Annotated in this window: 50 protein-coding genes and 1 tRNA gene (1 of these 51 running past the window's edge); 19 read left to right on the top strand and 32 right to left on the bottom strand. The window is 55.0% G+C overall.

The genetic code is table 11. From position 1 onward, the window contains the following. A protein-coding gene (rph, locus tag ACNQ6O_RS11825; RefSeq protein WP_418053433.1) for a ribonuclease PH crosses the window boundary here: on the bottom strand, nt 1-38 show its 5' end (the start). It extends 679 nt beyond the left edge of the window; the window shows 38 of its 717 coding nt (coding positions 1-38); the start codon lies at nt 36-38; its stop codon lies off the left edge, out of view. 182 nt (nt 39-220) lie between these two features. Between rph and ACNQ6O_RS11820 the strand changes: the two genes are divergently transcribed. From ACNQ6O_RS11820 to ACNQ6O_RS11800, 5 genes are all read left to right on the top strand, one after another. Continuing rightward, a complete protein-coding gene (locus ACNQ6O_RS11820; protein WP_418053432.1) occupies nt 221-1,087 on the top strand; it encodes a YicC/YloC family endoribonuclease in 867 nt (288 codons plus the stop codon). Nucleotides 1,088-1,188: 101 nt separating this feature from the next. Beyond that, the gene (gene gmk, locus ACNQ6O_RS11815) at nt 1,189-1,821 is read left to right on the top strand and encodes a guanylate kinase (RefSeq protein ID WP_418053431.1); all 633 of its coding nucleotides are present in this window, start codon (nt 1,189-1,191) and stop codon (nt 1,819-1,821) included. 108 nt (nt 1,822-1,929) lie between these two features. Beyond that, nucleotides 1,930-2,142, top strand: a complete 213-nt coding sequence (gene rpoZ / locus ACNQ6O_RS11810; RefSeq protein ID WP_418053430.1) for a DNA-directed RNA polymerase subunit omega — start codon at nt 1,930-1,932, stop codon at nt 2,140-2,142. Between the two features lie 175 nt (nt 2,143-2,317). Beyond that, complete coding sequence (locus ACNQ6O_RS11805) at nt 2,318-4,459, top strand: RelA/SpoT family protein (protein WP_418053429.1); 2,142 nt, start codon at nt 2,318-2,320, stop codon at nt 4,457-4,459. Nucleotides 4,460-4,538: 79 nt separating this feature from the next. Beyond that, nucleotides 4,539-4,925 (top strand): RidA family protein, encoded by a 387-nt coding sequence (locus tag ACNQ6O_RS11800; RefSeq protein WP_418053428.1) that lies wholly within the window; start codon nt 4,539-4,541, stop codon nt 4,923-4,925. Here the strand turns inward: ACNQ6O_RS11800 and ACNQ6O_RS11795 are convergent. Continuing rightward, nucleotides 4,918-5,790: an SDR family oxidoreductase gene (locus tag ACNQ6O_RS11795; protein ID WP_418053427.1), complete on the bottom strand. Its 873-nt coding sequence runs from the start codon at nt 5,788-5,790 to the stop codon at nt 4,918-4,920. The genes ACNQ6O_RS11800 and ACNQ6O_RS11795 overlap by 8 nt on opposite strands. Before the next feature lie 76 nt (nt 5,791-5,866). Between ACNQ6O_RS11795 and ACNQ6O_RS11790 the strand changes: the two genes are divergently transcribed. The 3 genes from ACNQ6O_RS11790 to ACNQ6O_RS11780 all read left to right on the top strand — a co-directional run bounded on the left by ACNQ6O_RS11790 (nt 5,867) and on the right by ACNQ6O_RS11780 (nt 10,395). Beyond that, a complete protein-coding gene (locus tag ACNQ6O_RS11790) occupies nt 5,867-6,826 on the top strand; it encodes a hydrogen peroxide-inducible genes activator (RefSeq protein ID WP_418053426.1) in 960 nt (319 codons plus the stop codon). An 8-nt stretch (nt 6,827-6,834) separates the two neighbouring features. Next, nucleotides 6,835-8,910, top strand: a complete 2,076-nt coding sequence (gene recG, locus ACNQ6O_RS11785) for an ATP-dependent DNA helicase RecG (protein ID WP_418053425.1) — start codon at nt 6,835-6,837, stop codon at nt 8,908-8,910. A 117-nt stretch (nt 8,911-9,027) separates the two neighbouring features. Next, on the top strand, nt 9,028-10,395 hold the full coding sequence (locus ACNQ6O_RS11780) for an HDOD domain-containing protein (protein ID WP_418053424.1): 1,368 nt from the start codon (nt 9,028-9,030) through the stop codon (nt 10,393-10,395). Nucleotides 10,396-10,671: 276 nt separating this feature from the next. Here the strand turns inward: ACNQ6O_RS11780 and ACNQ6O_RS11775 are convergent, their stop codons facing one another. From ACNQ6O_RS11775 to rpsU, 9 genes are all read right to left on the bottom strand, one after another. Then, entirely contained in the window at nt 10,672-11,130 is a 459-nt protein-coding gene (locus ACNQ6O_RS11775) for a DUF2489 domain-containing protein (RefSeq protein WP_418053423.1), read from the bottom strand. A gap of 160 nt (nt 11,131-11,290) precedes the next feature. Beyond that, nucleotides 11,291-14,620 (bottom strand): Ig-like domain-containing protein, encoded by a 3,330-nt coding sequence (locus ACNQ6O_RS11770; protein ID WP_418053422.1) that lies wholly within the window; start codon nt 14,618-14,620, stop codon nt 11,291-11,293. Nucleotides 14,621-14,633: 13 nt separating this feature from the next. Then, a complete protein-coding gene (aupA, locus tag ACNQ6O_RS11765; RefSeq protein ID WP_418053421.1) occupies nt 14,634-15,971 on the bottom strand; it encodes an alkane uptake protein AupA in 1,338 nt (445 codons plus the stop codon). A 304-nt stretch (nt 15,972-16,275) separates the two neighbouring features. Further along, nucleotides 16,276-18,027 (bottom strand): hypothetical protein, encoded by a 1,752-nt coding sequence (locus tag ACNQ6O_RS11760; protein WP_418053420.1) that lies wholly within the window; start codon nt 18,025-18,027, stop codon nt 16,276-16,278. Nucleotides 18,028-18,200: 173 nt separating this feature from the next. Further along, nucleotides 18,201-19,220, bottom strand: coding sequence for a helix-turn-helix transcriptional regulator (locus ACNQ6O_RS11755; protein ID WP_418053419.1), 1,020 nt, complete (start codon nt 19,218-19,220; stop codon nt 18,201-18,203). A 366-nt stretch (nt 19,221-19,586) separates the two neighbouring features. Next, nucleotides 19,587-19,663: transfer RNA gene (locus ACNQ6O_RS11750), tRNA-Ile, on the bottom strand. 62 nt (nt 19,664-19,725) lie between these two features. Then, entirely contained in the window at nt 19,726-21,567 is a 1,842-nt protein-coding gene (gene rpoD / locus ACNQ6O_RS11745) for an RNA polymerase sigma factor RpoD (protein ID WP_418053418.1), read from the bottom strand. A 118-nt stretch (nt 21,568-21,685) separates the two neighbouring features. Further along, entirely contained in the window at nt 21,686-23,440 is a 1,755-nt protein-coding gene (dnaG, locus tag ACNQ6O_RS11740; RefSeq protein WP_418053417.1) for a DNA primase, read from the bottom strand. 152 nt (nt 23,441-23,592) lie between these two features. Beyond that, complete coding sequence (rpsU, locus tag ACNQ6O_RS11735) at nt 23,593-23,808, bottom strand: 30S ribosomal protein S21 (RefSeq protein WP_096278179.1); 216 nt, start codon at nt 23,806-23,808, stop codon at nt 23,593-23,595. Nucleotides 23,809-24,042: 234 nt separating this feature from the next. On the opposite strand from rpsU, the gene tsaD reads away from it, so the two are divergent. Continuing rightward, the gene (gene tsaD / locus ACNQ6O_RS11730; RefSeq protein WP_418053416.1) at nt 24,043-25,098 is read left to right on the top strand and encodes a tRNA (adenosine(37)-N6)-threonylcarbamoyltransferase complex transferase subunit TsaD; all 1,056 of its coding nucleotides are present in this window, start codon (nt 24,043-24,045) and stop codon (nt 25,096-25,098) included. Between the two features lie 5 nt (nt 25,099-25,103). Here the strand turns inward: tsaD and plsY are convergent, their stop codons facing one another. Continuing rightward, nucleotides 25,104-25,697 (bottom strand): glycerol-3-phosphate 1-O-acyltransferase PlsY, encoded by a 594-nt coding sequence (gene plsY / locus ACNQ6O_RS11725; RefSeq protein ID WP_418053415.1) that lies wholly within the window; start codon nt 25,695-25,697, stop codon nt 25,104-25,106. Between the two features lie 144 nt (nt 25,698-25,841). Here plsY and folB point away from each other — a divergent pair, with 144 nt between their 5' ends. Further along, the gene (gene folB, locus ACNQ6O_RS11720) at nt 25,842-26,198 is read left to right on the top strand and encodes a dihydroneopterin aldolase (protein ID WP_418053414.1); all 357 of its coding nucleotides are present in this window, start codon (nt 25,842-25,844) and stop codon (nt 26,196-26,198) included. Beyond that, entirely contained in the window at nt 26,198-26,713 is a 516-nt protein-coding gene (gene folK / locus ACNQ6O_RS11715; RefSeq protein WP_418053413.1) for a 2-amino-4-hydroxy-6-hydroxymethyldihydropteridine diphosphokinase, read from the top strand. Before folB ends, folK (ACNQ6O_RS11715) begins: the two co-directional genes overlap by 1 nt. Here the strand turns inward: folK (ACNQ6O_RS11715) and pgi are convergent. From pgi to dksA, 10 genes are all read right to left on the bottom strand, one after another. Then, the gene (gene pgi, locus ACNQ6O_RS11710; RefSeq protein ID WP_418053412.1) at nt 26,696-28,357 is read right to left on the bottom strand and encodes a glucose-6-phosphate isomerase; all 1,662 of its coding nucleotides are present in this window, start codon (nt 28,355-28,357) and stop codon (nt 26,696-26,698) included. The genes folK (ACNQ6O_RS11715) and pgi overlap by 18 nt on opposite strands. 54 nt (nt 28,358-28,411) lie before the next feature. After that, a complete protein-coding gene (gene panC / locus ACNQ6O_RS11705) occupies nt 28,412-29,260 on the bottom strand; it encodes a pantoate--beta-alanine ligase (RefSeq protein WP_418053411.1) in 849 nt (282 codons plus the stop codon). Beyond that, the gene (gene panB, locus ACNQ6O_RS11700; protein WP_418053410.1) at nt 29,257-30,051 is read right to left on the bottom strand and encodes a 3-methyl-2-oxobutanoate hydroxymethyltransferase; all 795 of its coding nucleotides are present in this window, start codon (nt 30,049-30,051) and stop codon (nt 29,257-29,259) included. Before panB ends, panC begins: the two co-directional genes overlap by 4 nt. Before the next feature lie 124 nt (nt 30,052-30,175). Then, nucleotides 30,176-30,676, bottom strand: coding sequence for a 2-amino-4-hydroxy-6-hydroxymethyldihydropteridine diphosphokinase (folK, locus tag ACNQ6O_RS11695; protein ID WP_418053409.1), 501 nt, complete (start codon nt 30,674-30,676; stop codon nt 30,176-30,178). Then, complete coding sequence (pcnB, locus tag ACNQ6O_RS11690; protein ID WP_418053408.1) at nt 30,673-32,043, bottom strand: polynucleotide adenylyltransferase PcnB; 1,371 nt, start codon at nt 32,041-32,043, stop codon at nt 30,673-30,675. The genes folK (ACNQ6O_RS11695) and pcnB overlap by 4 nt, the downstream gene beginning before the upstream one ends. A gap of 717 nt (nt 32,044-32,760) precedes the next feature. Beyond that, a complete protein-coding gene (locus ACNQ6O_RS11685) occupies nt 32,761-34,155 on the bottom strand; it encodes a sigma-54-dependent transcriptional regulator (protein ID WP_418053407.1) in 1,395 nt (464 codons plus the stop codon). Between the two features lie 7 nt (nt 34,156-34,162). Next, complete coding sequence (locus tag ACNQ6O_RS11680) at nt 34,163-37,123, bottom strand: ATP-binding protein (protein ID WP_418053406.1); 2,961 nt, start codon at nt 37,121-37,123, stop codon at nt 34,163-34,165. After that, nucleotides 37,113-37,289 (bottom strand): hypothetical protein, encoded by a 177-nt coding sequence (locus ACNQ6O_RS11675; protein ID WP_418053405.1) that lies wholly within the window; start codon nt 37,287-37,289, stop codon nt 37,113-37,115. Before ACNQ6O_RS11675 ends, ACNQ6O_RS11680 begins: the two co-directional genes overlap by 11 nt. Before the next feature lie 4 nt (nt 37,290-37,293). Then, on the bottom strand, nt 37,294-38,211 hold the full coding sequence (gene gluQRS, locus ACNQ6O_RS11670; protein WP_418053404.1) for a tRNA glutamyl-Q(34) synthetase GluQRS: 918 nt from the start codon (nt 38,209-38,211) through the stop codon (nt 37,294-37,296). 52 nt (nt 38,212-38,263) lie between these two features. Next, nucleotides 38,264-38,707, bottom strand: a complete 444-nt coding sequence (dksA, locus tag ACNQ6O_RS11665) for an RNA polymerase-binding protein DksA (RefSeq protein WP_418053403.1) — start codon at nt 38,705-38,707, stop codon at nt 38,264-38,266. A gap of 166 nt (nt 38,708-38,873) precedes the next feature. Between dksA and sfsA the strand changes: the two genes are divergently transcribed. Then, nucleotides 38,874-39,605 (top strand): DNA/RNA nuclease SfsA, encoded by a 732-nt coding sequence (gene sfsA / locus ACNQ6O_RS11660; RefSeq protein ID WP_418053402.1) that lies wholly within the window; start codon nt 38,874-38,876, stop codon nt 39,603-39,605. Here the strand turns inward: sfsA and ACNQ6O_RS11655 are convergent. Beyond that, complete coding sequence (locus ACNQ6O_RS11655; RefSeq protein ID WP_418053401.1) at nt 39,589-39,960, bottom strand: Rieske (2Fe-2S) protein; 372 nt, start codon at nt 39,958-39,960, stop codon at nt 39,589-39,591. The two genes, sfsA and ACNQ6O_RS11655, sit on opposite strands and share 17 nt — an antisense overlap. After that, entirely contained in the window at nt 39,960-41,546 is a 1,587-nt protein-coding gene (locus ACNQ6O_RS11650) for an AAA family ATPase (protein WP_418053400.1), read from the bottom strand. The genes ACNQ6O_RS11655 and ACNQ6O_RS11650 overlap by 1 nt, the downstream gene beginning before the upstream one ends. Nucleotides 41,547-41,666: 120 nt before the next feature. Here ACNQ6O_RS11650 and mrcB point away from each other — a divergent pair, with 120 nt between their 5' ends. Together mrcB and ACNQ6O_RS11640 are read left to right on the top strand one after the other, a co-directional pair. Next, on the top strand, nt 41,667-43,976 hold the full coding sequence (mrcB, locus tag ACNQ6O_RS11645; protein WP_418053399.1) for a penicillin-binding protein 1B: 2,310 nt from the start codon (nt 41,667-41,669) through the stop codon (nt 43,974-43,976). Further along, nucleotides 43,973-44,557 (top strand): tetratricopeptide repeat protein, encoded by a 585-nt coding sequence (locus ACNQ6O_RS11640; protein WP_418053398.1) that lies wholly within the window; start codon nt 43,973-43,975, stop codon nt 44,555-44,557. Before mrcB ends, ACNQ6O_RS11640 begins: the two co-directional genes overlap by 4 nt. 52 nt (nt 44,558-44,609) lie before the next feature. On the opposite strand, the gene ACNQ6O_RS11635 is transcribed toward ACNQ6O_RS11640, so the two are convergent. The 6 genes from ACNQ6O_RS11635 to ACNQ6O_RS11610 form a co-directional block, all read right to left on the bottom strand. Then, nucleotides 44,610-45,527 carry a DUF4382 domain-containing protein gene (locus tag ACNQ6O_RS11635; RefSeq protein ID WP_418053397.1) on the bottom strand — a complete coding sequence of 306 codons (918 nt, stop codon included), beginning with the start codon at nt 45,525-45,527 and terminating at the stop codon, nt 44,610-44,612. Between the two features lie 219 nt (nt 45,528-45,746). Further along, nucleotides 45,747-47,027: a glutamate-1-semialdehyde 2,1-aminomutase gene (hemL, locus tag ACNQ6O_RS11630; protein WP_418053396.1), complete on the bottom strand. Its 1,281-nt coding sequence runs from the start codon at nt 47,025-47,027 to the stop codon at nt 45,747-45,749. Between the two features lie 12 nt (nt 47,028-47,039). After that, nucleotides 47,040-47,708 (bottom strand): thiamine phosphate synthase, encoded by a 669-nt coding sequence (gene thiE / locus ACNQ6O_RS11625; protein WP_418053395.1) that lies wholly within the window; start codon nt 47,706-47,708, stop codon nt 47,040-47,042. Beyond that, a complete protein-coding gene (gene thiD, locus ACNQ6O_RS11620) occupies nt 47,696-48,460 on the bottom strand; it encodes a bifunctional hydroxymethylpyrimidine kinase/phosphomethylpyrimidine kinase (protein ID WP_418053841.1) in 765 nt (254 codons plus the stop codon). Before thiD ends, thiE begins: the two co-directional genes overlap by 13 nt. Nucleotides 48,461-48,498: 38 nt before the next feature. Beyond that, nucleotides 48,499-48,921 (bottom strand): protoporphyrinogen oxidase HemJ, encoded by a 423-nt coding sequence (gene hemJ / locus ACNQ6O_RS11615; protein ID WP_418053394.1) that lies wholly within the window; start codon nt 48,919-48,921, stop codon nt 48,499-48,501. Nucleotides 48,922-48,924: 3 nt separating this feature from the next. Further along, nucleotides 48,925-50,700: a chloride channel protein gene (locus ACNQ6O_RS11610; RefSeq protein ID WP_418053393.1), complete on the bottom strand. Its 1,776-nt coding sequence runs from the start codon at nt 50,698-50,700 to the stop codon at nt 48,925-48,927. 144 nt (nt 50,701-50,844) lie between these two features. On the opposite strand from ACNQ6O_RS11610, the gene argC reads away from it, so the two are divergent. The 4 genes from argC (at nt 50,845) to erpA (ending at nt 53,493) form a co-directional block, all read left to right on the top strand. Further along, the gene (gene argC / locus ACNQ6O_RS11605) at nt 50,845-51,882 is read left to right on the top strand and encodes an N-acetyl-gamma-glutamyl-phosphate reductase (RefSeq protein WP_418053392.1); all 1,038 of its coding nucleotides are present in this window, start codon (nt 50,845-50,847) and stop codon (nt 51,880-51,882) included. 9 nt (nt 51,883-51,891) lie between these two features. Beyond that, entirely contained in the window at nt 51,892-52,632 is a 741-nt protein-coding gene (locus ACNQ6O_RS11600; RefSeq protein ID WP_418053391.1) for a DUF6776 family protein, read from the top strand. Between the two features lies 1 nt (nt 52,633). Then, nucleotides 52,634-53,077 (top strand): bactofilin family protein, encoded by a 444-nt coding sequence (locus ACNQ6O_RS11595; protein ID WP_418053390.1) that lies wholly within the window; start codon nt 52,634-52,636, stop codon nt 53,075-53,077. An 83-nt stretch (nt 53,078-53,160) separates the two neighbouring features. Then, on the top strand, nt 53,161-53,493 hold the full coding sequence (gene erpA, locus ACNQ6O_RS11590) for an iron-sulfur cluster insertion protein ErpA (protein ID WP_227537679.1): 333 nt from the start codon (nt 53,161-53,163) through the stop codon (nt 53,491-53,493). 3 nt (nt 53,494-53,496) lie between these two features. On the opposite strand, the gene ACNQ6O_RS11585 is transcribed toward erpA, so the two are convergent. Together ACNQ6O_RS11585 and ACNQ6O_RS11580 are read right to left on the bottom strand one after the other, a co-directional pair. After that, nucleotides 53,497-54,597 (bottom strand): anhydro-N-acetylmuramic acid kinase, encoded by a 1,101-nt coding sequence (locus ACNQ6O_RS11585; RefSeq protein ID WP_418053389.1) that lies wholly within the window; start codon nt 54,595-54,597, stop codon nt 53,497-53,499. A gap of 2 nt (nt 54,598-54,599) precedes the next feature. Further along, nucleotides 54,600-56,012 (bottom strand): OapA family protein, encoded by a 1,413-nt coding sequence (locus tag ACNQ6O_RS11580; RefSeq protein ID WP_418053388.1) that lies wholly within the window; start codon nt 56,010-56,012, stop codon nt 54,600-54,602. Between the two features lie 311 nt (nt 56,013-56,323). Here ACNQ6O_RS11580 and tyrS point away from each other — a divergent pair, with 311 nt between their 5' ends. Beyond that, complete coding sequence (gene tyrS, locus ACNQ6O_RS11575; protein WP_418053387.1) at nt 56,324-57,526, top strand: tyrosine--tRNA ligase; 1,203 nt, start codon at nt 56,324-56,326, stop codon at nt 57,524-57,526. Nucleotides 57,527-57,671: the final 145 nt, after the last annotated feature.

Raw genomic sequence — 57,671 nt, 5'->3', positions numbered from 1 at the left:
TCTCTGGGTTGCTCGGGCGTTCTGCCACTAGGTCGCATAGTGTGTCCTGTTTTATGAAGATGAATGTCCGGCGCTCGGCCGGTCGGTGTTTTGAAAGGGCGGCGAGTATAGCACGGTGGGGCTCCGGAGCGGGTGAGGGGTGTCCGCTATTGGTCTGGGTCGCCGCTTTAGGCGGTTGCCTGTTAAACTCGAGTGATCATTGATTGGTATTGGAGTCTTTATGATTCGCAGCATGACTGCTTTTGCCCGTAAGGATGCCCGTGGCGATTGGGGTACTCTCACTTGTGAGATCCGCACGGTGAATCATCGGTATCTGGAACCTTCGTTCCGTTTGCCGGAAGCCTTTCGAGAACTGGAGAGCCGGTTTCGGGAAGAGCTTCGTAAGGGACTGAAGCGGGGCAAGGTGGATATTTCCATGCGTCTGCAATCTGCCGAGAACGAGGTGCAGAGTTTTGAGATCAATGAGGAAATCGCCAAGGCGGTGAACGAGGCGGCCAATCACGTTAACCGGATGCTGGATAACCCTGCACACATAAGCGCGCTGGATATTATGCGCTGGCCGGGCGTGATGTCGTTGCCTGAGCAAGATTACAGCGAAGCCCAAACCGCCGCCGCAGAGTTGTTTGCAGAAACCGTCGTCGAGTTGGTGAGTGTTCGGGAGCGGGAAGGAGAGCGATTGCGGCCGTTATTCGAGGATCGCTTGGCGACCATGAGCAAGTTGGTGTCTGAGGTGCGCGAGCGTATGCCGGAACTGCTGGCGGCTCAGGAGCAAGCGCTTCGTGATCGTTTTGAGAAGGCCAAGGTTGAACTGGAGCCGGAGCGTGTGGCTCAGGAAATGGTGATGTTGGCCCAGAAAAGTGATGTGGCAGAAGAGTTGGACCGACTGGATGCGCATGTGAGCGAAGTGACGGAAACCTTGCAGGGCGATGACGCCATCGGTCGCCGTTTGGATTTCCTGATGCAGGAGCTGAACCGCGAGGCCAATACGCTCAGCAGTAAAAGTATTGATGCTGCGGTAACCCGCGCTGCTGTTGACCTGAAAGTGCTGATCGAGCAAATGCGGGAGCAGGTGCAGAACCTCGAGTAGCCGCCAATCCTCAGGGTGCGGAGGTAAGTCAAAATCCGTATAATTGCCCGCTTTCTGGCCGTATCAACGGCCGCAAGTCGTTGTTCAGGAGAGATCGAACCATGAGTCAGGCCGGTGGGCAAGGAACCCTGTTTGTGATTTCGGCGCCCTCGGGTGCGGGTAAAACAAGCCTTGTGGCGGAAATGCTCCGTGCGGATTCACTGTTGGGTGTCTCCGTCTCGCACACCACGCGCCCGATGCGTGAAGGTGAACAAGATGGCGTGAACTATCACTTTGTCAGCCGGGAACAGTTCGAGGAAATGATCGGTCGGGGTGACTTTCTCGAGCATGCCGATGTTTTCGGGAACTATTACGGTACGTCTCAGGTATGGGTGCGGGAAACACTGGCAAAGGGCCAAGATGTCATTCTGGAAATCGATCAGCAGGGCGCTGAGCAAGTTCGACGTTTGGTGCCGGAGTGCGTCAGTATCTTTATCGTCCCGCCGTCAGCGGAAATCCTGCGCCAGCGTTTGGTTGGCCGGGGCACCGATGCGCCGGAAGTGATCGAGCGCCGTTTGGCTGAAGCTGAAGACGAATGTAGTCATGCCGTCGAATTCGATTATCTGGTGGTGAACGATAATTTCGATGTGGCGTTGGCAGACTTGCAGGCCATCACTCGCAGTTGCCGTTTGAAGATGTCCGTCCAGCAAGAACGTTTTGCCGATTTGCTGAAAGGGCTGACCGGGGCTAATTAAGAGTCGCTGGAAGATAAGCAGATAACGGTTAGCCGCTGTATACAAATTGAGCCGCTAGCAGTAAACTACGCGGTCTAGTAAAAGTACTTGTTATTTTCGGGGAACATAATGGCACGAGTTACCGTTGAAGATTGTCTGGAACATGTAGATAACCGCTTCCAGCTGGTTATGCTGGCTAGCAAGCGCGCCCGCCAGATCGCCACCAAGGGTTCTGAGCCAATGGTGCCGGAAGAAAACGACAAGCCAACGGTTATCGCCTTGCGCGAAATTGCCGAAGGATTAGTTTCTCGTAGTCTGCTTACTGAAACGGAAGAAGACTAAGCTTTCATTCAGCAGGTATGCGAAGAATTGCCTGCTGAAGAGCGAGAAGCATTGAAATCTGTCTTTGCGGTTTTATAGTGTAACTATAGAAGCCAGCGGGAAAGACAAGGAAGAGCCCGGATGTACGCATTCGGGCTTTTTTTGTCCCTGGCAAACAGAACTCAGGGGAGACACGGTGTCGGTAGAGCCAACGGTTGAAGGACTGGCTACAGAGCTCAGTTCATATTTAGATACCAGTCGCATTAATCAGGTGCGAAGGGCCTACTATTACGCCGAACAGGCCCATGAAGGGCAGATGCGCAAAAGTGGCGACCGCTACATTACTCACCCTCTGGCTGTTGCTCATATCCTTGCGGAGTTGCGGCTTGATCATCAAAGCCTGATGGCTGCGATGCTGCACGATGTTATTGAAGACACCGGTATCCCTAAAGACGCATTGGCCGACCAGTTCGGTGACGATGTGGCCGAACTGGTGGACGGTGTATCCAAACTGACCCAGATCGAATTTCGCTCCCGGGCTGAGGCCCAGGCCGAGAACTTCCAGAAAATGACCTTGGCGATGGCCAAAGATATTCGTGTCATTCTGGTGAAGTTGGCCGACCGGCTGCACAACATGCGCACCCTTGGCCCCATGCCCTTTGAAAAGCGCCAGCGCATTGCCACGGAAACGCTGGATATCTACGCCCCGATTGCCAACCGCTTGGGTATGCACTCCATTTCTACCGAACTGGAGGATTTGGGCTTTACGTCGTTGTATCCCATGCGCTCCAAGTACATCTCCAAGGCGATACAAAAGCTGCGCGGCAATCACCGGGAGATCATTGAAGATATTCGGGGCAAATTGCAGGAGAAGTTGGAAGAGCGAGGCTTGCCGGGCCGCATTCTGGGGCGGGAAAAGCATTTGAACTCCATCTACAGCAAGATGAAGCTCAAGCAGAAGTCGTTCCATGAAATTATGGATGTGTATGCCTTCCGGATCATCACTGATAACGAAGACGACTGCTATCGAATTCTAGGTGCCGTCCACAGCCTCTATAAGCCGCTTCCCGGTCGATTCAAAGATTATATTGCCATGCCCAAGGCTAACGGTTACCAGTCGTTGCACACCACCTTGTTCGGCATGCACGTGAACATCGAGATTCAGATTCGCACCGAAGAAATGGAGCACATTGCCAATAACGGTATTGCGGCCCATTGGATGTACAAAACCGAAGAGCCCAGTGTAGGCAAGGTTAACCAGACCCGTGTAGACCGCTGGGTGAAAGGGCTGATGGAAATGCGCGAGCGGGCCGATGACTCCATGGAGTTCATCGAGAACGTGAAGGTCGATCTGTTCCCGGATGAAATCTACGTGTTCACGCCCAAGGGGCGAATCATGGAGTTGCCGCAGGGCGCTACTCCGGTGGATTTCGCTTATGCCATCCATACCGACATTGGCAATGCGACCGTTGCTTGCCGCGTGAACCGTAACTTGGCGTCACTCAGCCAGCCACTGCAAAGCGGGCAGACGTTAGAAATCATTACCGCACCGGGTGCGAGACCCAACCCGGCCTGGCTCAGTTTTGTGACTACGGGTAAAGCGCGCAGCAGCATTCGCCATGCCCTGAAAACCCGCAAGCGGGCAGAGTCTATGGCGCTTGGCCGCACGTTGCTCAAGAAGTCTCTGAACGGCTTCGATGCCAAATTGTCGGATATCAGCGATGCCCAGAAACAAGCGGTGGTAAGCCATAATCAGGTCAATAGTTTTGATGACCTTGTTAGCGATATCGGGCTGGGCAATCGGATGGCTTATCTGGTTGCGCGTCAGTTGGTTGCCGGTTATGAAGCGCAGGAAGAAGAGCAAAGCGCAGAGACGAAGCAGATTGAAGCGTCTGGCCCTGTGATGATCCGCGGTGCCGAAGGCATTCTGCTTAAGTTCGCGTCCTGCTGTAAGCCGATTCCCGGTGATCCGGTGGTGGGTATCATGGATTCCGGCAATGGTATGATCATTCATTCAGACACCTGTTCGCGATTGCCGGAAGACGACGAGGGCAGAGCTCGCTTAACCCATCTGAAGTGGGCGAAAGACATCACCGACGAGTTCTCGGTTGAGCTGCGGGTCGAGCTGGAACGTCAGCGCGGAGTGATCGCCGAAATCGCCAATGCCGTTGCTATGGCAGACGGGAATATTGAACGTATAAACGTGGAAGACCAAAATGCACGATTCGGCATTGTCAGCTTGGTTGTCCATGTAAACGGCCGCCGGCATCTGGCGCGCGTTATGCGTCGGGTGCGCAACATCCGTGCGGTCACTCACATCAGCAGAGTACGACACTGATCAAGACCTTTGGCGTGGTTGACAGCCGCTACGCAGAAGAGTGACGATGGTGGTTTTTCTTCAGAGGAAATAGCAGGTCATGACGAACAAATCTGTCATCCAGACCGAAAACGCTCCGCAAGCGATCGGTACTTATTCTCAGGCAGTTAAAGCGGGCGATACCGTTTACCTGTCGGGCCAGATTCCACTCGACCCGAAGACCATGGAAGTGGTTTCCGGTGATTTCGCGGCCCAAACCCGTCAGGTGTTTGAGAACCTCAAGGCTGTGTGTGAAGCCGCCGGTGGTCAGTTGAAAGACATCGTAAAGCTCAACATCTACATGACCGACCTGGCCAACTTCGCCACCGTTAACGAAGTGATGGCGACTTACTTCCAGCAGCCGTATCCGGCACGCGCCGCCGTTGGCGTGGCAGCGCTGCCGAAAGGCGTGCCTGTTGAAATGGAAGCTGTGATGGTGCTCAGCTAAGGCGGTTGATCATCTCCCGGTACCCTGCCCGAAAATCGGGGTACCGGAATTCAAACCCGCTGGCCAGCAAGCGCTGGTTACTGCACCGCTTACTTCCCGCTCTGCCGCCTTTGCGCGCGTCTTCTACCGGTGCCTTGCACGGTATCTGTTGCTGAACCCATTCGACTACTTCATCCAGCCTGACCGGTTCGCAATCGGTGACGATGTACACGTTTTCGAGATCTTTGCTTTTTAGCGCCAAATCGCTCATGTACGTCACCGCTCGCACGGCATCCCGTTCGTGAATCCGGTTGCTGTACGGTGCAGGCGGTTGCGGGTTCATCCGGCCTTCAAGAACTTCTTCCAAAAAGCGCTGGCGAGTAGGGCCGTAAATACCGCTGAAACGGACAACTGTTGCGGGGTGAATACTGTTCAAGGCTGTTTGCTCACCCTGAAGAATGTGTTTGCCGGTGAAACGGCTGGGTTCTGTTGTGCTGGTTTCATCCACCCAGCTGTCATCGTTCTGTGCGTAAACACTGGTGCTGCTGACGAAAAAAAGTCGAGTCAGCGGCTTGTTGCCGATGGCATCCAGTAAATTCTGCAAGCCGGTGACGTAGGCATCGTGATAGCCCTGCTCGTCGTATGATGACGGCGTGAGGCAATAGATAACGATATCCAGATCCTCGGGCAGCTTGCCTTCCAAGGTCTCGGGCTTGGTCAGGTCGGCGCCGATGCCGGTAATGCCTGCGGGAACTTTCTCGGGGCTTCTGCGCAAGCCAAACACCTGGGCATTGTTTTCGGACAGAGCCGTCGCGATGTCGCCACCTAGCTTGCCGCAACCCGCCACCAGTATTCGTGACAATTGCTTATGATTCGCCATTGCCATAGACAATTTCAATCCTTATCCTTTGGTTGATAAAGTAAGTGCAACTTCGACCTGAACAATCCGACCGGAGCCGACGATGACCCTCACCGAGTTACGATACGTTGTTACGCTTGCCCGGGAAAGGCATTTTGGCCGCGCCGCGGAGCGTTGTCACGTGAGCCAGCCCACCTTGAGTGTGGCGGTGAAAAAGCTGGAAGAAGAGCTCGGTATCTCTTTGTTCGAACGCAGCAAAAGCAGCATCCGGGTGACGGAAGTCGGGCAACGGATTATCGATCAGGCCCAGACTGTTCTGGACCAAGTGGGCGTGATTAAAGATCTGGCCCAAGACGGCAAGAATCAGCTGAACTCGCCTCTGAAAGTGGGCGCTATCTACACCATCGGCCCCTACCTGTTCCCGCATCTGCTTCCAGAACTGCGCCGAGCCGCTCCTGAGATGCCGCTGTTCATCGAAGAAAACTACACCGCGAATCTTCGCCAGAAGCTCCGGCACTCAGAACTGGATGCCATTATCATCGCGCTGCCATTTGATGAGCCGGAAGTGGTCACCCTGCCGCTGTATGACGAGCCCTTCGTTGTATTGTTGCCGGCAGATCACCCCCTGACCGAGAAAGATGAGATAACCGCGGAAGAAATGGCCGAAGAGCAGTTATTGTTGCTGGGGCCGGGCCACTGTTTCCGGGACCAGGTGCTGGAGTCTTGCCCGCCTTTGGTAGACGCCATCACACGCCGAGCAGGGCAGAATCAGCCAGGTTTGGTGACCGAAGGCAGTTCACTGGAAACCATCCGCCACATGGTGGCCTCAGGCTTGGGTATTACCGTATTGCCCCTGTCGGCGGCGACTGCGATCAAATATCAGGAAGATATCCTGGCGGTGCGCCCGTTCGCCGCGCCGGTACCCTTCCGCACGGTAGCGTTGGCATGGCGGGTCACCTTCCCGCGCCCCAAAGCCATTGATATGCTCTCGCTGGCGGCCAGCCAGTGTCGCGTGATTGAGCGGGCCAAAGCGGAAACCCCCGCAGCAGTACCCAAAAACTGAGGTAAGCCATGGCGTCACTGGATGACATCTCCGTTACCGAGATCAAGGGCGTAGGAAACGCCCTGGCCGAGAAACTGGCCAAGCTGGGCATCCAGTCCATGCAAGACCTCCTGTTCCATTTGCCTTATCGCTATGAAGACCGCACGCGGGTGGTGCCGATGGGCAGCCTGCGGGTGGGAGATGTAGCTGTGGTGGAAGGGGAGGTGATGAAAACCGACCTAGTGATGGGCCGGCGCCGCAGCCTGCAGGTTACCTTGAAGGACGACAGTGGATTTCTGGTCCTGCGCTTTTTCCACTTCAATGCCGCCCAGAAAAACCAGCTCTGCGAAGGCTCCCGAGTGCGATGTTTTGGGGAAGTCCGCCCCGGCCGCGCCGGTTACGAGTTTTACCACCCGGAATATCAGACCAACCCGCCACCCATGCCTGACGCCAGTCAGGCTACGCTCACACCGGTTTACCCATTGACCGAAGGTATTCAGCAGCCCCGGGTTCGTAGCCTGTGCCAGCAAGCGCTTAAATACCTTGATCGCCATCCGATCAAAGACTGGCTACCTGCGGAGTTGCTGGCGGATTATCAGCTACCGTGCATCACCGAGGCGGTGAAGCTGGTGCATTCACCCCCAGCTGGCGCACCTGTGCATCTATTGGTTGAAGGGCGCCACCCCGCTCAGCAACGGTTGGTTATGGAAGAGTTGCTGGCGCATCAGTTGAGCTTGCTGCAAGTGCGGGAACAGATGCAGGCGCGAGAAGCCTTGCCCTTGTTGCCGAGCGGTGATCTGGCTGAACGCTTTCTGGAAGAATTGCCGTTCAAGTTGACCGGGGCCCAGCGCCAAGTCATGAGCGAGATTCGCCAGGACCTTAGCCAGCCGGTGCCCATGCTTCGGTTGGTGCAAGGTGATGTCGGCTCCGGAAAGACTGTTGTAGCGGCTCTGGCGGCCTTGCAGACACTCGGCGCGGGAGCACAGGTTGCCTTGATGGCTCCCACCGAAATACTGGCAGAACAGCACTACCATAATTTCAGAAACTGGCTGGAACCCTTGGGAATTTCCATTGCTTGGTTATCTGGCAAAGTAAAAGGCAAAGCCCGCCTGCAGGCATTGGAAGCCGTCGCGAGTGGAGAGGCCCAGGTGGCGATTGGTACCCATGCTCTGTTTCAGGATGACGTTATCTTCCACCGCTTGGCGTTGGTGATTGTGGATGAACAACATCGTTTTGGAGTGCACCAACGGTTGGCGCTGAGAGAGAAAGGCGTGGGTGGCTCGCTCGCGCCGCACCAGTTGATCATGACCGCAACTCCGATACCGAGAACGCTGGCCATGAGCGCCTATGCCGACTTGGATACCTCCATCATCGATGAACTGCCGCCCGGCCGAAAACCGATTGAAACCATCGTCGTGCCAGACAGCCGGCGGGAAGACATCATTGAAAGAGTACGCAGTGCGTGTCGCGAGGGGCGGCAGGCCTACTGGGTATGCACCTTGATCGAAGAGTCCGAAGCCTTGCAGTGCCAGGCGGCAGAAGTCACCGCTCAGGAACTCACAGAGCGCTTGTCGGATCTGAAAGTAGGCTTGGTACATGGCCGCCTGAAAGCTCAGGAAAAAGCGGACGTAATGGCGCAGTTCAAAGACGGAGAGCTGGATCTGTTGGTCGCCACAACGGTGATTGAAGTCGGGGTGGATGTGCCGAACGCATCATTGATTATCATCGAGAACCCCGAACGCTTGGGCTTGGCCCAGTTACACCAGCTTCGTGGCCGCGTGGGCCGTGGTGAGCAGGCCAGCTACTGTGTGTTGATGTATCACCCACCTCTATCGATGAACGGCAAGGCCCGGCTGCAGGCGCTCAGAGACAGCCAAGATGGCTTTGTGATCGCTGAGAAAGATCTGGAGATTCGCGGCCCCGGTGAAGTGCTGGGCACCCGCCAAACAGGCTTAATGCAGTTCCGCTTGGCGAACTTTGAACGGGATAAAGGATGGATAGAGCCAATCAAAGAAATGGCGCCGGGCCTGATGAAACACCCCAGAGTGGTAGACGCACTGATTCGCCGATGGTTGGGTGAAAAGATTCGTTATGGCGACGTTTGATGAAATAGGGCTGGCTGACAAACGGGTCATACTGTTCACAATAAAGGCCTGTTAATAAAAACGCATTAGTTGCAGAATGAATGAATAAGGATTTCTAGAGTTCATAAGGAGGCATTGATGGAGCTCCCCGGAGTAGTTCAGCAAGCGCTAGGTGAGAGTGCGTTGGAAGTATCCCTGCGCAGTGTGGGGCAGATCAAACCAAAGCACATGCTGCGGATGGTTCTTTTGACGGATAGCGAAGGGAACCTGCAAGCGATTCTCCGGCGTGATGACATGCTTGATCTGGAAAATCTGAACAAAATTCTGGGCCGTGACCTGAAGTTGATGCAACGCACAGAGCAAGTGCGGGTGCGCCAGCGAGCTGGCCTGCAGGAGTTGCCTGCACTGCCATCACTGACCGGCTGGCCTACGGTAATTGACCGCAGGGTTGATGAGCTGGAATCCATTGCGCTTGACTTGGTGGAGCAGAATTTAGCAGTCTCTATGCCGTTGGAGGACTTTCGGAAACTCACGGCCAAGGCCGACCGAAACAGTTTCGCCATCGATGCTCAATCGATATCCGTTAACCTCAACAACGGGCAGAACGACCGGGACGAGCTCCACAACGCTCTGAAGAAATTCACGGGTCGCCGAATTCAGCAGCGCCTTGAAGACACACTGGAACTCCCGCCTCTACCTGAAACCGCCCAGCGCATTATTCATTTGCGGGTGAACCCCAATGCTGTGATGGGGGATTTGGTCGATATTGTGGAAAGCGATCCGAGCCTTGCCGCTCAAGTTGTGAGTTGGGCTTCGTCTTCATTCTATGCCGCCGCGGGGCAGGTCCGTTCCGTTCACGATGCAGTGTCGCGCGTGTTGGGCTTTGATCTGGTGATGAACCTGGCCATGGGCTTGTCTCTTGGGCGCGCGCTCAACCAGCCTCAAGACCATCCTGACGGTTACGTGGACTATTGGCAGCAGGCTGTGTGGCAGGCGCAATCGGCGGGCATCCTCGCCAGTATGATGCCCCGTGGCCAGCGTCCTCTGTTCGGGTTGGCCTACCTCTCGGGCTTGCTGCACAACTTTGGCCACTTGGTCTTGGCGCAGGTATTCCCGCCGCACTTCAAACTGGTGTGCCGTTCACTGGAAGTGAATCCCAATATCGATTCCAGTGTGATTGAACATCATCTGCTGGGCATCACCCGAGAACAGATGGCCGCGACGCTGATGGAAAACTGGGGTATGCCCGAAGAAGTTGTCATGGCAATTCGCTACCAGAAAAATCCGAACTACGATGGTGAGCATCCCGTGTACGCTCGGTTGCTCTGGCTGGGGCGGCAATTGCTGACCGAACGGGGCGTTGCCCTAGGGGCCGGTGAGCCGTTAGGTGATGAAGTGTTTGTAGAACTTGGATTGGATCGTGAAAAGGTTGAAAGCCGGTTTGATGAGCTGGTTGAGAATAAAGACAGTGTGATGGCGATGGCTGGAATGATGACGTCCAACTGAAAAAAGCCGGCCTAGATGGGCCGGCAATGATGTCCGCAAATTGCAGAGTCCGTCTCACAAATCAGGAGAAAACAAGGACAGGGCTATGAGCGAAGTGACAAAGCCCGTGGCCCTGCTTTAAATCTAGCCAAAGCTCCCCAAAAGGAAAGGCGCTATCGCAGAAAACATAGTGTGACGCACGTCTCATTTTTCGGGTCTGACCGAAGGCGTTGAATTGCTTGATGAAAGCCAAGAGGCTTCTTTTTTGAAGTTACAAATCATTACAAAGGTATTGGCTCATTCAAAGCGAACATGGCGGATGGCGCTGGCCGCCTGGCGAATACGTTCTGCATACTCTTTCTCAATGGCAAACCGCTCGACATCCATCTGTTGCACCATCTCCGTGTCTGCCGCCTTCCGCGCTCTGTGCGTGGGCATATGCTCAAGCTTTTCATGCACCACTTGGAACACACTGTATGGCTCTTGCGAGAGCAATTCAGGCGCAACGTAATCCAGCAAACCCTTGAGGCGTAAGCAAGCCTCAGAATACTCAACTTGCCCTTCCTCCACGGCGATGGCGATAATCCGGATGCTTTCAACCATTTTTTCTTTGCGCTTAGCCTGAAATTCCTCGGCTTTCTTCTGCCGCAGTCGTTCTTCTGTCAGAGCGCGTGATTGCCGCCAGATATAAACCAGCAACAACCCGATAACCACCAAACCGATAACAATAAGCGCCAACTGAAGCCCTCTGGGCATTTCAAATCCCCCTGGTTCGTAGGATGTTGCCTGAGTTGATCAGGCTTATTCTGAATAGAGCGTAGTTTGCCAGAGATTGGGGCAGGGTGCTTGTGAGGTTTTTGGAGGGAAATAAAAAGGCCAGCCCGGGAGGGCTGGCCTGAGGAGGGTTAGACCTAGATTAATGCTGAGCAGGCAGGTCTTTTACCGCGTTTGTTATGAAGTTGAGGTAGGTTCCTCCTACAGGGATTTCTAGCGGTAAACGTATCGTTGCCAGGCCTGCATTTGGTATTCCAAGGGCATCGGCAGTAACTAGCAACTCGTCCTCGACACCGACACGGTTGGTGTTGACCTGTTCGATTTGCATTCGGCCGTCGTCAAAGAACGTAATGTCACCCTCCAGTTTCAGAGTAAATGCGCGACCGTACAAATCATGTGTACCACCCATAGGAATTTCCATATCTGGCGCGTCGATCAATAGCTCAGCTTCGGTGATAAATACAGGCTGTCCTTTGTCACCCTTTGCGATAACTCCAGGGATAAGCGTCTTCCGGTTGCAGTTTGTCTCACAGTTCGGATCATCTTTTGCGTACCGCATGCGCAGTACCTGGGTATTAGTGATGGACTCCTCCTGTAATAGCAAACCTAAAACTTCAAGTTGTGTAAACACGCTAATGGAACTTGTAGTGAGAAGTGTTGGATATAGATCAACTCTAATTCCTTCGATTTCATCGCCACTATTTGGCTGCTCAGGGGTTGGGTCGTAGGTGCCTGGCCCAAGAACCTCTGTGTTCAGCGCATAAGTCTGGTAGATGAACTTGTCGCGAGGACAGTCAGGATGGGCTTCACCACGGTTAAATACACTGCTACCAGTTGTTCCGGCAGGACAACCTACCCGAGCATCTGGATCGGCAAGCGGGATGCCTGTGGGTCCTGTGTCAAACAATCTGGCGGTAGCTTTTCCGCCAATAACGGCAAGCTTTGTGGAGTTCGCCGACGGACCCCAACCCTCAATATCATTGCCGAGACCTGCATGGGCTTCTTCAAAAGGCTCTACGCAGTTCGCATCATAATTATGGGCGCAATCAATGAGGAAGTTTGAGTTGGTATCACGGACCGGGAAGTTACGAAGGGCAGTAAAGACGGTTTCCTGTTTGTCTGCGCCCTCAAAATAGATGGTCAAACCACCTCGACCCGGTGCGTCAAGGCCTTCCAGTATATTGGCCTTTAGTTCAAGCTGATTTTCTTTGCTTGCGATAGAGCGCATGGTATAGCGATAGAATTCGCCCGGCTCCCAGGGGCTATCTGGGAAGAAGCGGAGGCGTTGATCATTGAGCTCAAGCCGACCAGAAACGATCTCGCCTGATCCGATTTCTGCCTCATTTGGTTTGCCGTCTTCACCGGCAGTAATCTTTTCAACAACGAACGTGCCGTCTTTGCCTAAGCTGATGGTCCCAGGGTCCATCGTTTGGGAGAAAACGACAGTAATCGGACGGTCTGAGGGCATGAGGCTAACCGGCAATAGGTCCACCTCAATAGTGGCGTTCCCCTTGCTGTGCCCAGGCTCTCTTATAGAGAAGCATTCACCAAGATCACCTTCAAGCAGGTTCATGTTTGTGAAATCCGTTTCACAAGGGAACCCGGGGTAAGTGGTAAGCGCCAGTGGTGGCCTTTGAGTGACCGGGGTCTCAGTGGAATCAATGGGGTCTAGAGCGAACTTCAAAGAAGGCTCTGAAACAACATTGCCTGCTAGGTCCGAAAGCCCGTTAAGGTCTAGTCTGTATTCGACGCCATGCTCTAGCCCGCCTTCGGGGTTTAGTACAAGAGCAGTTCCGTCCAGTTGAGAGCGAAGGTTTGCTACCTGAGCGTTGTCAGCGTAGAGAGTCACACCACTTGAGATAGAGGATGGGTCCAGAGGCTCATCAAAGAACAGGATGACTGGGTCGCCGGGCCGCTGCATGGACTGGCGCGTAGCCGGGTTGGCATTTTTAGCGCCTGGCATCCAGCTCAACAGCTGAGGAGCAGTGTTATCGATCTTGCGGAGCACTTCGGCGTCCAGCACGGAGTCTACGTCTGTCGCAGCTTGCAGATGGAACGCGATGGTGGAGTCGGTGAATTCTTGGCCCAGCAAGTTCGGCTCAACCATACCGATCGCATCGATTGTCAGAACGCCATCCTGAACGAGTGCAACACCGCGCAACTCTACGCCCATCAGATCTTGAGATAAGCCAGCGTTCGGCATGGCTTCAGCGGTGTTCATGGATACATCCATAAACAGAGTGATATGCCGAGGAGCGTTGATGTCGTCAGTATAAGCATTAGGGCTCATGTAACCGGAAGCATCGGAGAGCATGGTCACCTTAATGGTGCCGGTTTCCTGGTTGCTGCCGTCGTCAATGTTCAGTACTTGGACCTTGCCGCCAACCTTGATGTTGAGGCTGGTACTTTCGAGTACGCTGCCTTTGGGAATGCGTAGGGGTAGGGCTTCATCAGCCTCAAACGCCGGCGCGTACGCCAATTCAGCAAACAATGAACCAGTCTGTTGAGATGAATCAGTGACGCCCTGAAGGACCGAGTTCAAGACAACGCCATTGATGGGTTGTCCGTTCAATATCGAGGAGATATTGCCGCCATTGGAATCTACCGCTTGTTGCTCCAGCAACACCGTCGGGCCAGTAGCTCGCGGAGTGAAACTGAACGACTTGTTCAAACGCGCTCCGTCCGGACCGTTGGTCAGGCTGGCAAGGTTGTTCAGCTTCAAGGTGTAAGATTGCCCTGCGTTCAGGATGTCTTCTTTGCTGCCGCAGGCTTTCGGGTCTTCGGTTACGCATGGGTCAACGGTGATGCGGTTGCCCTTCACCAATACCGTAGCGGGTACGGCTGTGCCATTCTTGTCCAGAAGCTCTATTGAGCCACCGTGCTTTTTCCACTCCGGGTGAACAGGGTGGGTCAAGGCTAGGCGGAAAGTAGAGAAGTTCGCTGCTTCGAATGCTGTTCCTTCCGCAGGAACCTGCCACGCTACTCCAAACTCATCGGCAGTTTGCGCCAATGCGGCGATGCCATTGAATTCAGCGCGAGTCTCGAACTGAATCCCAGGCTCTCCGACTGCGTTTGGTGTGCTAATTTCGCGACCGCCTTCTGTCAGAAGCGGTTTGTTAAAGGAGATCGAGTAGCTTTCACGACTGGCAAGCGTTTGGCCTTCGGCGATTTCGAGTTTGAGGCTTTTTCCGCCATCAATTTTTGTCACCGAAAATGCTGGGCTGCCAGTGCTCGATTCGATCTGGATCTTGTCGATAAGCGTTGCTTCGTTGTCCGCTATTGCGTGAGAAAAACGAAGTACGATGTCGGCTTTCGGGCTGACATCCGCCTGGCCGTCCATTGGGTAGGAATACACCAGCGACACAGACTGATTGCTATCCTTGACGCTCTGCTTGATGTCTTGCTCATCACTGCCGCCACATGCTGCAAGCAGCATGGCGGGAATCAGTGCTAACGTTTTAAATTGTTTCATGACCTGCTTCTCCTCAGAACTTCAGGGTGATGGAGCCGCTGATTACATGGATATCACCGTCGGCGGTAACGTTAGTTTCGTTTCCGTCAAAGTCGACTAAGGTGAAGTCCCGCTCTTGTAGTTGTTGGTACTGGTAGCCGAGATCCAAACGTACTGGGAAGGCTAGCAGTCGTGTGCGGTTGTAAGTGGCACTCACGCCCAGGCCGACGATGATCTTGTCGGTGTCCAGGTAGTTGAGTTCCGGGTTTTTAGTGGTCTTTAGGGGAGATTCTTCGTAAGCGATACCGCCACGAACGGCAAAGTTTTCGTTCAGCTGGTACTCAGCGCCCACGCGAGGAACAAGGATGTCATCGAAACCGATGCGATTGCCAGCAGAGACTGACTCTTGGTCTTTGATGCTGTCCCTCGAAAACTCGTCCTCTAGCTCAGACCAGTTCTGCTGTTCGATACTGCCGCCTACACGCCATCCGTTGCCGGAATATTGAGTACCGAGAACAATGGTTTCAGGCTGGAAGGAGTCGATGGTGGCTACGGTCAGGCTAAGGCCTGGATCCGGAATGGTCTGGGTAACAACGATGTTGGAGCCCACAGACGTTTTGGCGGAAGACTTGGTACGGTAAGTCAGCGCCGCTTCCCAGCCGTCCAGGAAACAATCGTCTTTACCGCAGAAAGTGCTGCCAAAGTCGATGTTGGTGCCCAGAATGGTTTTCAGAGTTGGCTCTGCGTTGACCGATAGTTTTTCACGGCTGGTTTCGCCGCCCAAGGTGGAAACTGCATCCAGCTGCGCGGCTGCTTCCAACGTCACACGTACCGAAGCACCCGCGGAAATGCCTCGCCAGATCGGAGTCGCACCACCGACGTTCAGGAACAGAGGTTCTTTACCGTTCTGCAGGTACTGGCCCGTTTCTGAAGTTTCAGATTTAAAGGCCAGCATTTCTTTGCCGTACTTCTCGACGCCCGCGATGAAACCGAGGTAAATAGGGTGTTTGAAGCGGGTCAATGAACCCAGGTTGGTCTTCATGCCGATCAGAACGTGCTGACTGGGAGAGCTTGATACCACATCGCCATTGGCATTGGGGTTAGCTGAACGAAGTTCCTGTTCTGCGTGCAGAAGGCCCGAAGTCAGTTCGCCACGGGTGTCTCGGGTAAGGGATGCCGGGTTGTAGTAGGTGGCTGACACTTGGTCGTTAAACATGGACAGCGACTGAGCGGTGGCAACGTCCACTGGCATTACGCCGTACGTGGTACCTAGGTTGCCCATGCTCGCATTGGCTGACATAGAAAGGGTGGCGGATACAGCTGCAACAGCAAGGGTCGTTGCCCGTACAGAAAATCGGGTAGGAAGAACCATTAATACACTCCGTTCGCTCTTTTTTGTTGTGTACAGTCCCGGCGAGTGCGCAAGGGGCCTAGTACGATTGTTCAGGCAGCAGTTTAGGTTACTTGTCACTTTAGGACGTTGGCATTTTTGACAGTCTGTTATGTCTGTAATACCACGTATCCACAGTATGCGGCGTAACCAGCACAACTAATAGGTAAGAAAGGAGACGGAGTGTGTTGTTTTTGTTGCGGAATGTTTCTGGTAGGGAGTAGGGCTGAAGTAAAAATCAGGAAAAGAGGGGGGGGGTAGCGAGTACTAGCCCCCGCCTCTTTTTCTATAGACCTACTGACCGGTCCAGCTCTGTAAGTTTGGCCGCGCTAAAAACATACATCGAAGCCACTTCAACGGAACCATCATCCAAAGCCGTGAGCGGTGCCAGTGACACCGAGCTAGTGCTGAGTTCGGTGGGGAATCCTTCAGGGCCTTCGACATCAACAGACCATAACACGTCAAATGTTTCAGGATCCCGCCGCTGCAATGCGCCCGCGGTCACGACCAGCAACCGGCCCTGTGTATCTAATGCCAGGTCGAAAATGTCAGAGCGTACGTCCCGGCCATAACGCCAGCGCTGATCAATAAGCGCGGTGACGTTTCCGCTGTTGGTGTCTACGCGATAAACGCTGTAACGGGTTATGGAATCTGCGCCGGTGACAATATTGTCGTGGATACTGAAGTAAAGCTGGTCGCCAAGCTTACGGAAAAAACTCGACGCAACTATCTCGTTTGTATCACGTAGAACCTCGACGGGGGTGGCCCAACTAACTGCACATGTCGGGCTTATTTTACTCACTAACCCGGCATTTCCGCTGAACGTAAAGGAGTAGATAAAGCCATCATCCCCAACAATCACCGTTCCCTCTTCTTTAGGCGAGGCAATACGTGCCCACCAACTGGAGCTCGCTCCACTGTAATTGAGTGGCATGTATCGGTGTGAATTCGCCGGCCCCATGGGGGCGGAGCAGTTAGTAGGTCCCTGCAGCGTCAGATTCCCTGCGTTCGCAGTGAATATCATATCCTCTGCCAGGAAGCTGGATTTCTTTCGATCGAAGGATCGGGAGTCTGCTCGTTGAAATCCGGATGAGTCTGCTGTGTAAATAGCAACCGCTCCATTGCTTCTAAAGCCAAGCCCTCCGCCGCTCAGAGTATATTTTCCGCTCACTTGGTCATGTCGGATTCGTTGCATTCCCTCTACAGCGCTGTACGATTTTTGTGCCGAACTGCTCCAGAGCTTTTTAGCCTCGGCGTTGTCTAACCCAGCCGAAGCAAGGTCTGCATCGTCGATCTTCACTTGGTCGATAGGTTCACCCGCAGAATTGACCCGTCCTAAATAGATGCCATCTTCGCCGGTAGACGAGCCTGTTGCGCTGTACATGTAAAATTTCGGGTCTCCGGGTTGGGTATCATAAAACCAGTCAATGACGGTATTGCTTGCGAACTGATTATTGAGAATTTCATCTTTATCCAGTTTGTCGGGGAATGCTGCAACTTTCGGATCAGATCCCGGCGCAATCATTGGACCGTCACTCAGCGGCATGCCGATTATTTTGTAAGTGCCAGAGTTTCCACCACCAGCGTTAACCGTAGCTGTATAAGTGCCTGAGTCGGCGGTACTGGCTGTCAGTAGGAATGTCTCTATTAGGCCGGTGGCGTGATTAAGTGTAATCTCATACTGCGAGCTACCCTTAGGTTTCCAGCTGTAGCTGTCAAAGTCGGAACCGCTGAACCTTCGACGGTCACGGGTATTGAATCCGGCGGGTCCGTAGCCTGAGGCCTCAGTGGATGACGGCGCCATAAACAGAACCATTTTGCCTACATTCGTTCCGCTGCTGGAGGAAGACTTAACCGTCATCTCAATTTGAAGGTTTTTGGGGTCATCTGGCCAATTATATCCGTTGGCTCCTGTGCCTGAGCTCCCTCCGGAAGAGTCTCCACCTCCACCTCCACCACCGCAAGCGGCTAGAGTTAAAGCTAGAAACAGCAAGGCCAAGAGTGAGTGCGCCTTATACAAGCGGGTAAGTGTAGTCATTGATTGCAGCTCCAAGGGGAAATCCGTTAAACCAAAGGGTCTGGGCAATCAATAGCTTACGCAAGGTGTCCTGAAGCAAACCACCCTCATATGAGGGTAATTAAAAGTGACTCTAATGAGTTTTTCGGGGGGACTTTATAGGTTTGATAAGAAGCGAAAGAGTATTCTGTACATCAACGCAAGGTCGATAAAAGTATTGCGCTAATCAACTGACCTTGCCGGTTGTATCCTGTTTTTTGAAAGACTTGTTTCAGATAGCTGCGGACTGTTGCTTCACTTTTATGATGATGTTCGGCTATTTCTTTCAGGCTCAACCCTGCCACTAGGCCTTCACAAAGTTTTCCTTCTGCTGCAGACAGCGGGAAGTACTTCACTATTTCTTCGGCGCTTGGGAGTGCCCGTGCTTTGAGGTCAACGATGGTTACCAGTACGCCACCGGAGAGTATCTCGTTGTGTTCTAGAGGGCGTATGGTCATGACCAATGGCGAAAGAGCGTGTCGCTTGACGATCAGAGTTTCCGGCAAAGCTAAGTCTTCACTACATACCGTTTCTGCTGCCCGGGCCATTGCTTTAAAAAATGATTTCCGTAGCTGATCGGTTTCAAAGTACAAACGCCCATGCCGAAGGTTGATGCACGATTCCTGGTCCAGAAGCTGCTCACCGCGCTGATTGGCGGTAACCAGTGTTCCCCGGTTATTCAGGATGAACGCAGGGTCGGTAATGAGTTCAGCGATGCTGCTGAGGGTTTGGGCAGCCTCGGGGTGTTGGTGAATCTTTTTTGCCAAAGCGACCGTTTGTTTAATGAACGGCACCAAGCGATTCATGGCTGCAATTTCTTCCGGTTGATACGCGCCCTGTGCGTACGTCCGCTGAACGGTCAGCAAGGTAATGTGAGAATCGCTGGCTTCGACGACCAGCCAGGCGGAATCAAGCATGTCTTGGTCAGACTCCCAACGGCCGTAGTCATCGCCGGGCGGGCCATCGTGGAGAAGAGGTAAAGCTGAGTTGAAGGTACCTGCCTGTTGAGTGACGGCGTGATTGGTGACGGCATCGTGCTCGATCATGTTGTTATCGAGATACCAAGTTAAGAATTCATCCGATAACCCGGCATGCCAAATATGTTCAATAGCTCGGGGGGTCCGGCGGATAAACGAGAGTTGTGCTGCACACCCATCGACAGAATCAACGAGCATTGAAAGGAAACCGTGAAAACCAGCTTGGTTTTCTAATGAATCATAAAGGCATTGAATTAACTCAGTCTCGTTGCGAAGAAACGAATCAGAGCTATCACCAGGGTGAGCTGCCTTTGATGTCATCAAGTTGTCCTTTGGAGGCCTGTGTACAACTTCTTGGAGGCACCCGCGAAACTATAGAAGAACATGAATTAATATATAAGAGGTAACGGCCAATATGGCCTGTTTTTACACGGTCACGCCAGATAGGAGGCAGGCTGAGAGAGATTCGAGGCTAATCGTTGCGGCGATGTCCCAAGAGTGTTTCTTGGCGTGGCCCAGAAACAACAAAACCCGCTGATAAGCGGGTTAAGTCATTGAATCTTATGGTGGGCCCACCTGGACTCGAACCAGGGACCAAAGGATTATGAGTCCTCTGCTCTAACCAACTGAGCTATAGGCCCGATAACAAAAGCGGGCGCCATTATACCCGCGAGGGTTGGCGCCCGCTACTGTGTTTTCGGTTTTATACGTTGCCTTGGTCGTCAATAAAGCCGCGTAGGTGATCGGAGCGGGAAGGATGGCGCAGTTTGCGCAGAGCCTTGGCTTCGATCTGTCGGATACGTTCACGGGTTACATCGAACTGTTTACCAACTTCCTCTAGGGTGTGGTCGGTGTTCATTTCGATACCGAAACGCATGCGCAGTACTTTAGATTCACGAGCCGTCAGGCCGGATAGCACAGAGCGAGTAGCTTCACGCAGGCCTTCAGCAGTGGCGGAATCCACCGGCGACAGGGCCTGAATGTCTTCGATGAAATCGCCCAGATGGCTGTCTTCATCATCCCCGATCGGTGTTTCCATGGAGATCGGCTCTTTGGCGATCTTCAATACCTTGCGGATTTTCTCTTCGGGCATTTCCATGCGCTCGCCAAGCTCTTCCGGCGTGGGCTCGCGGCCCATTTCCTGCAGCATCTGGCGGGAAATACGGTTGAGCTTGTTGATGGTCTCGATCATGTGCACCGGAATACGGATGGTGCGAGCCTGGTCCGCGATAGAGCGGGTGATGGCCTGACGAATCCACCAAGTGGCGTAGGTCGAGAACTTGTAGCCGCGACGGTATTCGAACTTGTCGACCGCTTTCATCAGACCGATGTTGCCTTCCTGGATCAGGTCCAGGAACTGCAAGCCACGGTTGGTGTATTTCTTGGCGATGGAGATAACCAGACGCAAGTTCGCTTCAACCATTTCTTTCTTGGCGCGGCGGGCTTTCGCTTCACCGATCGAAACGCGACGGTTGATCTCTTTGATATCGACAACGTCCAAGTCCACTTCCGCTTGTACGTTGTGGATGCGCTTCTGTAGACGAACGATTTCGTCCAGACGCTCAGCGATGGCTGCTGCGTAAGGCTTTTTGCTCTTGGCAATCTTCGGAGCCCAGTCCAGGTTTACTTCGTTGCCCGGGAACTCTTTGATGAAGTCTTTGCGCGGCATTTTGCATTCGCGGATGCAGATTTGCATGATCGTACGTTCGTTCTCACGCACCATATCGTTGGTGGAGCGAACAACGTTAACCAGCTCATCGAATGCTTTGTTGCCCAGCTTGAACGGCGCAAACACGGCGCCCAGCTCATTCAACGCTTCTTGGGTTTTCTTGTGGCTGCGGCCATGCTTAGCCAGTGCTTCGTTAGCTGCTTCCAGTTTTTCTTTCAGAAGCTCAAAGCGCAGGCGAGTCTCCTCGGGATCCGGGCCGCTTTCCTTTTCCTCTTCTTCACCGTCGTCCTCGTCTTCAGCTTCGTTGCTTTCAGCCGTGGTTTCTTCGACGACTTCTTCGCCCATAAACGGTTCTGCGTCGTCAGGGTCCAGGAAGCCAGTGACGATGTCGCTGATGCGGCCTTCGTTTTCGATGATGCGGTCGTAGGCCTGAATAACGGTGCCAGCGGTACCCGGGAAGTGGGCAACAGCGGCCATAACGTCACGAATGCCTTCTTCGATCCGCTTGGCGATAACGATCTCGCCTTCACGGGTCAGCAGCTCGACGGTACCCATTTCGCGCATGTACATGCGAACGGGGTCGGTGGTGCGGCCGGCGTCGGTTTCTACGGCAGCCAGAGCGGCAGCGGCTTCAGCGGCGGCGGCTTCGTCGGCAGTGGAGTCACCTTCGGTCATCAACAGGGTATCGGCATCGGGTGTTTCTTCGCACACCTGGATACCCATGTCGTTGATCATCCGGATAATATCTTCAACCTGATCCGGATCTGCAATGTCTTCCGGCAGGTGGTCGTTTACCTCGGCGTAAGTCAGGTAACCTTGTTCCTTGCCTCGAGCGATGAGGTCTTTTAAACGTGATTTCTGCGAATTGCCTGACATAGACACCCTGTGAACTCGCTTTTAAAGAGGAAAAAAGTTAAACAGCCATTATAGCTGTCGCTTATCTGGTCTGCCAATGAACGGTTAGATGGTGATCAATGGCATTAGTTTCAAGTGCTCAATGCTCAGCTTTCGGGTTTAGCGTACCCGCGCTGAGCGTTCGTAGCTCTTCCCGTTGTTCCGGGGTGAGCTTGGCCAGGTTCCGGAGCAGTGTTGCCAGTCTTTGCTGGCGCGCGGCTTCTTCGTTCGGGCTTAATAGCTCTCTGGCTGCTGCCAGTGTGCTTTCCCGTGCCGGGATATGCTCCAGTCCGTCGAACAGGTTGTAGAACCTGTCGCGGGCCTGCTTGTCTGTTGCTAATTCCGCAATCAGTGCTTTGCGGGTTTGAATGTTTTTGTCCAGAAGCCAGCGGGAAAATCGCCCCGCTTGGTCCAGTTGCCGGGTGTTGTCGGCTTGTGCCTTAATTTCCGTGGCCAGCTCCGGCGCTTCCAGCAAGGCAAGGCATAATGTGCTGTCTTTGCTGAGCTTTACGTCCACCCTTTCTTCTGTTGGGCGGTGCTGGCGTTCTCCGCGCCAGCCTTTTGCTTTGTAGTTTTTGCCGTTCTGTTGGCGGCTTTGCCACTGATTGCGGCCGCCGCATAAGCGCAGCATTTCATGCCACATGGCATCCCGCAGTGTGCAGCGGGGCATTTTGTTCAGTAGTTGTTCCGCTCTGGCTCTCAGTTCGCCCCGGTGTTCAGGAAGTTCTAAGTCCAGACCATCGCTCTGGCGGTCAAACAAAAAACGCGAGAGCGGTGTAGCGCCTTCAATTCGTTTTTGGAAAGCTTCGGGGCCTTCCTTGCGGACGAGTGTGTCCGGGTCTTCACCCTGAGGCAGCATCAGAAACTGTAAATGCATGCCGTCGGCGATCAGTTCCAGTGCGTTTTCCATGGCTCGATCGGCGGCGCGGAAACCCGCTTGATCGCCGTCAAAGCAAAAAACAATATGCCGCACTTGCCGGAGCAGGGCGGTCAAGCTGTCTTGATTGGTCGCGGTGCCCAGAGTCGCAACGGCGTAATTAATGCCGTGCTGGGCCAATGCGATGACGTCCATGTAGCCTTCTACCACCAGCAGTTTGTCCAGCTGGCGTGTGGCTTGCCGGGCTTCGTGCAGGCCGTATATCTCGCGGCTTTTATGGAATACGTCGGATTCCGGCGAGTTGATGTACTTGGCTTTGTCGTCGCCCAGCGTGCGGCCACCAAACGCGATGGTTTTGCCGCGGGTGTTCCGGATCGGGAACATCACCCGGTTGCGGAACAAGTCTCTTGGTTTGCCGTACTTGTCGGAAACGGTTTTGGTTTCCAGCAAGGGCTTTTTTAGATCTCTCGGCGCTGCGTCATACAAGGCGGTGCCGGTACCCGGTGCAAAGCCAATCTGGTAACGTGCGATGATGTCATCGTCCAGACCGCGTTGTTTCAGGTAATCCCGTGCGTAAGCACCTTGTTGGCTGGTGAGTGCCGAGTGGTAAAATTTTCCTGCGAAATCCAGCGCGTCGGTGAGTGTCCGGGCTTGCTGCATTTCTTGTTTGGCGACTTTGTCGTACGGCACTTCCATGCCGGCACGTTTCGCCAGTTCTTCTACCGCCTCTGTAAAGCCAAGGCCTTCAAATTCGCGGATAAAGCTGATGGCATCGCCATGAGCGCCGCAGCCAAAGCAGTGGTAGAAGCCTTTGTCCGGCCGAACGTTGAACGAGGGTGTTTTCTCGTCATGAAATGGGCAGCAGGCTTTGTAATTACCGCCAGCTTTTTTGAGAGTGATGCGTGATCCAATAAGTTCTCCCAGATCAATTCGATCCAGAAGGTCTTCAACAAAGCGTTGAGGGATCAGTCCGCTCATGGTGGCTCCACTTCATCCGGGGCGCCGGATACAAACGTTATTCACCATAGCCAAAAATGCCGCCGAAGCCAGGCCTCGGCGGCATTTTCGGTTTGCCAGAGAGGGCGAAACGCCGTTCCGGCAATCAGTCTTGCTGTCGAAGCGGTCTGAACTCAGTACAGACGCTCGAACTTACGCTGTTCACGCTGAAGCTTCTTGAGATGACGCTTAACGGCAGCAGCAGCTTTGCGCTTACGAACAGCCGTCGGCTTTTCGTAGTGCTCACGACGACGTACTTCAGAAAGTACACCGGCTTTTTCGCATGAACGCTTGAAGCGACGCAGTGCTACGTCAAACGGTTCGTTCTCTTTCAGTTTAACAGCTGGCATTCGACAATCACCTACCTGATAGATTCGGTTTCAAATTGTTCCGCTGAAATAGATTCTCGCGGCTCGATCCCTGGTCAGATTGGTTATAACTCGACCAGTGCATAATTAAGGGCGGCAATGATAACGGCTGGGACACTTCAGGTCAATCATTGTTCAACGAAAGTGACGGGGGCGGCCGGGTTTCTGATAAAATCATTGCCAATCATTCCAACCCCGCGGACACGGCCCCGATTTATGCTGATTCTTGGTATTGAAACTTCTTGCGATGAGACTGGCGTTGCCTTGTTGGACGACGAGCAGGGCCTGCTGGCCCATGCCCTGTTTAGCCAGGTAGAGGTACATGCCGACTATGGCGGTGTGGTGCCAGAGCTAGCGTCTCGGGATCATGTTCGAAAGCTGTTGCCTCTGTGCGATCAGGTGTTGGCCGATGCCGGTAAAACCCGAACCGACCTAGAGGGAATTGCTTACACGGCGGGCCCCGGTCTTGTGGGTGCGTTGATGGTAGGGGGCTCGGTGGCCCATGCCTTGGGATACGCGCTGGAGATTCCGGTGTTGGGTGTGCATCACATGGAAGGGCATTTGTTGGCACCCATGCTGGAAGATAATCCTCCGGCTTTTCCTTTTGTGGCCCTATTGGTGTCAGGTGGTCATACCCAACTAGTGCGAGTTGATGCCATTGGCGAATACGAAATGCTGGGTGAGTCGGTGGATGATGCGGCCGGCGAGGCGTTCGACAAGGCCGCTAAAATGCTGGGGCTGGATTACCCGGGTGGCCCCAGAGTGGCCGCCTTGGCGGAAAACGGCCGGGAAGGGCGTTACCGCTTCCCACGCCCGATGACGGATCGCCCGGGCTTGGATTTCAGTTTTAGTGGCCTGAAGACCTTTACCCTCAATACCGTTAACGCGGCGAAAGATGCCGGTGAGTTTGATGAGCAGGTAAAGGCAGACATTGCTTTGGCATTTGAAGCTGCGGTAGTGGATACCCTGACCATCAAATGCCGGCGCGCGCTGGAGCAGACGGGCTGCAAACGCTTGGTGATTGCCGGTGGTGTGAGTGCAAACAAGCGCCTGCGCGCCGGGCTTGAGAAAATGACCGCGAAATTGGGCGGTTCGGTGTTCTACGCTCGCCCTGAGTTCTGCACCGACAACGGCGCTATGATTGCGTATGCCGGTGCTCAGCGCTTGAGAGTAGGGCAAAAAGACGGTGAGCGTATTGTTTCAGTGCCGCGTTGGCCGATGAACACTTTGCCGTCAGTGAACGAGCCTCGTACCAACGGCTTGGTCGACTGAGGGCGTTAGAGTCCTGTTTCCCGGCCTTGGGCCAGCCGGATCAGATTATTGCGATGGCGAACTACGATAAGCAACGTAAGCAGGCCGAATAACGGTAATGTGTCTGGCTCCAGAATCGCACTGATAATGGGGCCGGAGCCAATCGCAATGATCGAAGCCAGTGCACTAATCCGCGAACGCCAAATCACCAATAGCCAGACAGCCGCCATGAGCAGTGTGGTGAGCGGCGCAAGGGCTAAACCGGCACCGAGCGCTGTGGCGACACCTTTCCCGCCTTTGAACCGGAAAAAAATCGGAATCATGTGGCCTGTTACGGCGCTCAAGGCGACGATGGCCTGAACCATGATTGACATGTCCGCCTGACTGGCTAACCAAACCGGTAACCAGCCTTTCAACGCATCGAGCGCGAGGGTGGTCAGTGCAGGTTGCCATCCGCCTGATCGATAAACATTGGTCGCCCCCGGATTGCCGGAACCCTGAGCTCTGGGGTCTGGAAGGCGCCAGGCCCGGCAAACCGGAATGGCAAATAGCACCGATCCGGCGAGATAAGCCCCAAAGCAGAGCAGCACAATCAATATTGGTTGGTTAGCGGTTTCCATAGGTGTTTCACAAGGCGCGCAGACGGCATCAGGTATTCTGTGAGAAAATAGCTGCCCAAATTCAGGCGAGCAGGCGAACGGCCACAGTATCGCTTGTCTGTTTAATATTCAATCAGCCAAGAGTGTAAGCCTAGGGAGTCTGGTTTGGCAGACGTGGTGTTAGTTGAAGGTTTGGCGGTAGAAACCGTTATTGGTGTTTATGACTGGGAGCGGGAGATCACCCAGCGGCTGCTGGTGGACCTTGAAATGGCTTGGGATAACCGGGTGCCGGCAGCGAGTGACGATGTCGCCGATGCCCTCGATTATGCCGCCGTGAGTGAACGGGTAAGCCAATGCCTTCAGGCGTTGCAGCCTCAATTGATCGAGACCGCTGCGGAAGCCGTTGCCACTATGTTGCAGCAGGACTTTGGCGTGAGCTGGCTGCGGCTTACCATTAACAAGCCCGGCGCTGTTCCGGCGGCTACCTCTGTGGGCGTGCGGATTGAACGAGGTCAACGCTGATGGCGAGGGTGCTTCTCGGCATAGGCAGCAACGTTGAGCGCTACCGGCATGTCGGGCTCGCTCTGGATGCCTTGCAGGTTGCGTTTGGTGAGTTGTCAGTGTCGCCGGTGTACGAGAGTGAGCCGGTTGGTTTTTCCGGTTCAAACTTCTTGAATCTGGCAGTGGGCTTTCATACCGAGTTACCCGTGGCCCAATTATCACGGAGGTTGAAGCAGATGGAGCTGGATTTTGGCCGCCGCCCGGACGCCCCGCGATTCAGCCCGCGCACTTTGGATTTGGATATTCTCACGTACGGCGATGAAGTAGGCGTTGTGGCCGGGGTGGAGTTACCTCGCGGTGAAATCCTGAAGAATGCGTTTGTACTAAAGCCCCTGGCCGATATTGCTCCAGAGACGAAACACCCTGTTAACCGGAAGAGTTATTCGGAGTTGTGGCAGGATTACGCCACCGACCAGAAGCTCTGGCCGGTGGATTTCATATGGCAGGAACGCCAGATTTCAACGGCGATTGGCTGAACGGAACAGGCTGACCAGATTATCGGTTGCGCTATCCCCAGCGCTGCCGACTTCTCCATTGTCGATCAGGCGCGGCAGAATTTCATTGCCCATCTGCTTGCCGAGTTCGACGCCCCATTGGTCAAAACAGTCCACATCCCAGATGACGCTTTGCACGAAGGTTCGGTGCTCATAGAGTGCCACCAGTGCTCCCAGCGTTTCAGGTGTCACCTTATCCATCAGCAGAATGTTACTGGGCTTGTTGCCGGGAATCGCTTTGTGTCGTGCCAGTGCTGCGGTGGAGGCTTCATCCAGACCACTGTCCACCAGCTCCTGAGCGGCTTCCGCTTCGGTTTTTCCAGCCATCATGGCCCGGGCCTGGCTCAGGCAGTTGGCAAACAGGGCGGCGTGGTGCTCAGCCACCTGATTGTGGGACGTTAGCGGGATCACAAAGTCGGCCGGAACCAGTCGCGTGCCTTGGTGAATCAGCTGGTAATACGCGTGCTGGCCGTTCGCACCAACGCCTCCCCAGAGAATAGGGCCGGTTTCGTAATCCACCGGAATGCCGCGTTGGGTCACCTTCTTGCCGTTGCTTTCCATGTCCAGCTGCTGCAGGTGCTCGGGCAGGTGTTTCAGGTATTCGTCGTAGGGAAGCACCGCATGGCTTTGGGCACCCCAGAAATTGTTGTACCAAATGCTCAATAGTGCCATGACGACCGGCAGGTTTTGCTCGGCTGGCGCTTCTTTGAAATGGCAGTCCATGGCGTGTGCGCCGGCCAGCAGTGCACGGAAGTTGTCCATGCCGACCATGAGGGCAATGGGCAAACCAATGGCTGACCAGAGCGAGTAGCGCCCGCCGACCCAATCCCACATCGGGAAGATGTTGTCCGGGTGAATGCCGAAGCGGACCGCTTCATCGGTATTGGCTGTGACGGCCATGAAGTGGCTGGCGATTGCGTTTTCGTTACCGCCGTTAGTAAGGAACCACTCTCGCGCTACCAAGCTGTTATCAAGGGTTTCCTGGGTGCGGAACGATTTGGATTGCACCAGGAATAGCGTGGTTTCAGGATTCAGAGGCTTCAGCGTTTCGGCGATGTCGGTGCCATCGATGTTGGCGACAAAATGACATTTCAGATTGCTCTGCCAGTAGGGCTTGAGTGCCTCAACCGCCAGTTTCGGGCCGAGAAAGGAACCGCCGATACCGATGCTGACAATGTCCGTGAAGGCGCGGCCTGTATGGCCTGTTTGGGTGCCGATCTGAATATCCCGATCAAGCTGTTCCATCCGGGCCTGGGTGGCGTGAATCTCGGGGATGATATCGCGGCCGTCTACCAGCACTGAAGAGTCGGCAGGCTGGCGCAGTGCAGTGTGAAGGGCAGGCCGGTTTTCGGTTAGGTTCACCGTGGCGCCTGTGAACAAATCCGATATGCGCTGGGGCAGACCGCAGGCGGTTGCCAGATTGGTCAGTGCGCTCAGGGTTTCATCGGTCAGGCGGTTGCGCGAGAAGTCCAGTGACAGCCCGGCACCTGTGATCAGGTATCGGTCGGCACGTTGTGGGTCCGTGTGGAACAGATCGCGCATAGCCACATTCACCAGCTGACTTTTTTGCTGGAGCAGTGCTTGCCATTCAGGCTTTTGAGTCAGGGGTGCCGAAGAGGGTGGCATCAGAGTGTCCTTTCTGTTCGCTGCCCCGCAGAAGTGAGGCAGCGAGTCCGGAATTTAACGAGTTACAGATAGATTGTCGATCAGCCGGGTGGTGCCCAGGAAAGCAGCTACCAGCAAGGTGAGCTCTGTGTCGGCTTCTGCGGCCGGTTTCAGAGTTAGGCTGTTCACAATATTGAAATAATCGGGACGTAAACCAGCTTCAGACAGGGTGTCGCGAGCTTCATGTTCCAGCGCTGCGAAATCATTGTTACCCGCTTTTAGCTGCTCGGCGGCATGGGTCAGCGTTTTGTAAACGACGGGCGCAATGGCTCGTTCTTCGTCCGACAGGTACCCGTTGCGAGAGCTCTTTGCTAAACCGTCGTCTTCCCGAACGGTGGGTGCACCGATGATTTCGATAGGCATCATCAGATCACGGGTCATTTTGCGAATCACCGCGAGCTGTTGGAAATCTTTTTCGCCAAAAAAGGCGATGTCGGGCTGAATCATATTGAACAGCATAGTGACAACCGTTGCCACGCCTTCAAAGTGCCCCGGTCGGCTTGCGCCGCAGTGGCCTTCACTGACTTCAGGTACCACCACTTTGGTTTGGTTGGCGAGGCCTTCGGGATAAATCTCGGAAACCGGCGGTGCGAAAATCAGCGTGTTCCCGGCCGGAGCCAGCTTGTCCTGGTCTTCCGCGAGGGTGCGTGGGTACGAGTCCAGATCTTCGTTGGCACCAAACTGCATGGGGTTCACGAAAATGCTGGTGACAACGATGTCTGCCGCTTCCGAGGCTTTACGCACCAAGGAAATGTGGCCTTCGTGAAGGTTGCCCATGGTTGGCACCAACGCGATGGTTTTGTCCTGTTGGCGGTAGGCTCTCAGGATGCTGCGAAGTTCTTTGAGTGAATGTACGGTTCTCATGCCTTGAACGTATGCTCCTCGGCGGGGAAAGTGCGTTCTTTAACAGCCTTGGCATAGGCTGCGATGGCTTCCGGGATGGATGCGGTTTCTGCCAGGAAGTTCTTTACGAACCGGGGCTTTCGGCCCGGGGTTACGCCCAGCATGTCGTGCAGTACCAGCACTTGGCCGTCGGTGTCAGAGCCGGCGCCAATACCAATAACCGGGGCTTTAACGGCCTGAGTGATACGCGCGGCAAGAGGGGCAGGAACGCATTCCAGCAAGATGATGTCTGCACCGGCGGCTTCCAGTTCGCACGCGTGTTCAATCATGGTTTCAGCGGCCTTGTCATCGCGGCCCTGAACCTTGTATCCACCAAACTTGTTAACAAACTGTGGTGTCAGGCCTAAATGTGCACACACGGGCACGCCCCGTTCGCTCAAGGCTTCGATGGTATCTCTCATCCAGTCGGTGCCTTCGAGTTTGACCATGTGGGCGCCCGCACGCATCAATTCGGCAGCGTTATCCAGCGCATCGGCGACCGTGCCGTAAGACATGAAGGGCATGTCAGCCATGATCAGCGAGCCTTGGTTGCCCTTCGCCACACAGCTGGTGTGGTAGATCATATGTTCCATGGTTACGGGCAATGTGCTGTCGTTGCCTTGCAGCACCATGCCGAGAGAGTCACCAATCAGGATTACATCCACGCCTGCTTCGCTGACCACCTGTGCAAAGGTGGAGTCGTAGGAGGTAAGCGCCGAGAAGGCTTCGCCTTTCTGCTTGAGTTCCCGCAGGGTATTAATGGTAACTGCCATAAGATCCTTGCCTTTTGGGTGGATGGGCCAGTAGTGAACCGGGGTCTTCCGGTGTTCAGAGAAGTATAAGATTAATGCCGAGGTATGTCAGGCACAAGAGTAGCATGGAGCCCCCGCCCGTGGGTTAGTCTGATCCGGCCATTGGCGGCAGCTTGCGTAGCTGATTGTCCTGGCATTGGGCGCGCAGCTGATCGACGCGGCGGCCATCCGGCAATGCCAGTTCCGGGTTCAGGTCCAGCAGTGGCTGAAGCGCAAAATCTCGGTTTGCCAGCTCTGTATGGGGAACCGTCAACCGCTCATCGCTCAGGGTTTCGTCACCGAAGAGCAGCAAATCCAGATCTAGCGTGCGTGGCCCCCAGTGTCTCAGTCGTTCCCGGCCATGAGCTTGTTCGATGGCCTGCAGATGATCCAGTAGCTGATGGGGGAGCAGGCTGGTGCTCAACTCCACCGCGCCGTTTACGAAGTCGGGCTGATCTTGAGGGCCGACCGGCCGGCTGGCGTAGAAAGGAGACTGAGCCAGAAGGGTTGTCTGTGGCAAACGCGCCAGTTCCATAACGGCGCGAGCCAGCTGGGCAGCGGGGTCTTGCAAGTTGCTGCCCAAACCTACATATGCGCTCACGCTCACGACTGCGCTGGCCTTTTATTCGGGCTGCGTTTGCGGCCGCGCTTACGAGGCCCGGCTGCTGCGCCAACCTGAGACAACATTTTTTCTTGGCCCCGTTCGTCGGCCTTCTGGAAATCGGTCCACCAAGCGCCAAGGCCCGGTTCGAGCTCGCCTGCAGACTCACGCACGAGCAAGAAGTCATACGCGGCGCGGAAGCGGGGGTGGCTAAGCGTAGCGAACGCCCGCTTGCCCTGACGCCGGGGAAGCCGAATCTGGAGTTCCCAGATTTCCTTCATCGGGCCGGAGAAGCGCTTGGGAATCGACGTAGCCTGAACCTGGCGGCCAATCACTTTGCCGATAGCACCGTGCAAAGCCGGTTGAACCGGGTCGCCGTTATCCTGGCGCACGCGCCATTCTGCTTGGAGTGCTGGCCACAACATGGCGGCAAACAGGAAGTAAGGGGTGACCGACTTGCCTTGAGCAATGCGGGCATCGGTATTGCGTAAGGCCTGGCGGATCAGTTCGTCGGACTCGCCGTTGTTAAGGGCGCGTACGGTTTCCGGGAACAGCATTTCCAGCAGGCCGTAGTCTTTCAGCAGCTCATAAGTGGCTTCACCGTAACCGGCTGAAAACAGCTTCAGGACTTCGTCAAACAGGCGGGCCGGTGGAATATGGCCCAGAAGGGGAGCCAACTCACGAATGGGGGCTTCAGTTTCTGGTTCGATATCGAAACCAAGCTTCGCCGCGAAGCGAATAGCGCGCAACATGCGAACCGGGTCTTCACGGTATCGGGTTGCTGGGTCGCCAATCAGGCGGATTTGCCGGTTCTCCAGATCCTGCATGCCGTTTGCGAAATCGATAATGGTGAAATCGCGAATGCAGTAATAAAGAGCATTGATGGTGAAATCACGGCGCAGCGCATCGTCTTCCAAGTTGCCGTAGACGTTATCGCGCAGCAGCAAGCCATGCTCGCTGGTTTTGTGTTCGTGGTCAGAATGATCCTCGTTTGAGGCTTCTGCGTTACCTCGGAAGGTGGTGACCTCGATGATCTCGCGGCCAAAGACGACGTGCACGATACGGAAGCGGCGACCGATCAGACGGGAGTTACGGAATAGATCGTGCACTTCTTCCGGCGTTGCGTTGGTGGCGATGTCGAAATCTTTGGGCCGGCCGCCCAGAACGATGTCCCGAACGCCGCCACCCACCAAGTAGGCTTCGTAGCCGGACTTGTTCAGCCGGTTAAGTACCTTCTTCGCCGGTTCGCTGATCATCGAGCGAGAGACATTGTGCTGGTCCCGCGGGATCTCTTGGCGCTGGTAATGTTTGGCTTTCTTTTTCCCGTTGCCGGGCATGAAAGAACGCAGTTTATCTACAAGTCTTTTAGGCATGGAATTCCGTGTTTGCGCAGAGCAAAAACGTGGATTTTAACGGTTTGCGCAGGAATTGCACATGTTTGGGTGATATTAGGCTGGAAATGATGGGTTTTTGTCTGATTTGGAGGGGAGAGTTTTCGTCAAGACCAATAATCAAAAGGCGGATCCGTTTTCACGAATCCGCCCTGAAAGCTTCGACGATCTGCAATTATTTTTGTTTTGTGTCGGGATTCTTTTTAATGTTTTGCCCCACTGCGTGCCCAACGTTCGGGCATCAATATTATGCAAGCGGAAAGCTTTGAATACATGGTGTAGTCAATAGCATGGAGCGGGTATCAAGGCAGGTGTAGCGTCGTCTGCAAGACGATTCTTCTCCACATCTACAACTCGCGCATGCTGAGGGACCACAAAAAAACCTAGCACCCAAAACACTCAGTTCGCTTACGTCCTATTTTTGTTTTTGTTACCGGACGTTTTCTTGCAGCTTTTTGTTTTTGTTGTTGGCGCTGCGTTGTCACTTTTGTTTTTGTTGTTGTGCGCTGTATAGAGTGCAGAGGGCGTGCCAATATTTTAAATTCGTTTGTTATCAGATAGTTACGATTTGTTGAGAAATAAGTGTTACCCCGTACTTCGAAGAAGTGTTACCTGCGTCACAAAAGATTGAGGGGAAGTGTTACCGTGGGGAACGCGCGGTAACAAATGAGTGGGGGTTCATTTGTTACCGAAAGGTCTTTAGCTGCCAGTGGTTTTTTTGCGAGGAATTCCCAATCGCTGCCTGCGCTCCCAAAGGGATTTACGGCTAATGCCCAGTTTTTGTGCCAGCTCGGTTTCGCTCATGCGGTCCTGGTTCTCGATGACGAAATGCTGGAAGTAGTCTTCCAAAGACAAGTCGTTGGCGGAATCGGCTTCCCGGGTAGGCGTGCTCTCGTTGTTGCCTTCCACCAGGGTTTCCGGGATGTACTCGTCGCCTGAGTCGCTGTCGAGGTCCAGAACGGATGGGGTGATGGTGTCGCCGTCCGCAAGGATGGAAGCGCGCTCAATGGCATTCTCTAATTCTCGAACGTTGCCCGGCCAGCGGTAGCGCTGCAGTGCTTGCATCGCTTCCGGGCTCAGGTGCAGGTCTGGCCGTTCGAGTTTCTGCGCTTGTTGTTTCAGAAAACGGCCAGCCAACCCAAGGATGTCTGCGCGACGCTCTCGCAGCGGCGGGAGCCGGATTTGCATCACGTTTAGCCGATAATAGAGGTCTTCCCGAAACTCGCCGGTACGGGTCATGGCTTTGAGGTTTCGGTGTGTGGCGGCGATCATGCGCACATCCACCTTCCGGCTTTGGGTGGCGCCTACCTTGCGGATTTCGCTTTCCTGAAGCACCCGGAGCAATCGAGCCTGAGCTTCTGCGGGCAGCTCTCCGATCTCATCGAGAAATAAACTGCCGCCCTCAGCGGCTTCTATCAAACCGGTGCGCGCAGATACAGCGCCGGTAAAGGAGCCCTTTTCGTGACCGAACAGTTCGGATTCAATCAGGCTTTCCGGGATTGCGGCGCAGTTTACCGAAATCAGGGGTTTGGATGCGCGGGGGCTCAGAAGGTGCAGCGCTCGGGCGGCCAGTTCTTTACCTGTACCGGACTCACCGTTGATCAAGACGGTCGTTTGGGTAGGCGCTACTTTTCGAATGAGTGTGAACACTTTTTCCATGGGTTCACACTGGCCAAACATGATGTTGGACGGGTCCGGTGCTTCTGTTTCTGAATCGACACCTTCTTCTCTGCTGGCGGGTGGTGCATCTTTTCGCGCCAGAATCCCTTCTACCGCAGCCAACATCTCATCATGATCAAACGGTTTGGCGATGTAATCCACCGCGCCCATTTTCATGGAGTCTACGGCAGAGCGCAGGCTGGCGTAGCTGGTCATGATCAGCACCGGGGTATTGGGTGCCCGGTTGATCATTTCCGTGCCAGCGGCACCGGGTAAGCGCAGGTCGGTAATGACCAGATCGAACGTATCGGGTTCCAGTTCTTCCGCTGCTTCTACCGAGATTGCATCGGCAACCTCGTAGCCGGCATGTTGGAGCAGTTTGCGGACTGCAGACCGGATAATATCTTCGTCTTCAACAATCAGAATACGGGGCATAGTACGTTCACGACCTTTCGTTCGGGCGACTGTCAGCATCTGTGTCGGGTTCGTAAGCTGGCAGGCGTAGCCTCATGCAAGTTCCTTTGCCGCTCGTCGTATGGGCGGGGCTCTCTACCTGAATATTGCCATAGTGTTCTTCAACAATGCTGTACACAAGGGAGAGGCCAAGCCCTGTGCCTTTGTTGGATGCTTTGGTGGTAAAAAAGGGTTCGAATACATGATCTTGCTGGTCCGGAGGTATTCCTGAGCCTTCGTCAATTACCTCGATGATAGCGGAGTAGCTATCGCGCTTGCCAGTCACCTTTATAGTGCCGCCCTCCGGAGAGGCGTCTCGAGCATTGGCCAGCAGATTGACGAACACCTGTACCAAACGCTGCTCGTCGCCGAGTATCTGAAGGTCCTTCGGATAGTCGTTTTCGTATTGTATGCCTTTGTTGTTATCGCCCAGCGAGAGCAGGTTGATGGACTCTTCAATACACCGGTGAAGGTTAACCGGTTCGTAACGTGTGGCGTGAGCGTGGTTGCCCGTGCGTGAGAAGTTCATCAGCGATTGCAAAATGTTCGAGATTCGCCGGGTTTGCTGTTGGATCTGGTTGGCTGTGTCCAGAATCTCCGGGTTGTCCGTTTCCAGTTTGAGATTCTGAGCCAAAGACGAAATGCCAGTGACCGGGTTGCCAATTTCGTGTGCAACCCCTGCCGCGAGACGGCCCACCGACGCCAAACGTTCGCTGTGCATCAATTCATCTTCAAGCAGCCGTGTTTCTGTTTGGTCTTCTACGAGAATGATCGAGCCGCCTTCCGGGTGATCGGGCCCATTCAACGCTGCTTTGTGCAAATTCAGCCAATGTGGCTTGCCGCGCAAATCCAGTCGGTGTTTGTAGCGGTGGGGTTCGCTGCCTTGGTTGAAGTCCTCGAGCAGTGCGTGCCAATGCTCCGGGAGAGCCACCAGTTTGGCCCCGACAACTTCATCCGCGGAGATTCCGGTGAGCGCCTCCATGGCATGGTTCCACATCAGGATTTCGCCATCTTCACCGATAGAGCTGGCGGGAATCGGCAAGTTCTGAAGGGTTTGTCGATAATGGCGACGCAGGTTATCCAGCTCGCCAGCCAGCCCTGTCAGTTGGTTTTGATAGTCGCCGAGAGCTCTTTCTACGTATCGGATGTCCTGCCCTGTGCCACCGTGGGTCATGGGTTTGAACCCCAGATGCCGTTTTACCATGTCTCTGGCCACAGAGGGGCCCAGCAGGCCGGACAGGTTGGCTTCAATCTGGTCCCGTAGACGCCGTAATTGGTAGGGGCGGAATTCCGTGGGTGGCAGCTTGAGTTGCGAGAGTGCTTGCCCCACTTCACGGCGGGCGACGTTCATGCCCAGAGGTTCGGCAAGCTGATGAATGAAATCAGCGGATGACGAGGCAAGCAGCTCGCGGCGCTGGGGGCGTGAAAGTGCGCCCATGGAGCAGGCTTGGGCGGCACTGGCTTCTTCGGGTGAGGCAGGGCTAAGGATAGACACCACTGCAAACATGGCAATGTTGGCGGTCAGGCTGATGAAGGTCACCACATGCCAGTTGTCATAGCCTGTGGTGACAGGCATGCCGATAAGGGACGGCAAGTCGAACGTGTAGGAAAAAGGAAGTACCAGGGTGAGAACCCAGAGCGATAGCCCGGTGACCAATCCTGCGATCAAGCCTCGGCGATTGCCCTCTGGCCAGTAAATAACCCCTAGAACACCGGGTAATAATTGTAGCGTGCCGGTTAGCGAGATGGCGCCCAGCATGGCGAGGTCGAGGCGTTGGCCGATGAGTTCGTGAAACAGCAGGGCCAGAAACAGAATCGCAGCAATCAGCAGCCGCTTGACCCATTGCAGCCAGTGGTAAATGTCGCCCTGATCTTTGGGGGTTTTTAAGGGCAGTACAAAATGGTTGAGAACCATGCCGGCCAGCGCCAGTGTGCTGACGATCATGAGCCCGCTGGCCGCAGAAAGGCCTGCGATATACATCAGTAGCGTCAGAAGTGGGCTTTCCAGAGCCTGAGCAATGCCGATGCTGAAGAACGCCGGAGAGCCTGTTACGCCGAGCTCTTGGCCGCCCCACACGATCAGCGGCACCGGTAGTCCCAGCAGCAATAAATAAAGCGGAAGGCCCCAACTGGCTTTTCCGAGCGCTCGCGGAGACGGACTTTCGCTGAAGGTCATATGGTACATGTGAGGCAAAACCAGCGCGGCGGCAAACGACATCAATAGCAATGCCCGCCAGGTGCCATCGTTCACCTTCATGGCCATCGGAGCTTCCAGGCGTGATGTATTGGCCAGCCAGCTTTCCAACCCAGCGCTTCCATTAAACACGCCAAACAAGATCACACCACCAAGCACCAGCAATGCCGTCAGCTTCACCAGTGAGTCGAACGCTATGGCGAGCACTAAGCCCTGATGATTACCTGATGTCTGATGCCGGCGAGCGCCGAAAAGCACCGCGAATAGAACCACGATCAGGCAGAAGAGGGTGCTGATGAATTTTGGTGAGGTGTCGGGGGCAAGCAGGCTGGCGGAGACCGAAACCGCCTGAATCTGCATGCTAAGCAGGGCCATGATAGCCGCCGCAGAGCAAAGTGTGACCAAAGTTCCCGCCCATTGGCTTCGGTAGCGGTATGCGAATAGGTCGGCCAGCGATGTGAGCTGATAAGCCCGGCTGATACGCAAAACCGGATTAAGCAGCACCGGAGCCAGTAAAAAAGCGCCACTGATACCCAGATAATAAGCGAGGTATCCAAAGCCAGACTCAGCCGCAAATCCGATGGCGCCGTAAACGGCCCAGATGCCCGCATATACCCCGAGGCTGAGTGTATAGATCAGAGGGTGACGTACCCATTGGCGCAGCAGCGTACCACGCTCCGTTGCCCAAGCAATGCCGAATAGAAGACTCAGGTAAAGAAGACTGGCCAGTAGCAGCCCCGGGGCGCTAAAACTCATTGGGGTCTCGTCGCCATTCCAGCCAGAAACCGATAGCAATCAGGCCGCTCCAGAAGATAAACGGGCTGTACCAGGCATTACCCGGGCCGGTCCACCAATCGAGGATGTTTGGTGAAAAAATATAAATGGCCAGCACCAGTAGAAAAACCAGGCGGTAGATATACATCAGGTTAGCGGTCCGAGTGCGATTGTGTACTTGAGGTTATACCACGGGCTTGCCGGGATGTCAGGGGAATGGCGGTTCGTTGCCAGTGCGCTCGGGCCCACGCCAGCACTTCGTCTACAGTGGCGTTGGTGAGTTGGGCGGGTGGTTGTTGGCCGAGTGCGAGTAATGCGTGGACAAGATTCGTTGCCGGTTTTGAATCATCGAGCGCTGGCGCGTGATTTTGCTTGCTCAGCTTCTGGCCCTGATCATTGAGGATGACCGGTATGTGCAACCATTGCGGAGGTTGCGCGCCCAAGGCTTGGAAAATCTGTTGTTGCTGGGCGGTCATGTCCAGCAGATCGGAGCCCCGAACCACATGGCTGATGCCTTGGTCGATGTCGTCGACGGCGACCGCCAACTGGTAGGCGAAAAAGCCTTCTTTTCGTTGGATGACGGGATCGTCCAGTTCGGCCCGAACCGATTGGCGCTGGGAACCCAGCAACAGATCCTGCCATTGGCAGCTTTCATCCGAGAGGGCAAAGCGAATGGCATGAGGTGCATCTTCAGGCGCTGACGTGCGTTCTCGGCACTGGAAGGGGTGGCGTCCGTTATGAGCCTGTAACTGTTTGCGGGAACAGGTACACGGGTATGCTTTTCCGCTTCCTAGTAATTGGGTAATGGCGGATTGGTAGGCAGGGTGCCGCTGGGATTGAAACCGTATCGGTTCGTCCGAGTGCAAGCCGTGGACTTCGAGAGAATGAAGAATCTGGTCGGTGGCTTCCGGGGGTTCCCGGAGGGGGTCAAGGTCTTCGATTCGAACCAGCCAGTCGCCGTTGGCGGTCCGGGCTTCCAGCCAAGTTGCTAAAGCCGTGACGAGGGAGCCGAAGTGCAATGGGCCTGTGGGGGAAGGCGCAAAGCGACCGCGATATCGGGAGTGCTCCATAAGATCTCTGAAAGCTGGCGGTTAGACCGCCAGCTCGCCGATAAGGGGCAGATCAGATGCCGGTCTGGCGTTCGCGAATTTCTGCCAGCGTTTTGCAGTCGATGCAAAGTGTGGCAGTTGGGCGAGCTTCCAGTCGACGGATGCCGATTTCTACGCCGCACTGATCACAGAAGCCGTAATCGTCTTTGTCGATACGATCGATGGTCTTGTCGATTTTCTTGATCAGCTTGCGCTCACGATCCCGGGTGCGCAGTTCCAGGCTGAACTCTTCTTCCTGGGTTGCGCGGTCGCTGGGATCCGCGTAGTTTGCAGCGTCTTCCTGCATGTGGTGCATGGTGCGGTCTACTTCTTCCATTAGTTCCTGCTTCCAATCCAATAGCAGGTCCTTGAAGTGCTGCAGCATGTCTGCACTCATGTAGTCTTCACCCTTCTTAACTTCGTAAGGGGTGAAGCCGGTAAAGGTTTCGCTTGGTGCTTGTGCAGTCTTCTTTGCCATTGAGCCCTGGCCTCTTGTTTGTACTTCTACTCGGGCGCTTTGTTAGCCGTACCAGCACCGGTGCCGCACGGTTTTACCCAGTCGCCCTGTCATGGGAATTTGCGGAAAATAGCAGATAAGTCTCAGGGGTGCCAGCTCTGTGACCTCAGCTTATAGTGGAGAGCATATGAAGTTTTCAGAACCATTGATAGAGGGGCGCTTGATTCGGCGCTATAAACGTTTCTTGGCGGACGTGCGCTTGCCGGAGGGCGAAGAGGTGATCGCCCACTGTCCGAACACCGGCTCTATGCTGAATTGTCAGCCGGAAAACGCTCGGGTTTGGTTGAGTGAGAGTGATAACCCCAAACGCAAGCTGCGCTACACCTGGGAGCTGGTGGAAACCAGCCCGGGGGAAATTGCGTGCGTAAATACTGGGCGCCCTAATGCCCAAGCTAAGCATGCTATTGAAGCTGGAGTCGTGTCGGAACTTGACGGGTACAGCCAGTGCCGCACAGAAGTGCGTTACGGAGAAGAGAAAAGCCGTATTGATCTTTTGCTCTCTGGCCACGAGCGCGAGCCAGATGCCTGGGTGGAAGTAAAGAATGTCACCTTGGGAGAGGGCGGGCAGGGTTATTTTCCGGATGCCGTTACGGTGCGTGGGCAAAAGCATTTGCGGGAACTGATGGCGCAAGTGGCTAATGGCGATCGGGCTGTGCTGTTTTTTGTGGTGAACCACACCGGTATTGAAGAGGTTCGGCCTGCGGATCACATTGACCCGCGTTACGGCCAGCTACTCCGTCAGGCGGTTGAGGCGGGAGTCGAAGTGTTGGCATACCGCGCAGCCCTGATCGGCGCTGATGGAAACCCGAGCGCGCGGCTCGATTTGGTGGATGCCGTGCCGGTTAATTTTGAACCCTGACTTCGATGCTGCCATCGCGCTCGCGCACATCCAGCTCTGTTAAGGCATCGCCTTGGCAAGGCCCGGCAATGCATTCACCGGTGCCGGGTTTAAACAGGGCACCGTGGGTGGAGCACTGAATAAACAGATTGTCGGCATCCATAAAGCGGCCGGGCATCCAGTTCAATTCGATGCCGAGGTGCGGGCAGACGTTGAGGTAAGCCCGAGGTGTGCCGTGATCCAGAAATACGAAGCCGGTTAGAGGCATTCCTTCCGGCTCAGCCGCTTTTTCCTGCAGGCGAAATTCCACGAACTTACCCGGCACAAGATCTTGTGCCGGGCAGGCTGTTTGCCATTGGGATTGAACCGATTGCATCAGTTGCTGGATCGAGGGCTGAGGCCAAGGTGCTGGCGGATTCTGTCCGCTACCGCTTCCGCCACATGCTCCTGATCGGTGTGCAGATGAATGGTGTGGGTCTTTTCTTCGGCCGTCAGGGGCTCGAACCACGTCTGTTGAGCGTCCAACATCTCTTCGGTGGCCTCAGACGCATCGCCTTTGCGCTTGCGCACCCAGTCGCGGCGCAGTTCTTCTGGCGCTTCGGTGTGCAGCAACGCAAAGGGCACGCCCTGATTTTCCGCGACCTGAGCGAACAGTGCTCGTTCGCTTTCTTTCAGGCTGGCGGCATCCACAATCACGGATAGCCCCGAAGCCAATAGCTGGCCAGCTAAGTGTGCCAAATGCTGGTAGGTTTTCTCGGTAGCTTCCGGGCTGTACAGATCGGTACCCAAACCGGATTTGCTGTCATCCAGCGGCGCTAGTCCATGCAAGCGTTTGCGCTCAACATCGGAACGCAAGCGAACCAGCCCCAACTCGGCCGACATGGCGGCACTGACGCAGGTTTTCCCGGAGGCCGACAAACCGGTGGTCGCCAGCAGATAATGGTTCGGGATGGCGCCGTAATCTTCGGCGAGTTGCGTGTAATCCCGGTACACCTGCCACAAACTTTCAATGTCGCTGTCGGTCAGGCTCGGGTTGCCCATGGTGAACAGGGCGATTTTAGCCCGCACCATCGCCCGGTAGGCCTTATAGAGCGGCAATAGCTCCAAGCCTTCGAAATCACCCCGGTATTCGAGGTAGGTGTTGAGGACCAGGTTTGCCAGTTCATGCTCTTGGCGTGATTCAAGGTCCATCAGCAGGAACGCCAAATCGTTGATCACGTCAATCCAGCGGAACGGTTCGTTGAACTCAATGCAGTCGAATACCGTTACCTGACCGTCGAATACAGCGATGTTGGCGAGATGAAGGTCGCCGTGACATTCGCGGACCATGCCTTTGGCGCGACGGGCGACCACCAGCTCCCGGTTCCGTTCGAAGGTGGTTTTTGTCCACTCTTCCAGGGCGTCCAACTGAGTGAGAAGTGCTGTATCGCTCAGTAGCGGGCGGATCTGGTCGAAGTTTTCCTGCATGGCGGCATACACCGCTTCGACAGTGCCCAGAGGCTTGTCATCGGCTATCGGCGGAAGGCTGTCGTGGAACAGAGCAACCTGGCGTGCCGTGCTGCCAAGCAAGTCGGGTGTCAGATTGCCACTTTCCTGAAGGCGGTCGAACTGCTGACTCTGATCAAACTGGCGCATGCGGATGGCGTACTCAAAGGGCTCCCCTTCGCCGCCGAAACGGGGCTGTTCCGGGCTGCCGGTAATGGGCAGAATATCTAGGTAGAGTTCAGGCGCCAAACGACGATTCAGGCGAAGCTCTTCTTCACAGAAATGCTTGCGACGTTCCAGAGTCGAGAAGTTGAGAAAGCCGAAATCCATGGGCTTCTTGATCTTGTAGGCGTAGTCGCCGGTCAGAAGAACCTGAGATATATGGGTCTCGATCACCTGAAAACCGTTGACGGGGTGGTCGTACAACTCTGGGTTCTGCAGTGCTTTAACCAGTGTGTCGGGGGCGCGTTCGCTCACATTTTGCTCCTGGGTTCCCTGAACTCGTTGATTTTGTTTGTTCTATGATAGACGGCAGATTACAGAAATAACACATAACAGGCCTGCCAGTCGCCTCCTTGGCTTCGTTATAATCACGGCATGAGTAAATCAACGAAATCCCGTAAAAAATCGCCTAAAAGTCAGCCAAAGAGCCGTCGATCGGGTCTGTGGCGTTTATTGTTTCGAGTGGTACTGCTAGGCCTGGTGGTTCTGGCCGGCTGGATGGTGTACCTGGATGCGGTGGTGACATCCCGTTTTGAGGGCCGCCGTTTTGAAGTGCCTTCCCGTGTGTATGCCCGCCCCTTGGAATTGTATGACGGTGCCAGTGTCAGTGCATCAGGACTGGCGCGCGAGCTTGAACTGGCCGGTTATCGAGCCGGTGATGGTTCGAAGCTGGGCACCTATCGGCGTAACGGAGGCCGTTTTGTCATCAGCGCTCGTGGCTTCGTGTTTCCGGATGGCGAAGAGCCCCGCCGCCGCCTCTCACTGGTCGTGAGTGGTGACAAGGTTCAATCGTTCTCTGTGGTGTCTGGGCCTAAGTCGCCGATCGTTCGGCTTGAGCCAGCCCAAATTGGTGGCATCTATCCTGCCCACCGGGAAGATCGGGTTTTGGTTCAGCTCGAAGAGGTGCCCGAACTGCTCCCCAGCACCTTGATGGCAGTGGAAGATCGCGAGTTTTACAGCCACTTTGGCTTGGCGCCTTTGTCGATTGCCCGGGCTATGCTCGTAAACATGAAAGCCGGCAGGGTGGTGCAGGGCGGCAGTACCCTGACCCAACAGTTGGTGAAAAACTTCTTCCTGACGCGCGAGCAGACGCTGGTACGCAAAGGCAATGAAGCCTTGATGTCGATCCTGCTCGAGCTGCATTACGAAAAAGACGACATTCTGGAAACCTACCTGAATGAGGTGTATCTCGGCCAAGCCGGTGTGCGCAGCATTCACGGCTTTGGTCTGGCCAGTCAGTTTTACTTTGGTGAGCGCCTGAAAGATTTGGCCCCGCACCAAATGGCACTGCTGGTGGGGATGGTGAAAGGCCCGAGTTACTACAACCCGAGGCGTCATCCGAAACGAGCGACCGCGCGCCGCAACCTGGTGTTGGATGAAATGGCCGAAGCCGGGCTGCTGACCGAACAAGAGGCGAACGCTGCGAAGGCCAAGCCTCTGGGCGTCAGCGCCAAGCCTTCGTTTACCGACAATCGTTACCCGGCCTACATTGATCTGGTTCGCCGGCACCTGGCCCGGGACTATCAAGAGGAAGATCTGCAAAGCGAAGGCTTGCGCATCTTCACAACGCTGGATCCTGCGGTTCAGCACGCCTCTGAGGCTGCGGTCAGTAAAACCTTGCCCAAGCTGCCGGGCGCGGATGCCCTTGAAGCGGCCTTGGTGGTCACGGCGAAAGACACCGGTGAAGTGCTTGCTCTGGTGGGCGGTAAAGATCCGAGTTTTGCCGGGTTTAACCGGGCCGTGGATGCTCAACGCCCAATGGGTTCACTGATCAAGCCGTTTGTGTATCTGGCGGCCCTTGAGCAAGCAGACAGGTATACGCTGATTACACCGGTTAAAGACCAAGCCTTCACGCTGGAGTTCGATGACGGCAAGCTGTGGCAGCCGAAGAACTTCGACAAGCTGGAGCGGGGCGAAGTGCCTTTGCATCGGGCGCTGTCCAAATCCTATAACTTGCCGGCGGTTCGAGTGGGCCTAGATGTGGGGATACCGGCAGTTCAGGAGAAGCTGAGAGCATTTGGCATTACCAGCCCAATATCGGATTACCCCTCGATGCTGCTGGGCTCTGTGAATTTGGCGCCGGTGGATGTGGCCCAGTTGTATCAAGGCTTGGCGACATCAGGCTTCAACACGCCATTACGCTCCATTCGTGAAGTAACAGATGCCGACAACGAGCCGCTTTCACGCTATAACCTGAAAGTGGACCAAGTGGCCGACCCGGCCGCCGTGCATTTGGTGCAATACGCCATGCAGGAAACCATGCAAGAAGGTACCGGCCGCTCGGCCTACTACACCTTGCCAGAACGCTTAACGCTGGCGGGTAAAACTGGCACCACCGACGATGGCCGGGACGCTTGGTTTGCCGGTTTCAGCGGTGATTTACTGGCGGTTGCCTGGGTAGGCCGGGACGACAATGGCCCCACCTCGCTCACCGGGGCTTCGGGTGCCTTGCCGATTTGGTCCACAATGATGGCGCAGATTCCCCAGCACGGGTTTTCACCGGTTATGCCGGACGGCGTGCAGTACCATTGGGTGGATACTGAAGCCAACGCCATGACGGGGGAGGGGTGCCAGAATGCACGCCTGATCCCTTTCGTGACCGGCAGTGAACCCGATAGGCACACCGGTTGTAACGGCGATTTTGGTGGGCAAATACGCAGTTGGTTTGAAGGATTGTTCCGATGAAAAAAGTAACGATAACGCACGCGGCCAGCTTCGCGCTGATACTTGGCCTGGCCGGGTGTTCGGCGCCGGGCGGAGGCTCGATTTATGTACCGATGGGCGGTGGCGATCAGTCTAGAATCCCTGAGCCGCCTAGGACGTCTGAGCCGGAAACCTCTGAACCTCAAGTGTGGCGCAAGAGCGAGCAGCCCGAAGTCAGCGAGCCTGCCCCTGCGCCTGAGCAGCCTACGCGTTCGCCCAGCTATCGCGAGTCCGGTGATGAACTGCCTGCCGCAGCAGTCGCTCTGATTCGCGATGCTGACCAACGGCTGCAACAGGGTGACTCGGCCGGTGCTATTGCACGTTTAGAGCGGGCCCAACGGGTAGCGCCACGTTCGGCGGAGGTTTATTTCAAACTGGCGGAAGCCTATGTTGCCGGGAATAATCTGGGAGCAGCTGAACAGTTCACATTGAAGGGTTTGTCGCTGGCGGGTAATGATTACCGCATGCAGCGGTCAGGCTGGTTGCTGCTGGCGGATATTCGCCGAGCGCGAGGTAATGTTGCGGGGGCTTCTCAGGCTGAAGATCGGGCAAGAGCTCTGTAATGCGTAGAGGCCATCCTTGGCCTCTGGATACTTCCCGTATCGGGGGGCAGAATTACTGGGAGATCATAGTCGCCTCTGTGGTCTCGCCTGCTTTCACTTCTACGTTTTGCTTGCCATAGAAGATTAATCCTTCGTCCTTTTCGTTATCGTCCAGCTGGCAGCTGTAGCTCACGGTGTAAGTGCCTTCTGTGAGGAATGCTGCGGTCCACTCATGACGGCTGTCAGCATCTTCATCGCTGACCGGAATAACCATTAACGGATTGTTTCCGTCTCGGTTGACGTTTAGGTCGATGGGCTCGACATCTGCGCCTTCATAAACGTAAACCGAACCTTCGTAGTTAGCGCTGCAGTTGGCTTCGGCTGACTGGTTTATCTCAGCGTAGTTCACCTCACCAGTTATCTTGCCAACTTCCAGATTGTTTACGAGCCTTAAGACTGGCTTAAGCATGAAGTCGCCCTGAGCATTGCCTTGGGGGTCAACAATGGATTTGCGCACGTCAAAATCGATTGTGAAATCGGTGCTGGCGTCTGCCGCTACTACAAAATTGCCTTTCAGTTTCAGCCCACTTTGTTCGCCAGATGGTACGCCGAGTGTATAACGCGCATCGCCTTGGGACTTTTTAGTCACCCATGAATTGTCGGTATCAACAATCAGGCGAATTTCTTTGTACTCGCCAGCAGGCACCTCTTCGTCTGTTATCAAAGGCTCGGTCACACCACCCTGCAGTGTTAACAGGTCGACGGTTCCGGTTTCTTCAAGGCTGTATTCCAACCACTCGCCATCAGCATGCTTAAGACGGATGGTGTTAAACGCAATGTGAACGCTACTTAGGTCGGTGGCCGGTGCGTCGGTCAGGCTCACGGATAGCGAACCGGTTTGTCCTGACGAGGAGCCACCACCGCTACCACCACAGGCAGCCAGTGCGCCGGCGAGGGCGGAAATTGCGAATAATTTGGTTGAGGACTTCATAAAACCTCCTGATAGAAATCTTGCTGGTTCGACTGCGAGGTAAAACGACTTCACGGCCAAACGCGATGAAGGGTTCCTGCTTAAACAATAGCAAAGGCATCTAAAAGCATGTAATACAGAATGGTAAGAGAATTGGGCAGGCAGGCGGTTTAAAGGATAGAAGGGAGAGGCGGTAGAATGCGGTGACTCAGTGGAACCTGAGTCACCGCGCGGTCTGGCTTAAAGGGTTGCCATCACCTTACGGGCGGCAGCCAAGGTGAACTCAATGTCATCATCCGACAGGGCATCGCACACAAAGCTTGCCTCGAACGCCGATGGCGCCAGATACACGCCTTCGGCCAGCATGCCCTGGAAGAACTTCTTGAACCGCTCTACATCGCATTTCATCACCTGGTCAAAGCGGGTGACGGAAGGTGCGTCGGTAAAGAAGAACCCGAACATGGCGCCGGCAGACTGCACCGCCAGAGGAATGCCGGCTTCGTCAGCCGCGGCTTTGAAGCCGTCCCGTACCTTGTTGGTTTTTTCAGTCAGTCGATCGTGGAAACCGGGTTCTGAGATGGCGTTCAAGCTGGTCAGGCCGGCGGCCATCGCCAGCGGGTTGCCGCTCAAGGTACCTGCCTGGTAAACCGGGCCCAGCGGTGAAATGTGTTCCATGATTTCACGCTTGCCGCCAAATGCACCCACTGGCAAGCCTCCACCAATGACCTTGCCCAGTGCGGTCAGGTCAGGTGTGATGCCGTAGAAGCCCTGAGCGCCGCCAAGGGAAACCCGGAAACCGGTCATCACTTCGTCAAAAATCAGCACAGTACCGTGCTCATCACACACCTCGCGCAGGCCTTCCAGGAACCCCGCGACTGGCGGAATGCAGTTCATGTTGCCGGCCACTGGCTCCACGATGATGGCGGCAATCTGGTCGCCGATCTTCTTGAAGGTTTCGCGCACACCGTCGGTGTCGTTGAAATCCAGGGTGATGGTGTGCTCGGCCAAACTGGCGGGAATGCCAGGGGAGTTAGGCTCGCCCAAGGTCAGCGCGCCGGAGCCCGCTTTTACCAGCAGTGAGTCCACGTGGCCGTGGTAGCAGCCTTCGAACTTCACGATTTTGTCCCGGCCGGTGTAACCGCGTGCCAGGCGAATCGCGCTCATGGTGGCTTCGGTGCCGGAGTTGACCATGCGCACCATGTCGATCGATGGCACCAGTTCGCAGACTTTCTTCGCCATGTCGGTTTCGATGGCTGTAGGCGCACCGTAACCAACGCCAAGATCCACTTGAGCGTGCAGGGCTGCTTTGATGCGTGGGTCGGAGTGGCCAAGAATCATCGGGCCCCAAGAACCAATGAAATCGATGTAGCGCTTGTTGTCTTCGTCATACAGATAGGCGCCTTCGGCGTGCTTGAAAAACACCGGGGTGCCGCCCACGCCGCGAAATGCTCGAACCGGGGAGTTAACACCACCGGGGATGTATTTTTGGGCCTGTTCGAACAGTTCTTCAGAGTGACTCATGGTTAACTCCTGTCAGTTGGAATGTGTCGATAGCGGGTGGTGCAAAGCGATCAGTTGGCTGAACTGTTTGGCTTTGGCTTCTATGTCTTCGGGGCTGCCCCCGAACAATCCGCCCACTACGGCAATAAGATCCGCGCCGGCGCGAACTAGCGGTTCTGCGTTATCGGTTGTAATCCCCCCAATGGCGGCCACGGGGAGCGCCAGTCGGGAGGCTTCTGTTAACACCTGAGCGTTCGCACGGGGTGCGCCGGGTTTGGTGCCAGAATGATAAAAACGACCAAAGGCTAAATAGTCTGCTCCCCCAGCCTTGGCGGTTTCGGCCAGGTCTATACGGTGGTGACAGGTAATGCCAATGATGGCTTCCTGCCCCAGCAGTTTTCTGGCGTCGGCCAAAGCCCAGTCGTCTTGGCCCAAATGCACGCCCTGGGCGCCCACTCGGTGCGCCAGTTCAGGGTCGTCGTTGATGAGCAAGGGCACACCAGCGTTGCGGCATAAGCTGGTAAGGTCTGTAGCTTGGCGTAGCCGTTCAGCGGCTGTTGAAAGCTTGTCTCGATATTGGACTAACACCGCGCCGCCCGCTAGCGCGGCTTCTACGGACTTTAGTAGCCGATCAGGCGGGGTGAGACGGTTGTCAGTAATGGCATACAGGCCGCGCTGAAGGGAAGGTTTCATCGTTCCCACGGAATGCCCCGGTTTGGTACTCGTTGCCCTTGGCCGATGGTCAAGGCGCTCAGGAGCGTGCGGCTCACGTAGTTCTGCGCTTGGGAAATGGCTGCCCGGGCGGATAGCCCACTGGCGATGCCGGCCGAAATGGCTGCGGCCAGCGTGCATCCGGTGCCGTGGTATTCGTTGGCGCCAATTCGGTCAATCTGCCAATGCATCGGTTCGTGTCCAGCGCTGTACAGGGTGTTGACGATATGGGAACCGGTGCCGTGACCGCCAGTGGCGAGTACCGATTTGCAGCCGGCCGACAGTAGTGTGGCGGCGGCTTGCTCTTCGCTGTCGCAATCGCCTAACTGAAGAAGCTCGACCCCGTTCGGCGTAATCATTTCGGCTCGGGCGAACAACGAGCTCTTCATTGCCTGAACCAGTTCATCATCGGCCAGGTCTCCGCCACCGGCTGCTTTGATGACAGGATCAACAATCAGCGGCAGGTCTGGGCGGCTTTCGAGAAACTCCATCAGCACGTTGACCACCGCTGCGTTGCCCATGGCGCCGGTTTTCACGGCATGCAAAGGAATGTCCTTCGCCAGGCATTCCAGTTGCTGGCGGATGATCTCCGGATTAATGGCTTCGGCGCCATACACATTGTTGGTGTCTTGCACGGTCAGGCACGTTAGCACGGGCAAAGGGTGACCACCGAGCGAGGTGATGGCCTGAATGTCGGCCTGAATGCCGGCGCCACCGGAGGGGTCTAGCCCAGACAGAACCAGAACGTGGGGTCGGGTGTAGCTGTTAATGATGAACCTCCTTAAAAGGGCTTAACAACGGCAAGAATGACAACCGCGAGCAGTATGAAGACCGGCAGTTCGTTGAACCAGCGATAGAACACGTGGCTGCGGGTGTTGTTGTCGTCTCGGAATACTTTCACCAAGTGGCCGCAATAGAAGTGATACACAATCAGCAGGACAACCAGAGTCAATTTGGCGTGCAGCCAGCCTTGGCTGAAGTAGCCGGAAACATTGTAGCTGAGTAACCACACACCAAAAATCACAGTGGCGATCATCGAAGGCGTGGTAATACCCCGGTACAGTTTGCGCTCCATGATTTTGAAGCGTTCCTGCCCCGGTTTGTCTTCACAAGCCGCGTGGTAAACAAACAGTCGCGGCAAGTAAAAAATGCCGGCAAACCAGCACACCATTGAAATAATATGAAAGGCTTTAACCCATAGCATGTGTTAGCTCCGGCGGTATTGGTAGTAACTTTCTATGTCTGATTGCAGCACGACACCATAAATCCGTTGAATCATCGGGGCGACATGGCGCTGCACGTAGAGTGCTTCTGCTTTGGATTGGTCGAATTCGTTAAGGGCTTGCTCCAGCGTGGCTTGATACTGAACGGGCGCTACGTCTCGGCGGTTGGCTGGAATTTGCATTAAATCCAGGCTCTCCGGGAGTTCAGAGGTATCCTCTGTGTGCAGCTCGTTGAGCTCTTCAAGGTATCGCGCCAGATCAACGGCTGGCAGCAATGACGTGGGGCCGTTGTTGCCATCCACCAATAGCCATTTAGGTTCCGATGAAAGCGCTTTGCGCGCTTCGTCGAGGGTTAGCTGTCGTTCGATACGAAGGATGTTCCGGTCCATGATGGCGCCAACAGACACCCGCCTCAACGCCTGCGTCACCGGCGAGTTCTGGTAACTGAGCCCTTGGCTTTTCAGAACCGTGATGAACAGAGACTTCTTGCCGAAACCTTCACTCGTAACCAGGCTCGCGGTGGTGATAATGAGCATGCCCGGCAGAATGATGTTGGGATTATGAGTGAGCTCCATCAGTGCCATCAGCGCTGCCAGCGGTGCCTGCAATACGGCACCCATCATCGCACCCATGCCGAGCATGGCATAGAAACCGACTGAGGAGGCCGCGTCCGGGGCAACGGCGGCACCGATCAGGCCCATGGCGCCGCCCAATGTTGCGCCGATAAACAGCGTGGGGCCGATCACCCCGCTTGGCATGCCGAGGCCGATGGAGGTTCCGGTGATCAGCAGCTTGGCAGAGCCTGCTCCGAGAAGTAGCCAGAACCCCAGTTCGCCATGAATGGTTCGGTCGACGGTGTCGTAGCCGATGCCCATGGTTTCGGGCACAAAGATTGCGAATGGTACCATCAGCACACCGGCCAAGCAGATGCGCAACAGAACCGGGCGGTGATGATAGCGCCCGAGGCTGTCCACTAGCTGAATAAACCCGGCCGCAGCAATGCCAATGATCACGGCAATGGCCAGTATCCAGGGGATTTCCAGCATGGTGTTCATGGTCAGGGCCGGCACGCTAAAGGCCGGCTCTGTTCCGTAAACCAGCTGCGTAACGATGGCCGCGCTTACCGCTGACAGGATGATCGGAGTGAAGCCCGCGATCGTGTATTCCATCATCACCACTTCCATGGCGAAGATTACTCCGGAAATCGGGGTGTTGAACGAGGCCGAGATCGCGGCCGCGCACCCGCAGGCAACGAGTGTTCGAATACTGTTGTTCGGCAACCGCATCCATTGGCCAAGCAGGCTCGAGAAGGCGGCGCCAAGATGCACCGCCGGGCCCTCACGGCCAGCTGACTGGCCGCTCACCACGGTTGTTACGCCAGCGATAAATTGCACAACGGCGCTTTTAAACGAGATGTAACCCTGATGATAGTTCAGTCGTTCCATGACGTGGGCGATACCCACTTTGCGATCGTGAACGGCGAGCTTGTGCAGAAACAGACCGAGTGCCAGAGCCCCGGCAAGTGGTAAAATACCGCGGGTAATAATGTCTAGGCCTTCGAAGTTTTCCGAACCGTGGCCGGGGAAGAAATAATCCAAAGGCCACTCGATTGCGAAACGGAACAACAGAATCACGGCGCCGGTTACAATGCCGGACAGCAGCCCAAGTACGGCCAGTTGAGGAAGGGCATCCACACCGGCGAGCCTTCCTCGGAAAACGTGTATCAGGTTTTCCGTAACTTGTTGCCTGATGTTGCGCATGTGGACTGAATTCCGGTTGTTCGAACAAGTCGTTCAGAAAGATTGGGATACCATTGTAGCTTTGGGTGTGCAGGCTGCAATAAGTCCTTGGTTTATCATGTTAGACTAACGCCAAATTCTGACCAGAAAACGTTGGAGAAGAGAGTGATTAAAATAGGCATCGTTGGTGGTACCGGATACACAGGCGTGGAGCTGCTGAGAATCCTCGCCGTTCATCCTGAGGTTGAAGTGAAGTGCATCACTTCACGCTCAGAGGCGGGCATGCTCGTGGCAGATATGTACCCCAACTTGCGAGGTCACTTTGATCTGGCGTTTTCCGAGCCCGACCCTGCGCAGCTCGCTGAGTGTGACTTGGTGTTTTTTGCAACGCCCCACGGTGTGGCGGCGCGCATGGTGCCGGAGCTAATGAAGGCAGGCACTCGTGTGGTAGATCTCTCCGCAGATTTCCGTCTTAAAGATCTCGATGTTTGGGCGAAGTGGTACGGCATGCCTCACGAAAGCCCGGAGTGGGCTGCGAAAGCGGTCTACGGCTTGCCAGAAGTGGCCCGTGACGAAATCCGCACGGCGCAATTGGTGGCGAACCCGGGTTGTTACCCGACAGCCGTGCAGCTGGGTTTCTTGCCGCTGCTTGAAAATGGGTTAGTGGACCCTTCTCGGCTGATTGCAGACGCGAAGTCCGGTGCCAGCGGTGCAGGCCGTCAAGCCAGTACCGGGATGCTGCACGGTGAAATAGGCGAGAGCTTCAAAACTTACGGTGCCTCCGGCCACCGCCACCTGCCCGAAATTCGTCAGGGGCTGGGCCAGGCCGCAGGCACGGGTGTGGGTGTCACCTTTGTTCCCCATTTGTTGCCGATGATCCGGGGTATCGAAGCAACGCTTTATGCAGAGCTGAACGACATCGCAGATTTCGAACGCTTGCAGGCTCTGTTTGAAGAGCGCTACCAGAATGAACCCTTCGTGGATGTCATGCCGTTTGGTAGTCACCCCGAAACCCGGAGTGTGCGTGGTGCGAACCACTGCCGTATGGCGCTGCACCGCCAGGAGCAGAGCAACGTGGTGATCGTCACCTCGGTGATTGATAACTTGGTGAAAGGTGCTGCCGGGCAGGCGGTCCAGAACATGAATATCATGTTTGGGCTGGACGAGCGTCTGGGGCTGAATGCTCCGGCCATGCTGCCCTGAGGGTGATTTGTGAGCGAAGCGCCTAAGCCCTCAGAGGAATACGTTGTCATCCGGCACCGGCGCGGCTATCGCTTGCGCCGGACATTGATACTGCTTGGTTTTACCGTTGTTGCCGCCATTTCCGGTTACATGGCGGGAATGGCGCAGGGTGGATTTCGTTTTACATCGGCGGAAGAAACCAAGGATATGCTGGTCCATGAGGTCGATGGCCTGCGCGAGCAGTACCGTTCCGCGCGCCAGAGCATGATCAACCTGGAGCGAGGCCGTGCCATTGACGAGCAGGCTTTGCGGGATGCAAGGAATGCGATTGTCGAGTTGGAGACGCGGATTTCCGAGCTTGAGGCGGATCTGACCTTTTATCGCAATATTATGGCGCCGACTGAAGTCAGCAAAGGTTTGCAGGTGGATAGCTTCACGCTCGTGCCCGGCAGGGATGACGGTAGCTACAGCTTCAAAATCGTGCTGACTCAGGTTGGCAACAATAATCGCTATGTATCAGGGCTTGTGGCGGTTAACGTCATTGGTCATATAGACGGCGAAAAGCAGGTTATTGCTCTGCGGGATTTGTCAGAGCAGATTGACGATCTCGGGGTTAAGTTCAAGTTCCGCTATTTTCAGGATATTGAAGGTAGCTTGAGCTTGCCGGAAAAGTTTGAACCATTGGAAATTCAGGTTGTTGCCCAGGCAGGAGGCCGGAAAGCGGCGCAAGCAGAAAGTACATTCGACTGGGAACAATTAACAGGAAACTGAAATGTTTAATAAGAAAAAGCAGGTACGGCATCGTTCTTCTAATCGGTTTGATACCTTGATTTCTGCGCGGACCACCATTGAAGGTGATGTTCGCTTTTCAGGCGGATTGCATGTTGATGGTAAAATTAAAGGCCGTGTTATTGCGGAAGAGGGCAGCGATGCGGTGATCCGTTTGTCCGAGGTGGGGCAGATTACTGGGGATGTTATTGCTCCGCATATCATCATAAATGGCACGGTTCACGGGGATGTTCACTCGTCCAGCCATTTGGAACTGGCTGAAAAATCCAGTGTCAATGGAAGTGTCTATTACCAGTTGATAGAAATGGCAATGGGCGCCGCAGTGAACGGTAATCTGATTCGACAGACAGAGACGACCGGGCTTCTCTCCCATGAGCGGAGAGAGACTGCCGACCTGGAGTTTGAGAGCGAGGACAAGGTCGAATAGTTGACTGTTTTAGTCGGGAATACCATAATCGAGCAAATATCCATTAGTGCCGGAGGCAACCCTTGAGTGTAGTTCAGCAACAAATGGCCACACCGCTGTTTTTCAGTGACAGTGCCGTTGCCAAGGTGCGCGAGTTGATCGAAGAAGAGGAAAATCCGGAGCTGAAACTGCGGGTTTTCGTCACCGGTGGCGGCTGTTCCGGCTTCCAGTACGGTTTTTCCTTTGACGAAAATCAGGAAGAAGACGACACCGTCATCGAGCGTGATGGCATCAAACTGCTGGTCGATTCTATGAGTTATCAGTACTTGGTGGGAGCGACTGTGGTTTACCAAGAGGGGCTTCAGGGCTCCCAGTTTGTGGTTCAGAACCCTAACGCCAGCTCAACGTGTGGCTGCGGCAGCTCCTTCTCCATCTGATGGTCAGGCGGGGTAGATTGCCCCGAGTACTCTCTCCCCCGAAGCGCCGGTCACTTCCGGCACGTTGCCCGGCAGGCCCCTCAGGGTCTGCCGGGCAAGCCAGGCGAACGCCACCGGTTCCACCCATTGTGAATCCAGCCCAAGTTCCGCCGTCGTGGCGAGTGCCACTGAGCCAAGTCCTAACCGCAATTCGTTCATCAGCAGTGTGTTAAAAGTACCGCCTCCACAGGCGTAGACCGCCATGTTTGTCGTTTCTTGCGGAAGTTGCTGCAGGACGGTCGTCACCGTCAGTTGCAAAAGTGTTCGCTGAACATCCTCAGGTGGCAGCGCCGGGAAGCGCTGAAGATGCGTGAGCACCCAATCAAGATTGAAGCGTTCTTTGCCCGTGCTCTTCGGCGCTGGTTTGCTGAAGTAGGCATCTGAGAGCATGCTGGTCAGCAGTTCCGGGTGCGTGGTGCCTTCGCTGGCCAAATGCCCGCCTTCATCATAATGGCGGCCGGTTTGGTGCAGGCACCAGGCATCGAGAAGGGCGTTTGCAGGGCCGGTATCGAATCCGACAATGGGCTTCCGGTTTCCAGCGGGCAACCAGGTAATATTGGCGATGCCGCCCAGATTCAGGATGCAGCGGTCCTGCTCATTGGATTCAAAGAGCCATTTGTGGAACGCCGGCACAAGCGGTGCTCCTTGCCCGCCGGCTGCAATGTCTCGGCTGCGAAAATCGGATACTGTGGTGACGCCTGTAGCTTCCGCGATTAAGGCGGCAGAGCCAATCTGCATAGAGAAGGGGGCGGAACCGGAAGGTTGGTGCCGCACCGTTTGCCCGTGACTACCAATCCCCGAAATATCGCTGGCGGCAATGCCGGCCTGCGCGATCAGTTCGGAGGCGGCTCGCGCAAAATGTTGGCCCACCAAGCTGTCCAGTTCACCCAGTTCGTCGGGTGTACCGTGGTCTCGGGTTGCCAACAGCAAACGTTGTCTGAGGTCGTCGGGATAGGCAAGAGAATGAGTGTTGTGAATGCTCAGGCTTCGGGATTCGAAAGACACCAGCACGGCATCGACTGCATCCATGCTGGTGCCTGACATAAGGCCAAGCCAGTAGCTCATGGTTAGTTGTCCGTGGCGAGAGCTAGCTGGTGTTGGCTCTCAAGAAATACGTTCAGCTGCGCCAGGCTTTGGCTTGTAACCTGCTTGAAGCGAGCCATTTCTGATTTGGGAATGGGCTGTGCATCCGGCAGTTTGACGGTGCGGGAGTTCTTCGCGACCCCGTTCACCCGGAATTCGTAATGCAGGTGCGGACCCGTCACCATGCCGGACGAACCAACATGACCGATGGTCTGGCCTTGCTTAACGCGAGCTCCGTTTTTAATGCCTTTGCCCAGGCGGCTCATGTGTGCGTAAAGCGTGGTGACGTTATCGCCGTGCTTGAGAACCACTGTGCGCCCGTATCCGCCTTTCCAGCCGGCAAACTTAACCCGGCCATTGCCCGCGGCTTTGATTGGCGTGCCTGGAGGGGCTGCGTAGTCGGTACCCTCGTGTGGGCGAACGATATCAAGAACCGGATGACGTCGCTGAAGGTTGAACGGCGAAGAGAGTCGTGCGTTGATGGGAACGCGCAAAAAAGCCTTGCGCATACTTTGCCCTTCGGGCGTGTAGTAGTCGCTCTCGCCGTTGGAATCGGTGTACAGCAGCGCAATGTTCTCTTCGCCACGATTGGTGAACTTGGCGGAGAGAATGCGGCCCGTGCTGAATTCTTCGCCGTCAATGTACAGTTGTTCGTAAACCACCTCGAAGCGGTCGCCTTTACGAACATCGTAAACGAAGTCGATGTCCCAGCCGAAGATGCCGGCAAGTTCCATGGTAAGCCGATCGTCCATGCCCGCTTCACGTGCGGCGAGGTACAGTGAGCCGTCAATGACGCCTGCGGCAAAGGCCGGGCGGATTTCGGGTTCCCGGACTTCGGTTTCTCCCGCATAACCGTCTTCGGTTTTCTCAATTTTGAGGGACTCAAGCCGGCTGCGCTGCAGTTCAATGGCGGCCAAGTTGCCTTCGCCATCGAGTCCAAAGCGGATGTCTTCGCCAGCATAAAGGCGTTGGAGCTTGTCGGCCTCGCCCTCGCCGTGAATAACCGACAGCATTACGCCATCATTAAAACCAGCTTTCTTGAAGAGTGAAGACAGGGTATCGCCGGACTTAATGCGAAACTCTTTCCACTGAATTTTTGGCGCCTCAGGGGCAGCGATGGCGACAGGCACAGGTGGTGTTTTGGTGGCCACAAGCGCTTGCTCGACCGAGCTGGTCGGTGTCGCTGTTTCAACGACTTCTTCAGCAGTGTTTTGGCTCGTTGGAGCGGAAATCACCGGTGCGCCGGACCCGGATACAGTGCCTTGGTTAAGGTCAACCGGGTAGGACATGCGCTTTGCTTCAACGTCTGAGCTAGGGCTCATCAGTGCGGCCGCTGTAACGACAATGGTTGCTGCGGCGGCGAGCGTTAAATGTGATTTGGGGAAAGTTTTAAGCACGGTGCTCACCCATTATGATCGAAATTCCGGGTAGTTGTGTCGGCTATTTAAAGCGCCTGATCAAGTATAGACCACCAGATTACCGCATATAAAAGAATCAGGACAGTTTCGAACATTACGGTTAACGCTGTGGGCGTTCGTACAAAACGCGCCACCGCTGATATAATGCCGGCCCTGATATGCAGGGGTTGGTCAAAAACTAATCACGCACACTTTACCAAGTGGCGCCCGTAATTCGCACCTTTCTTTTGTAGAACTGTGTAACTGGCAGCTACTACTGTTTTGCAGTCAAAACTGGGGATATAGGGTTCATGGCATCACTAGATGAAGCATTAGCCATCATAAAGCGCGGAATTGATGAGCTGATTCCAGAAGAAGATCTGATCGCAAAGTTAAAAGAAGGGCGTCCTTTAAGGGTAAAGGCGGGTTTTGATCCTACAGCTCCGGACCTTCACCTGGGGCATACGGTCCTTATTAATAAGTTGCGGCAGTTTCAGGATCTGGGACATGAGGTCATTTTCCTGATTGGTGACTTTACCGGAATGATTGGTGATCCAAGCGGGAAGAGCGCGACTCGTCCTCCTCTCAGTGAAGAGCAGGTCATGCAGAACGCCATCACCTATAAAGAGCAGGTGTTCAAAATTCTGGATCCTGCTAAAACTCGCGTGGTGTTCAACTCCGAGTGGATGGGTAAGCTGAGCGCCTCTGAAATGATTAAGCTTGCAGGGCAGTACACTGTTGCCCGTATGCTAGAACGAGATGATTTTACAAAGCGTTTCCGTGCCGAGCAATCCATAGCGATTCACGAATTCCTCTATCCCCTAATACAGGGTTACGATTCTGTGGCGCTGGAAGCAGACGTTGAGTTGGGTGGAACAGATCAGAAGTTCAACTTGCTCATGGGGCGTGTGCTGCAGAAACATTATGGTCAGAAGCCGCAGGCGGTTTTGACGGTTCCGATCCTTGAAGGGTTGGACGGTGTGCAGAAGATGTCCAAGTCTTTGGGTAACTATGTTGGTGTAAATGACGCGCCGGGAGAAATGTACACCAAGCTATTGTCGGTGCCTGATGAGTTGCTGTGGAGGTATTTCGAGTTGCTGAGCTTCCGCCCGATGGCTGAAGTTGAAGAGTACCGTGCCGCAGTAAAGGCTGGTGCAAATCCACAGGACTATAAGAAGTTGCTGGCGGAAGAGCTGATTGCCCGTTTCCACGATGAGGAGGCTGCCAAGTCTGCTCATAAATCAGCGGGCAATCGTGTTGCGCTCGGCGAGATCCCGGAAAACGTACCAACGGTCGAGGTGTCTTTGGAGGGGCAGGCTGAAATGCCGATGGCTTCGGTGCTTCGGTTGGCTGGTCTTGTAAAGAATGGTGCGGCAGCTCGTGATGTATTGGGTCGCGGTGCTGTTTATCTGGATGGGCAGCAGTTCGAAGGTGATCGCATGTTTGTAGAAGGTGACGACTGCATCATCCAAGCTGGTAAGAAGAAGATAGCGCGGGTATTGGTTGTCGCGTGATTTATGCCTGAAAACGACCAATTTGAATTTTTTTCAAATTGGTCGTTGACACCTTCAGCGAGGTCTGTAGAATGCGCATCTCGCTTGAGGGGCTAGCCACTAAACACGGTCAGCAACGGGGCGATAACTGCTTGAAAGTTCTGAA

The sequence above is a fragment of the Marinobacter sp. SBS5 genome, assembly GCF_048285575.1.
Classification (GTDB): domain Bacteria; phylum Pseudomonadota; class Gammaproteobacteria; order Pseudomonadales; family Oleiphilaceae; genus Marinobacter.
This window is presented reverse-complemented; position numbering and strand designations above follow the sequence as displayed.

Excerpts from the sequence above, each read along its gene's own strand:
- ACNQ6O_RS11780 (WP_418053424.1), top strand. The coding sequence starts at position 9,028 with ATGGAGCTCCCCGGAGTAGTTCAGCAAGCGCTAGGTGAGAGTGCGTTG.
- pcnB (WP_418053408.1), bottom strand. The coding sequence starts at position 32,043 with ATGCCTAAAAGACTTGTAGATAAACTGCGTTCTTTCATGCCCGGCAAC.
- sfsA (WP_418053402.1), top strand. The coding sequence starts at position 38,874 with ATGAAGTTTTCAGAACCATTGATAGAGGGGCGCTTGATTCGGCGCTAT.
- mrcB (WP_418053399.1), top strand. The coding sequence starts at position 41,667 with ATGAGTAAATCAACGAAATCCCGTAAAAAATCGCCTAAAAGTCAGCCA.
- rpsU (WP_096278179.1), bottom strand. The coding sequence starts at position 23,808 with ATGCCAGCTGTTAAACTGAAAGAGAACGAACCGTTTGACGTAGCACTG.
- rpoZ (WP_418053430.1), top strand. The coding sequence starts at position 1,930 with ATGGCACGAGTTACCGTTGAAGATTGTCTGGAACATGTAGATAACCGC.
- ACNQ6O_RS11820 (WP_418053432.1), top strand. The coding sequence starts at position 221 with ATGATTCGCAGCATGACTGCTTTTGCCCGTAAGGATGCCCGTGGCGAT.
- ACNQ6O_RS11610 (WP_418053393.1), bottom strand. The coding sequence starts at position 50,700 with ATGCGCAACATCAGGCAACAAGTTACGGAAAACCTGATACACGTTTTC.
- erpA (WP_227537679.1), top strand. The coding sequence starts at position 53,161 with ATGGCCACACCGCTGTTTTTCAGTGACAGTGCCGTTGCCAAGGTGCGC.
- dksA (WP_418053403.1), bottom strand. The coding sequence starts at position 38,707 with ATGGCAAAGAAGACTGCACAAGCACCAAGCGAAACCTTTACCGGCTTC.
- panB (WP_418053410.1), bottom strand. The coding sequence starts at position 30,051 with ATGGCAGTTACCATTAATACCCTGCGGGAACTCAAGCAGAAAGGCGAA.
- ACNQ6O_RS11760 (WP_418053420.1), bottom strand. The coding sequence starts at position 18,027 with ATGACTACACTTACCCGCTTGTATAAGGCGCACTCACTCTTGGCCTTG.
- hemL (WP_418053396.1), bottom strand. The coding sequence starts at position 47,027 with ATGAGTCACTCTGAAGAACTGTTCGAACAGGCCCAAAAATACATCCCC.
- ACNQ6O_RS11585 (WP_418053389.1), bottom strand. The coding sequence starts at position 54,597 with ATGAGCTACTGGCTTGGCCTTATGTCAGGCACCAGCATGGATGCAGTC.
- ACNQ6O_RS11595 (WP_418053390.1), top strand. The coding sequence starts at position 52,634 with ATGTTTAATAAGAAAAAGCAGGTACGGCATCGTTCTTCTAATCGGTTT.
- ACNQ6O_RS11770 (WP_418053422.1), bottom strand. The coding sequence starts at position 14,620 with ATGAAACAATTTAAAACGTTAGCACTGATTCCCGCCATGCTGCTTGCA.
- recG (WP_418053425.1), top strand. The coding sequence starts at position 6,835 with ATGGCGTCACTGGATGACATCTCCGTTACCGAGATCAAGGGCGTAGGA.
- panC (WP_418053411.1), bottom strand. The coding sequence starts at position 29,260 with ATGAGAACCGTACATTCACTCAAAGAACTTCGCAGCATCCTGAGAGCC.
- tsaD (WP_418053416.1), top strand. The coding sequence starts at position 24,043 with ATGCTGATTCTTGGTATTGAAACTTCTTGCGATGAGACTGGCGTTGCC.
- plsY (WP_418053415.1), bottom strand. The coding sequence starts at position 25,697 with ATGGAAACCGCTAACCAACCAATATTGATTGTGCTGCTCTGCTTTGGG.
- ACNQ6O_RS11675 (WP_418053405.1), bottom strand. The coding sequence starts at position 37,289 with ATGTATATCTACCGCCTGGTTTTTCTACTGGTGCTGGCCATTTATATT.
- ACNQ6O_RS11685 (WP_418053407.1), bottom strand. The coding sequence starts at position 34,155 with ATGCCCCGTATTCTGATTGTTGAAGACGAAGATATTATCCGGTCTGCA.
- hemJ (WP_418053394.1), bottom strand. The coding sequence starts at position 48,921 with ATGCTATGGGTTAAAGCCTTTCATATTATTTCAATGGTGTGCTGGTTT.
- aupA (WP_418053421.1), bottom strand. The coding sequence starts at position 15,971 with ATGGTTCTTCCTACCCGATTTTCTGTACGGGCAACGACCCTTGCTGTT.
- ACNQ6O_RS11790 (WP_418053426.1), top strand. The coding sequence starts at position 5,867 with ATGACCCTCACCGAGTTACGATACGTTGTTACGCTTGCCCGGGAAAGG.
- ACNQ6O_RS11635 (WP_418053397.1), bottom strand. The coding sequence starts at position 45,527 with ATGAAGTCCTCAACCAAATTATTCGCAATTTCCGCCCTCGCCGGCGCA.
- ACNQ6O_RS11755 (WP_418053419.1), bottom strand. The coding sequence starts at position 19,220 with ATGCTCGTTGATTCTGTCGATGGGTGTGCAGCACAACTCTCGTTTATC.
- ACNQ6O_RS11800 (WP_418053428.1), top strand. The coding sequence starts at position 4,539 with ATGACGAACAAATCTGTCATCCAGACCGAAAACGCTCCGCAAGCGATC.
- dnaG (WP_418053417.1), bottom strand. The coding sequence starts at position 23,440 with ATGAGCGGACTGATCCCTCAACGCTTTGTTGAAGACCTTCTGGATCGA.
- ACNQ6O_RS11795 (WP_418053427.1), bottom strand. The coding sequence starts at position 5,790 with ATGGCAATGGCGAATCATAAGCAATTGTCACGAATACTGGTGGCGGGT.
- ACNQ6O_RS11775 (WP_418053423.1), bottom strand. The coding sequence starts at position 11,130 with ATGCCCAGAGGGCTTCAGTTGGCGCTTATTGTTATCGGTTTGGTGGTT.
- gluQRS (WP_418053404.1), bottom strand. The coding sequence starts at position 38,211 with ATGGAGCACTCCCGATATCGCGGTCGCTTTGCGCCTTCCCCCACAGGC.
- pgi (WP_418053412.1), bottom strand. The coding sequence starts at position 28,357 with ATGCCACCCTCTTCGGCACCCCTGACTCAAAAGCCTGAATGGCAAGCA.
- ACNQ6O_RS11640 (WP_418053398.1), top strand. The coding sequence starts at position 43,973 with ATGAAAAAAGTAACGATAACGCACGCGGCCAGCTTCGCGCTGATACTT.
- gmk (WP_418053431.1), top strand. The coding sequence starts at position 1,189 with ATGAGTCAGGCCGGTGGGCAAGGAACCCTGTTTGTGATTTCGGCGCCC.
- rpoD (WP_418053418.1), bottom strand. The coding sequence starts at position 21,567 with ATGTCAGGCAATTCGCAGAAATCACGTTTAAAAGACCTCATCGCTCGA.
- ACNQ6O_RS11655 (WP_418053401.1), bottom strand. The coding sequence starts at position 39,960 with ATGCAATCGGTTCAATCCCAATGGCAAACAGCCTGCCCGGCACAAGAT.
- tyrS (WP_418053387.1), top strand. The coding sequence starts at position 56,324 with ATGGCATCACTAGATGAAGCATTAGCCATCATAAAGCGCGGAATTGAT.
- folK (WP_418053413.1), top strand. The coding sequence starts at position 26,198 with ATGGCGAGGGTGCTTCTCGGCATAGGCAGCAACGTTGAGCGCTACCGG.
- ACNQ6O_RS11680 (WP_418053406.1), bottom strand. The coding sequence starts at position 37,123 with ATGAGTTTTAGCGCCCCGGGGCTGCTACTGGCCAGTCTTCTTTACCTG.